54 protein-coding genes and 2 tRNA genes (1 of these 56 running past the window's edge) are annotated in these 56,708 nt (G+C 62.7%); 42 read left to right on the top strand and 14 right to left on the bottom strand.

Annotated elements, in window-relative coordinates:
• The 3 genes in view from rsmI to bamD are tightly spaced (each overlapping or abutting the next) and all read right to left on the bottom strand, a layout consistent with a single transcriptional unit that may run on beyond the window.
• Nucleotides 1-347: the 5' portion of a 16S rRNA (cytidine(1402)-2'-O)-methyltransferase gene (rsmI, locus tag FGM15_03065; GenBank protein ID MBU3664845.1), read on the bottom strand. 319 nt of this gene lie to the left of the window's left edge; only the first 347 of its 666 coding nucleotides appear in the window; it begins with the start codon at nt 345-347; the stop codon falls past the left edge of the window.
• Nucleotides 348-851, bottom strand: coding sequence for a hypothetical protein (locus tag FGM15_03060; protein MBU3664844.1), 504 nt, complete (start codon nt 849-851; stop codon nt 348-350). It abuts the gene before it with no gap.
• Nucleotides 848-2,185 (bottom strand): outer membrane protein assembly factor BamD, encoded by a 1,338-nt coding sequence (bamD, locus tag FGM15_03055; protein MBU3664843.1) that lies wholly within the window; start codon nt 2,183-2,185, stop codon nt 848-850. Before bamD ends, FGM15_03060 begins: the two co-directional genes overlap by 4 nt.
• Here bamD and FGM15_03050 point away from each other — a divergent pair.
• The 4 genes from FGM15_03050 to ilvC all read left to right on the top strand — a co-directional run bounded on the left by FGM15_03050 (nt 2,148) and on the right by ilvC (nt 5,663).
• Nucleotides 2,148-2,894, top strand: coding sequence for a glycosyltransferase (locus FGM15_03050; GenBank protein ID MBU3664842.1), 747 nt, complete (start codon nt 2,148-2,150; stop codon nt 2,892-2,894). The two genes, bamD and FGM15_03050, sit on opposite strands and share 38 nt — an antisense overlap.
• A gap of 62 nt (nt 2,895-2,956) precedes the next feature.
• Complete coding sequence (locus tag FGM15_03045) at nt 2,957-4,102, top strand: cysteine desulfurase (protein MBU3664841.1); 1,146 nt, start codon at nt 2,957-2,959, stop codon at nt 4,100-4,102.
• Nucleotides 4,103-4,140: 38 nt separating this feature from the next.
• A complete protein-coding gene (ilvN, locus tag FGM15_03040) occupies nt 4,141-4,626 on the top strand; it encodes an acetolactate synthase small subunit (protein MBU3664840.1) in 486 nt (161 codons plus the stop codon).
• 8 nt (nt 4,627-4,634) lie between these two features.
• A complete protein-coding gene (gene ilvC, locus FGM15_03035) occupies nt 4,635-5,663 on the top strand; it encodes a ketol-acid reductoisomerase (GenBank protein ID MBU3664839.1) in 1,029 nt (342 codons plus the stop codon).
• A 53-nt stretch (nt 5,664-5,716) separates the two neighbouring features.
• On the opposite strand, the gene FGM15_03030 is transcribed toward ilvC, so the two are convergent.
• Nucleotides 5,717-6,643 carry a ribonuclease HIII gene (locus FGM15_03030; protein ID MBU3664838.1) on the bottom strand — a complete coding sequence of 309 codons (927 nt, stop codon included), beginning with the start codon at nt 6,641-6,643 and terminating at the stop codon, nt 5,717-5,719.
• A 109-nt stretch (nt 6,644-6,752) separates the two neighbouring features.
• On the opposite strand from FGM15_03030, the gene FGM15_03025 reads away from it, so the two are divergent.
• From FGM15_03025 to FGM15_03000, 6 genes are all read left to right on the top strand, one after another.
• On the top strand, nt 6,753-7,508 hold the full coding sequence (locus FGM15_03025) for a hypothetical protein (protein ID MBU3664837.1): 756 nt from the start codon (nt 6,753-6,755) through the stop codon (nt 7,506-7,508).
• The gene (locus FGM15_03020) at nt 7,483-8,490 is read left to right on the top strand and encodes an A/G-specific adenine glycosylase (protein ID MBU3664836.1); all 1,008 of its coding nucleotides are present in this window, start codon (nt 7,483-7,485) and stop codon (nt 8,488-8,490) included. The genes FGM15_03025 and FGM15_03020 overlap by 26 nt, the downstream gene beginning before the upstream one ends.
• A gap of 4 nt (nt 8,491-8,494) precedes the next feature.
• Nucleotides 8,495-9,703, top strand: a complete 1,209-nt coding sequence (gene trpB / locus FGM15_03015; GenBank protein ID MBU3664835.1) for a tryptophan synthase subunit beta — start codon at nt 8,495-8,497, stop codon at nt 9,701-9,703.
• A gap of 135 nt (nt 9,704-9,838) precedes the next feature.
• Nucleotides 9,839-11,443: a CTP synthase gene (locus tag FGM15_03010; GenBank protein MBU3664834.1), complete on the top strand. Its 1,605-nt coding sequence runs from the start codon at nt 9,839-9,841 to the stop codon at nt 11,441-11,443.
• Between the two features lie 55 nt (nt 11,444-11,498).
• The gene (tal, locus tag FGM15_03005) at nt 11,499-12,455 is read left to right on the top strand and encodes a transaldolase (GenBank protein MBU3664833.1); all 957 of its coding nucleotides are present in this window, start codon (nt 11,499-11,501) and stop codon (nt 12,453-12,455) included.
• A gap of 17 nt (nt 12,456-12,472) precedes the next feature.
• A complete protein-coding gene (locus tag FGM15_03000; GenBank protein ID MBU3664832.1) occupies nt 12,473-12,979 on the top strand; it encodes a hypothetical protein in 507 nt (168 codons plus the stop codon).
• A 6-nt stretch (nt 12,980-12,985) separates the two neighbouring features.
• On the opposite strand, the gene msrA is transcribed toward FGM15_03000, so the two are convergent.
• The 3 genes from msrA to ppk1 all read right to left on the bottom strand — a co-directional run bounded on the left by msrA (nt 12,986) and on the right by ppk1 (nt 16,175).
• Nucleotides 12,986-13,564, bottom strand: a complete 579-nt coding sequence (gene msrA / locus FGM15_02995) for a peptide-methionine (S)-S-oxide reductase MsrA (protein MBU3664831.1) — start codon at nt 13,562-13,564, stop codon at nt 12,986-12,988.
• The gene (msrB, locus tag FGM15_02990) at nt 13,561-13,965 is read right to left on the bottom strand and encodes a peptide-methionine (R)-S-oxide reductase MsrB (GenBank protein MBU3664830.1); all 405 of its coding nucleotides are present in this window, start codon (nt 13,963-13,965) and stop codon (nt 13,561-13,563) included. Before msrB ends, msrA begins: the two co-directional genes overlap by 4 nt.
• Before the next feature lie 134 nt (nt 13,966-14,099).
• A complete protein-coding gene (gene ppk1, locus FGM15_02985; GenBank protein MBU3664829.1) occupies nt 14,100-16,175 on the bottom strand; it encodes a polyphosphate kinase 1 in 2,076 nt (691 codons plus the stop codon).
• Nucleotides 16,176-16,274: 99 nt separating this feature from the next.
• On the opposite strand from ppk1, the gene FGM15_02980 reads away from it, so the two are divergent.
• Nucleotides 16,275-17,690 (top strand): PDZ domain-containing protein, encoded by a 1,416-nt coding sequence (locus FGM15_02980; protein MBU3664828.1) that lies wholly within the window; start codon nt 16,275-16,277, stop codon nt 17,688-17,690.
• A gap of 5 nt (nt 17,691-17,695) precedes the next feature.
• On the opposite strand, the gene waaF is transcribed toward FGM15_02980, so the two are convergent.
• On the bottom strand, nt 17,696-19,582 hold the full coding sequence (gene waaF, locus FGM15_02975) for a lipopolysaccharide heptosyltransferase II (protein MBU3664827.1): 1,887 nt from the start codon (nt 19,580-19,582) through the stop codon (nt 17,696-17,698).
• Between the two features lie 103 nt (nt 19,583-19,685).
• On the opposite strand from waaF, the gene FGM15_02970 reads away from it, so the two are divergent.
• The 9 genes from FGM15_02970 to FGM15_02930 all read left to right on the top strand — a co-directional run bounded on the left by FGM15_02970 (nt 19,686) and on the right by FGM15_02930 (nt 29,462).
• A complete protein-coding gene (locus FGM15_02970) occupies nt 19,686-20,036 on the top strand; it encodes a hypothetical protein (GenBank protein ID MBU3664826.1) in 351 nt (116 codons plus the stop codon).
• A gap of 93 nt (nt 20,037-20,129) precedes the next feature.
• Entirely contained in the window at nt 20,130-21,119 is a 990-nt protein-coding gene (locus tag FGM15_02965) for a MoxR family ATPase (protein MBU3664825.1), read from the top strand.
• Nucleotides 21,120-21,224: 105 nt separating this feature from the next.
• Nucleotides 21,225-22,112: a DUF58 domain-containing protein gene (locus FGM15_02960; protein ID MBU3664824.1), complete on the top strand. Its 888-nt coding sequence runs from the start codon at nt 21,225-21,227 to the stop codon at nt 22,110-22,112.
• A gap of 2 nt (nt 22,113-22,114) precedes the next feature.
• A complete protein-coding gene (locus tag FGM15_02955; GenBank protein MBU3664823.1) occupies nt 22,115-22,645 on the top strand; it encodes a DUF4381 family protein in 531 nt (176 codons plus the stop codon).
• A complete protein-coding gene (locus FGM15_02950; protein MBU3664822.1) occupies nt 22,629-23,651 on the top strand; it encodes a VWA domain-containing protein in 1,023 nt (340 codons plus the stop codon). Before FGM15_02955 ends, FGM15_02950 begins: the two co-directional genes overlap by 17 nt.
• Nucleotides 23,633-25,993 carry a VWA domain-containing protein gene (locus tag FGM15_02945; protein ID MBU3664821.1) on the top strand — a complete coding sequence of 787 codons (2,361 nt, stop codon included), beginning with the start codon at nt 23,633-23,635 and terminating at the stop codon, nt 25,991-25,993. Before FGM15_02950 ends, FGM15_02945 begins: the two co-directional genes overlap by 19 nt.
• The gene (locus tag FGM15_02940) at nt 25,974-27,920 is read left to right on the top strand and encodes a protein BatD (protein MBU3664820.1); all 1,947 of its coding nucleotides are present in this window, start codon (nt 25,974-25,976) and stop codon (nt 27,918-27,920) included. The genes FGM15_02945 and FGM15_02940 overlap by 20 nt, the downstream gene beginning before the upstream one ends.
• On the top strand, nt 27,832-28,680 hold the full coding sequence (locus FGM15_02935) for a hypothetical protein (GenBank protein MBU3664819.1): 849 nt from the start codon (nt 27,832-27,834) through the stop codon (nt 28,678-28,680). The genes FGM15_02940 and FGM15_02935 overlap by 89 nt, the downstream gene beginning before the upstream one ends.
• Nucleotides 28,434-29,462, top strand: coding sequence for a DUF3108 domain-containing protein (locus FGM15_02930; GenBank protein ID MBU3664818.1), 1,029 nt, complete (start codon nt 28,434-28,436; stop codon nt 29,460-29,462). Before FGM15_02935 ends, FGM15_02930 begins: the two co-directional genes overlap by 247 nt.
• Before the next feature lie 637 nt (nt 29,463-30,099).
• Here the strand turns inward: FGM15_02930 and FGM15_02925 are convergent.
• Complete coding sequence (locus FGM15_02925; protein MBU3664817.1) at nt 30,100-31,335, bottom strand: sodium:proton antiporter; 1,236 nt, start codon at nt 31,333-31,335, stop codon at nt 30,100-30,102.
• 105 nt (nt 31,336-31,440) lie between these two features.
• On the bottom strand, nt 31,441-31,719 hold the full coding sequence (locus FGM15_02920) for a winged helix-turn-helix transcriptional regulator (protein MBU3664816.1): 279 nt from the start codon (nt 31,717-31,719) through the stop codon (nt 31,441-31,443).
• Between the two features lie 43 nt (nt 31,720-31,762).
• Here FGM15_02920 and FGM15_02915 point away from each other — a divergent pair, with 43 nt between their 5' ends.
• The 6 genes from FGM15_02915 to FGM15_02890 all read left to right on the top strand — a co-directional run bounded on the left by FGM15_02915 (nt 31,763) and on the right by FGM15_02890 (nt 41,639).
• Entirely contained in the window at nt 31,763-32,794 is a 1,032-nt protein-coding gene (locus FGM15_02915; GenBank protein ID MBU3664815.1) for an efflux RND transporter periplasmic adaptor subunit, read from the top strand.
• 26 nt (nt 32,795-32,820) lie between these two features.
• Nucleotides 32,821-36,042 (top strand): efflux RND transporter permease subunit, encoded by a 3,222-nt coding sequence (locus tag FGM15_02910; protein MBU3664814.1) that lies wholly within the window; start codon nt 32,821-32,823, stop codon nt 36,040-36,042.
• Nucleotides 36,043-36,073: 31 nt separating this feature from the next.
• Nucleotides 36,074-37,045 carry a UDP-glucose 4-epimerase GalE gene (gene galE, locus FGM15_02905; protein ID MBU3664813.1) on the top strand — a complete coding sequence of 324 codons (972 nt, stop codon included), beginning with the start codon at nt 36,074-36,076 and terminating at the stop codon, nt 37,043-37,045.
• Between the two features lie 73 nt (nt 37,046-37,118).
• A complete protein-coding gene (locus tag FGM15_02900) occupies nt 37,119-39,434 on the top strand; it encodes an LPS-assembly protein LptD (protein ID MBU3664812.1) in 2,316 nt (771 codons plus the stop codon).
• A gap of 48 nt (nt 39,435-39,482) precedes the next feature.
• The gene (locus FGM15_02895) at nt 39,483-40,799 is read left to right on the top strand and encodes a UDP-glucose/GDP-mannose dehydrogenase family protein (GenBank protein MBU3664811.1); all 1,317 of its coding nucleotides are present in this window, start codon (nt 39,483-39,485) and stop codon (nt 40,797-40,799) included.
• Nucleotides 40,800-40,808: 9 nt separating this feature from the next.
• Nucleotides 40,809-41,639, top strand: a complete 831-nt coding sequence (locus FGM15_02890; GenBank protein MBU3664810.1) for a glutamate racemase — start codon at nt 40,809-40,811, stop codon at nt 41,637-41,639.
• 33 nt (nt 41,640-41,672) lie between these two features.
• Here the strand turns inward: FGM15_02890 and FGM15_02885 are convergent, their stop codons facing one another.
• Nucleotides 41,673-42,218 carry a GNAT family N-acetyltransferase gene (locus tag FGM15_02885; GenBank protein MBU3664809.1) on the bottom strand — a complete coding sequence of 182 codons (546 nt, stop codon included), beginning with the start codon at nt 42,216-42,218 and terminating at the stop codon, nt 41,673-41,675.
• A 159-nt stretch (nt 42,219-42,377) separates the two neighbouring features.
• Nucleotides 42,378-42,890: an NUDIX domain-containing protein gene (locus tag FGM15_02880; protein ID MBU3664808.1), complete on the bottom strand. Its 513-nt coding sequence runs from the start codon at nt 42,888-42,890 to the stop codon at nt 42,378-42,380.
• Between the two features lie 31 nt (nt 42,891-42,921).
• On the opposite strand from FGM15_02880, the gene FGM15_02875 reads away from it, so the two are divergent.
• From FGM15_02875 to dnaB, 3 genes are all read left to right on the top strand, one after another.
• The gene (locus FGM15_02875) at nt 42,922-43,902 is read left to right on the top strand and encodes an alpha/beta hydrolase (GenBank protein MBU3664807.1); all 981 of its coding nucleotides are present in this window, start codon (nt 42,922-42,924) and stop codon (nt 43,900-43,902) included.
• Nucleotides 43,903-43,967: 65 nt separating this feature from the next.
• Nucleotides 43,968-44,507 carry a 50S ribosomal protein L9 gene (locus tag FGM15_02870; GenBank protein MBU3664806.1) on the top strand — a complete coding sequence of 180 codons (540 nt, stop codon included), beginning with the start codon at nt 43,968-43,970 and terminating at the stop codon, nt 44,505-44,507.
• 89 nt (nt 44,508-44,596) lie between these two features.
• A complete protein-coding gene (gene dnaB / locus FGM15_02865; GenBank protein ID MBU3664805.1) occupies nt 44,597-46,066 on the top strand; it encodes a replicative DNA helicase in 1,470 nt (489 codons plus the stop codon).
• A 6-nt stretch (nt 46,067-46,072) separates the two neighbouring features.
• Here the strand turns inward: dnaB and maf are convergent, their stop codons facing one another.
• Nucleotides 46,073-46,645: a septum formation protein Maf gene (gene maf / locus FGM15_02860; GenBank protein ID MBU3664804.1), complete on the bottom strand. Its 573-nt coding sequence runs from the start codon at nt 46,643-46,645 to the stop codon at nt 46,073-46,075.
• On the bottom strand, nt 46,642-46,938 hold the full coding sequence (locus FGM15_02855) for a hypothetical protein (protein ID MBU3664803.1): 297 nt from the start codon (nt 46,936-46,938) through the stop codon (nt 46,642-46,644). Before FGM15_02855 ends, maf begins: the two co-directional genes overlap by 4 nt.
• A gap of 163 nt (nt 46,939-47,101) precedes the next feature.
• On the opposite strand from FGM15_02855, the gene FGM15_02850 reads away from it, so the two are divergent.
• From FGM15_02850 to FGM15_02790, 13 genes are all read left to right on the top strand, one after another.
• Entirely contained in the window at nt 47,102-48,163 is a 1,062-nt protein-coding gene (locus tag FGM15_02850; protein MBU3664802.1) for a mannose-1-phosphate guanyltransferase, read from the top strand.
• Between the two features lie 3 nt (nt 48,164-48,166).
• Nucleotides 48,167-48,580: a Holliday junction resolvase RuvX gene (gene ruvX / locus FGM15_02845; protein MBU3664801.1), complete on the top strand. Its 414-nt coding sequence runs from the start codon at nt 48,167-48,169 to the stop codon at nt 48,578-48,580.
• The gene (gene truA / locus FGM15_02840) at nt 48,571-49,329 is read left to right on the top strand and encodes a tRNA pseudouridine(38-40) synthase TruA (GenBank protein MBU3664800.1); all 759 of its coding nucleotides are present in this window, start codon (nt 48,571-48,573) and stop codon (nt 49,327-49,329) included. Before ruvX ends, truA begins: the two co-directional genes overlap by 10 nt.
• 32 nt (nt 49,330-49,361) lie before the next feature.
• Nucleotides 49,362-50,501 carry an N-acetylmuramoyl-L-alanine amidase gene (locus FGM15_02835; GenBank protein MBU3664799.1) on the top strand — a complete coding sequence of 380 codons (1,140 nt, stop codon included), beginning with the start codon at nt 49,362-49,364 and terminating at the stop codon, nt 50,499-50,501.
• Nucleotides 50,501-51,370, top strand: a complete 870-nt coding sequence (locus FGM15_02830) for a TIGR01777 family protein (protein MBU3664798.1) — start codon at nt 50,501-50,503, stop codon at nt 51,368-51,370. The genes FGM15_02835 and FGM15_02830 overlap by 1 nt, the downstream gene beginning before the upstream one ends.
• A gap of 52 nt (nt 51,371-51,422) precedes the next feature.
• Nucleotides 51,423-52,418, top strand: a complete 996-nt coding sequence (gene add, locus FGM15_02825) for an adenosine deaminase (protein ID MBU3664797.1) — start codon at nt 51,423-51,425, stop codon at nt 52,416-52,418.
• A 705-nt stretch (nt 52,419-53,123) separates the two neighbouring features.
• Nucleotides 53,124-53,756, top strand: a complete 633-nt coding sequence (locus FGM15_02820) for a hypothetical protein (protein MBU3664796.1) — start codon at nt 53,124-53,126, stop codon at nt 53,754-53,756.
• A gap of 9 nt (nt 53,757-53,765) precedes the next feature.
• Nucleotides 53,766-54,785, top strand: coding sequence for a UPF0365 family protein (locus tag FGM15_02815; GenBank protein ID MBU3664795.1), 1,020 nt, complete (start codon nt 53,766-53,768; stop codon nt 54,783-54,785).
• Nucleotides 54,786-54,806: 21 nt separating this feature from the next.
• The gene (locus FGM15_02810; GenBank protein MBU3664794.1) at nt 54,807-55,358 is read left to right on the top strand and encodes a hypothetical protein; all 552 of its coding nucleotides are present in this window, start codon (nt 54,807-54,809) and stop codon (nt 55,356-55,358) included.
• A gap of 36 nt (nt 55,359-55,394) precedes the next feature.
• Nucleotides 55,395-55,466 (top strand) — tRNA-Thr (locus FGM15_02805).
• Between the two features lie 10 nt (nt 55,467-55,476).
• Nucleotides 55,477-55,947 carry a hypothetical protein gene (locus FGM15_02800; protein MBU3664793.1) on the top strand — a complete coding sequence of 157 codons (471 nt, stop codon included), beginning with the start codon at nt 55,477-55,479 and terminating at the stop codon, nt 55,945-55,947.
• 73 nt (nt 55,948-56,020) lie between these two features.
• Nucleotides 56,021-56,263, top strand: coding sequence for a hypothetical protein (locus tag FGM15_02795; GenBank protein ID MBU3664792.1), 243 nt, complete (start codon nt 56,021-56,023; stop codon nt 56,261-56,263).
• A gap of 99 nt (nt 56,264-56,362) precedes the next feature.
• Nucleotides 56,363-56,435 (top strand) — tRNA-Ala (locus tag FGM15_02790).
• The last annotated feature ends 273 nt before the right edge of the window (nt 56,436-56,708 follow it).

The following is a 56,708-nucleotide window of genomic DNA, read 5'->3' as shown; positions in this document are numbered from 1 at the left end:
GCGGGAAGGATCGACGACGGCCCGGGGAGCACCGTGAATTCCAGTCCGTGATCCAGGCACTCGCGGACAACGCGGTAGCCGGGGTCGGAAATGCCCGGTGTGCCTGCGTCGGTGAGCAACGCGATTTTTTCACCGGCAGCCAGACGGCCGGCGATTTCCTTGGCGCGCGTCGCCTCATTGTGCTCGTGCAGGCTGACCAGCGGACGGCTTATGCCATGGTGCTTGAGCAGGATTCCGGCGTGCCGCGTGTCTTCAGCGGCGATGACGTCGGCTTCCCGCAGGATGCGCAACGCGCGGAGGGTGATGTCCTCCAAATTCCCGACCGGCGTGGGGACAAGCGTGAGCAATCAGAATCCCTCGCCCAGACGGCTCGCCAGCTTTGTCGCAGTGTCGGAGAAAGCCAGCGGAAGCGCCTGGGCTTCGTCGGTTTGCAGGTCGGCTGTGACGAAGAAGCTTGTCTGGCCGGTGACCTGACCCGACATGAGCGAGCGCCCCGTGGATTGCTCGACGACGTCGTAGCGCACCGTGGTACGCAGCATGTATTCGCTCGTCGCGATGACGTTGCCCCGCAGGGACCGGGCGGGGACGCGCTGTGCGCTCACCAGTGTGGTCTCGAGCACGGCATCGGCACGGTCGCTGTAGGCGATCTTGTATGTGCCGTCCGTTTGCAATGCTTTGGTGATGGTATCGGCCAGCATGGCTTCGACGTTCGGCTCGAGGGTCTGGTTTTTCGAAACGGGAACCGCCAGGGTGGTGATGTCTCGCATCATCGCCGGACGCGCGTCGCCCAGCGTGTAGCAGCCGGTAAGGAGCGCGGCGGCAGCGGCAAGCAGGAGACCGCGGGCGATCATTCGAGGGACGGCAGGCCCTGGTCGAGGGACGGCAGGTCGGGCTCGACCGGCGGGAGATCGGGCGCGGGCATGTCGGCGGGTTCGGATGTCCCGCCTCCCCGCTGCGGTCGCATATCGTCGGCCGATGTGCGCAAACGCGGGCGCGCGGGAGCCAATTCTTCGGGCGGTTTGACCGCCGAAACCGGCGGCCCCGCGTAATTGCTCAAAGCCGATGTCTGAACCTCGTTTTGCATGCGGCGCCGCATGGCCGCGCGCGTGCCCGTTTCTTCGCGCTCGGGCTGGCGCAATTCATCCTCGCCGACGGTGGCGCGGATTTCCTCGATACGTGCGCTGGCAAGTTCCGCGTCGGGCGTGCCCGGCTGGCGGCGGACCACGTCGCTGTAATAAATGACCGCGGCCCGGTAGTTGTCGTTGTGGTCGTAGAATTTCGCGATGGAGAGCAGGTCGAGCGACTCGCGTCCGCTCATTTGCGAAAGGTTTTCGCGCGCTTGGGCGGCCTTCTCGCTCTTCGGGTGCTCCATGAGGAATTCCTCGAACGTGTTTTTCGCATCGATCGCCGCGGAAAGATCCTTGGAACGCGAGTTCGCCTCGGTGAACTGCACGTAGCCGATCTGGTAAAGCGCGTCGCTCGCGTAGCTGCTGTCAGGATAACGGTCGATGACGCCTTGGTAGGCCGCCGTGGCCTTGTCCCATTCGCTCTGGTTCTCGTAAGCCTGGCCGAGTTTGAACTGCACGGCAGCGGCGAATTTGGCGTAGGGCGCGGTTTTGAGGACGGACTCATACATCTCGGCCGCGCGCTCGTAGCGGCGGCTGTCCATCAGCGCGTCGGCTATCGCGACCTGTGCATCGACCGCACGGTCGAATTCGCGCGACTGCGGGTAGTTCTCGAGCAATTTCTGGTATGCATCGAACGCGCGCTTGGTGTTGCCGGCAGCGTCATAAAGCTCGCCTATACGGAACTGCGCGGCCGGGGCCGAGGGCGAAACCGGGTAGCGTTTGACCACCGTGCGGTAGTCGCCGATCGCGCGGGAAACGCTGCCGGCGTTGTCCCAGTCTCGCGCCTGCTGCAGGAGGGCGGCAGCCTCGCTGTTGTAGCTGCCGGAGGTGGCGGGTTCTTGGGCGCTGACCCCGGCCGTGTGGACTGCGAAGAGGAAGGCGGTGGCGAAAAGCGCGGGGATCGGACGGAGTCTTTGCATTGGCGTTTTGACCGTAGGAAGGGCGCCCTCGGGCGTCAAGCCGCCATCGGGCATCAACCGGGGTCCGCTGTCGGCGCCGGTGTTGCATGCGGACGGGCACATGGCATTTTCGGGCGCTATGCAGACCAGTTTTCTCATACCCGCCTTCAACGAGGAGAAGTTCGTCGCCCGCGCGGTCGGCTCTGTCCAGCGCTCGGCGGCCGGGTGCGGTCTTGCCGCATGGGAGGTGATTGTGTGCGACAACGCCTCAACCGATCGCACGGCCGCCGTGGCCTGCGAGGCCGGGGCGACGGTGGTGCAAGAAGCGCACCGCCAAATCGCCCGGGCGCGGAATGCTGCTGCGGCTGCTTCTTCGGGGCGGCGGCTCATCTGGCTTGATGCGGATGCGATCCTGACGCCTGAAGTTCTCGCTTCCACGGTCCAGGCGTTCGATTCGGGTCGCGTCTGCGGGGGCGGTGCGCATGTGGTGCTCGAGGGCGTGGAACTGGACTGGTTTTCGCGTTCCGCGATGAACTCGTGGAATTGGGTAGCCAGGAATTTCCGGCTCGCCGCCGGGTCGTATTTCTTCGCGGTGCGCGAGGGCTGGGAGCAAACCGGCGGGTTCGACGAATCCGTTTACGCCGGCGAGGAACTGGGCTTCGCGCTTTCGCTCAAAAAGTGGGGCCGCGCGCGCGGCCTCGAATTCCGCGTGCTGCCTCACGCCGTGCCTTCTTCGGCGCGCAAGATCCGCCAATACACCTTCTTCGAGACTTTCCGCCAGGTGCTGCTTTGCGCGTGGCCCGGCAACCGTGCACGACGCGACCGGTGTGCCTACTGGTATGAAAGGCGCGAAACGTCCGGGGGCTGAAAGATGATGTTGAGGCCTGCCGGCTTTGTCTCTCAACTCGCGACGCGCTCCCCGATCACCGCATGATCTACCTCGATAACAACGCAACAACGCCCGTCGATCCCCGGGTGCGCGATGCCATGCTTCCGTTCCTCGGCGAGAAATACGGGAACCCCTCGAGCCCTCACGCAGCCGGACGCGAGGCACGGCGCGCTGTGGAAGAGGCAAGGGCGCAGGTCGCGGCCCTGCTGGGTGCGCCCGCGGAATCGGTTGTTTTCACCAGCGGCGGCACCGAATCGGTGAACACCGCCATCCGCGGTGCGCTCGCCGCCCAGCCGCACAAGCGCCATGTTGTCACCTCGTCGATCGAGCACAGCGCGGTGAAAAATCTTTGCGAGCAACTCGAGCGCGAGGGTTGGGCCATGACTCGGCTGCGAGTGGACGCGGACGGGCGGCCGGATCTCGACGAATATCGGCGTGCCCTGCGGGACGATACCGCGCTTGTCACGGTGGTATGGGCAAACAACGAGACCGGCGTTCTTTTCCCGGTGGAGGAAATGGCGCGCATCGCCGACGAACGCCGCATTGTCTTCCACGCCGACGCGGTTCAAGCCGCGGGCAAGGTGGCGATCGATTTGCGTGAATTTCCCGCGCACTTGGTTTCCGTTTCCGCCCACAAACTCCACGGCCCCAAAGGCGCGGGCGCTCTCTTCGTGCGCGCGGGTCTCGGGCTTCCGCCGCTGCTCCTCGGCGGCGGGCAGGAGAACGGGCGCCGTGCCGGCACGGAGAACGTGCCGGGCATCGTCGGTTTCGGCGTGGCCGCAGAGCTTGCAAAACTTGCATCAGTGCAGGAAATGCCCCGCGTGCTTTCCATGCGCAATCGCTTTGAGGACGGGTTGCGCGAGCGTTTTCCCTCCGTCGTTTTTCACGGGCACCGCGAATTCCGGCTGCCTAACACGTCCAACTTCGCCCTGCCCGGACTCGATGCCCAGAGCTTGCTCGCCGTATTGGACCGCCTCGGTGTTGCCTGCTCGATCGGTTCGGCCTGCAGCAGCGGTGTTCCCGACGCCTCGCATGTGCTCCGGGCCATGGGGGTCGATGATGGGGAGGCCCGGGCCAGCCTGCGCTTCTCCTTCAGCCGCATGAACACCGGACACGATGTCGATGGAGCTTTGCATGCTCTGGTGCAGGCTGTGCAGCGTCTGGGTCCCGCGGGCATGGGCGATTGACGCCCGCTCGTAATTCTGGGAGTCTATCAAACCTTTTTATGCGCCACACTTTGTCCGTCCTGGTCGAAAACCGCTTCGGCGTGCTCACACGCGTGGCCGGTATGTTCAGCGGCCGCGGTTTCAACATCGACACCCTCAATGTGGCGCCGACGCTCGACGCGTCCATGTCGCGCATGACCATCGTGGTCCGCGGCGACGACAAGACGCTTGAGCAGGTGGTGAAGCAGACCGAGAAACTGGTCGATGTGATCAAGGTGGACGATTTCCGCGACGGCGAATTCGTCGATCGCGAGCTGGTCCTCATGCGTGTCAATGTGACGCCGCAGACGCGCTCCGAGGTTTTGCAGATTTGCGACGTGTTCCGCGCCAAAATCGTCGATGTGCGCCTCGACAAGCTTCTCATCGAGATCACCGGCAACGAAGGTAAAGTCGCGAAATTTATTTCATTGATGGAAAATTTCGGAATCTCCGAAATCACCCGCACCGGCAAGGTCGCGCTGAAGCGCGCGGCCGACGGCGAATAACTCATCCCATGGCAGCAAAAATCCACACAGACAAGGACGCCGACCTCAAACACCTCAAAGGCAAAACGGTCGCCGTCATCGGTTTCGGTTCGCAGGGCCACGCCCACGCCCTCAACCTCAAGGAAAGCGGCGTGAAGGTCATCATCGGCCTTTATCCGGGCAGCAAAAGCCGCGCCGTCGCACAGAAGAAAGGCTTCAAAGTGTTCAACACCGCGGATGCGGTGAAAAAAGCCGACGTCATTTTCGTCGCCGTGCCCGACACCCGTATTCCGGCTGTCTACAACAAGGATATCGCACCCTATCTCACCAAGGGTAAAACGCTCCTCTTCAGCCACGGGTTTGCCATCCATTTCAAGACGATAAAGCCGCCGAAAGATATCGATGTCATTATGGTTGCCCCCAAGGGCCCGGGCCACATCGTCCGCCGCCAGTTCCTCGAGGGCAAGGGAGTGCCTTCACTTATCGCCGTCTACCAGAATCCAAGCAAGCAGGCCAAAAAGACCGCGCTGGCTTGGGCCAAAGGCATCGGTGGCACGCGCGCCGGTGTTCTCGAGACGACTTTCAAGGAAGAAACCGAAACCGATTTGTTCGGCGAGCAGGCCGTGCTTTGCGGAGGTGCTTCCGCCTTGGTCCAGGCCGGCTACGAGACGCTCGTCGAAGCCGGCTACCAGCCCGAGATGGCTTACTTCGAATGTCTGCATGAGTTGAAACTCATCGTCGATTTGATGAACGAGGCCGGCATCGCGGGCATGCGTTTCAGCATTTCCGATACCGCCAAGTGGGGCGATGTGCTCGTCGGTCCCAAGGTCATCGATTCGAGTGTCAAGAAGCGCATGAAAGGCGTGCTTAAAGATGTCCAGTCCGGCAAGTTCGCCCGCCAATGGATCGCCGAGGACAAGAAAGGCCGCAAAAAATACAATGCGCTGCTCAAAAAGGGCGAGAAGCACAGCATCGAGAAAACTGGAGCTCGTCTCCGCGGTCTCATGCCGTGGATCAAAAAGCGCAACCTCAAGGGCGCGCAGGCCTCGTATTCCTGATCCGATTTCCTCCTCGAAACCCCGCAGCGTCCTCGTGGATGTTGCGGGGTTTTTTATTGCGCCGTCGGCGTAAGTGCTTGCTGCGCGGTCTTGAAATGCAGTTTCGCTGTGGATCGCAGGGCGTCGGGTCCGTGGCTGTGCACCAACGCACGCGCGGCTTCCAAGACGGCAGCCGATGCGCCCTTGGGGAATTTGACGCCCCATTTTCTCTCCGCATCGGCGATCCAATCGATGAACTTCTCGCGCGCCAGGATCGAAGCTGCAGCCACGGCGTAGTCGCTTTCGGCCTTCGTCTGCTGGCGCAAATCAATCTTCCGTCCCTTTTCCATGAGCGCACGCTGGAGCACGCGCGGGTTGGCGAACTGGTCGCTTAAGGCCGAAGGACAATCCGGCTTTGCCGCGCAAAGGTTTTCAATCACGCGCGCATGGCCCCAGGCAAGCAGGCGGTTCAAATTCCCGATCTTTTCGTAGAGCGGATTGTATTTCTCCGGGGCGACAACGACGACCTCGCTGGTCAGCCCGGAGATTCTGCGCACGACCTCCGCGAGCTTGCGTATCTGAGCATCCGACCCGATCGACTTGCTGTCGCGTATGCCGGCGTCCAGAAGCTGGCGCGCAATCGGCCCGTCCGTGTAAACGCCGGCTATGACGAGAGGTCCGAAGAAGTCACCTTTTCCGCTTTCGTCGATGCCGAAGTGCGGTGCAAAGCGCTCCGGGTGGTGGAGTTCCTCGTAGCCGAGGCGGGCTTCGCCCAGCACGGCGGGCTCGAGGGTGAACTGGATGAAGCCTTCCGTGTCTTTGCCTTGGATCACCGCTTTGGGACCCTTTTCATAAACCGCCACGGTAAGTCCGGGTTTCTGGGCGAAGTAAAGCGTGTAAGGCCGCGGCTCGAACTTGAAGCCTTGCTCATCGAGCAGAGCGCGCAGCGTATCCGCTTGGTCGGTGGTGAGGGCCACGGTGTGGGATCGGAGCGGCGGCATGGCACGTAGTTATGGTTCGTCCGGACCGAAGGAGCAAGCGAAGCCCGCGGCCGTCCGCGCCTGACTCGTCTTGTAAATCGCCGTTCGGCCGACATGATGATCGCCCTGCATGAGTTCGAGTTGTCATGGTCGCCCCGGCGCCATTTTTCCACGGGGTGTGCAATGGATGATTTTCTGCCTCCCGTTCGTTGTCGCCGGAATTCTGACATGGATGAAGCTCTTTGCGTCCGAGACCTACATCGGTCTGTCCGGCGAGGGCGGTATTCTCGAGGGAACGCAGTTTGTCGTCTATGTCTCCGCCGCCGCGGTTGCCCTGAGGACCCTGCTGTTCTTGGCAAAATCAAACCGCCGTTGCCTGCGATGGCTGCACGTGGCTTTGTTTCTCGGCCTCGTTTTTGTCGCGCTCGAGGAGATCAGCTGGGGCCAGCGGATCTTCGGATTCAAAGCGCCCCAGGAACTCGAGATTATGAATGCCCAGGGCGAAACCACGCTTCACAACCTACGGATTTTGCAAAATTACCGCGACTGGCTCGGGGCATCGCCGCTCAATCTCGGGTATATAGCGGTCGGGCTTTACGGCGGTCTAGGGTGGCTGTTTCTGCGCTTTTCGAAAACGGGCCGCGGATCGCCGTGGTCCTTCGTTGTGCCGGACTGGTATTGCGCCCCGTATTTTCTCGCCGAGGCGCTGTTCTTTTCCGTCGGAGAGTATTTCCGCGAAGGAATCGAGATCGGCCTTCCGTGGCTGCAATGGAACGAGCAGGAATCGGCGGAACTTCTCCTCGCCCTCGGCTTTTTTATTTTCGCCCTGTCGAACTGGCGGCGCGCGAGGGCGCTTGTCGATGCTGACCGCGATTCACGTGGATAAAACGGAGTTCACCCAGCGTCTGCGCGCGTGGTTCCGCCGTCATGGACGCGATCTGCCTTGGCGGCGGACGCGCGATCCTTACGCCATTTTGGTGAGCGAAATGATGCTGCAGCAGACAACCGTTGCTGCTGTGCTGCCTTACTACGACCGCTGGATGAAGAGATTCCCATCCGTGCACGAGTTGGCGGCGGCCGATGAGTCGGAGGTTCTGGCGCTCTGGCAGGGGCTCGGTTACTACCGCCGCGCACGAAGTTTGCGCGCGGCCGCGACAAAAGTTCGTGATGAGATGGGCGGGGTGTTTCCGCGGGGCTATGAGGCATTGCGCAGCCTGCCGGGAGTCGGGGACTACACGGCCCAAGCGGTGCGGGCCTTCGCTTTTGACGAGCCGGCGGCTGTGCTCGATGCCAACGTGACCCGGGTGGTGGCACGCCTCTGCGACATTCGCACGCGGGTCGATACCGCCAAGGGGATGTCCAAGGTGCGGGCCAAGCTCGAGGGTCTGCTGCCCGCGAAAAGCGGATGCGAATTTGTTTCGGCTTTGATGGAACTCGGTGCGCTCGTGTGCCGTGCCGGGCGTCCGGATTGCCTGCTGTGCCCGGTGAAAAAATTCTGCTCGGCGAAGAATCCGGAAAAACTTCCGGTCAAAGCGCCGAAGGCGCCGTTCAAGGCCAGGACCGAGCAAGCGGCTTGGGTCTCGGATGGCAAAACGGTCCTTCTGCAGCAATCAACGGCGCGGCGCTGGGTGGGGCTTTGGCGTCTGCCGCCGCTCGATACCGGACCGCCCGAAGGACCTGCCGCCGAGCTGACCTACAGCATTGTGCGCGAGCGGGTGACATTGCGGGTGCACCGTGTGCCGAGGCGGACGCTGGCGGCATCCGCCGAGCCGCGCAGGGAGTTCTGTTTGCTGGAGCTGGAGCAAGTCGCCATCCCGTCTCCGCATCGCCGGGCCATTGCCAAGGTGCGGGGCGAAGCGCATAGTTGACTTAATGTCCGCTGCCATCACGTCCCAACCCGACATCAAGGGCCACTTCGGTCCCTATGGTGGCGTTTTCGTGCCCGAGACCTTGATGACCGCGCTCGAGGAACTGACGCGCGAATACGAAGCGGCGCGCAAGGATCCCGAATTCCGGCACGAACTCAACCAGCTGCTTGCGGAATTTGTCGGGCGTCCGACGCCGCTTTATCTGGCTGAACGTCTTACGGCGCAGCTCGGCGGGGCGAAAATTTATCTGAAACGCGAAGATCTCCTGCACACCGGCGCGCACAAGATCAACAACGCGATGGGGCAGATCCTCCTCGCGAAGCGCATGGGCAAAAAGCGGGTCATTGCCGAGACCGGTGCGGGTCAGCACGGCGTGGCCACAGCGACGGCCGCCGCACGTTTCGGCATGGAATGCGTCGTCTACATGGGCGAAGTCGACATGAAACGCCAGGCGCTGAATGTCACGCGCATGAAATTTTTGGGGGCGAAAGTTGTGCCGGTCACCGCAGGCCAGGCCACGTTGAAGGAAGCGGTCAACGAAGCCATGCGCGATTGGGTCACCAACGTGCGTTCGACCCACTACATTCTCGGCACAGCTTACGGGGCCCACCCGTATCCCATGATGGTGCGCAATTTCCACCGTGTGATCGGCGAGGAGGCACGCCGCCAGATCCTCGAGCGCGAGGAACGCCTGCCCGATTTGCTCGTGGCCTGCGTGGGCGGGGGCAGCAATGCCATCGGTCTGTTCTATCCTTTTCTCGAGGACAAAAACGTCCGCATGGTCGGTGTTGAAGCCGGTGGCGAGGGAATCAAACCCGGACGGCACGCCGCGCGTTTCCAAGGCGGCAAGCTCGGTGTGTTGCAAGGATGCAAGACGTTCCTGCTGGCGAACGATGACGGACAAATCGAGCTTACCCATTCCGTCTCCGCCGGACTCGATTACGCGGCGGTCGGGCCCGAACACAGCTTCCTTCGCGATGCGGGGCGGGTGGAATACGATTATGCCACCGATGACGAGGCGCTGAATGCGTTCCGGACATTGGCCAAAGTCGAAGGCATTATTCCCGCCCTTGAAAGCGCCCATGCCGTGGCCCACGCGATCAAAGTCGCCCCGAAGATGGCGAAAGATCGGATCATCCTCGTGAATCTCTCCGGCCGCGGGGACAAGGACGTCCAGCAGGCTGCGGAGTTTGTTTTCGGCGCGACGGGTTAGGGGCGTCCGGGATCATGTTTGCAGCCGTTGTGCAGCTGCCTTCCGCGCGCCCGTTCTGCAGATGTTCGCTGCCGGAAAAAGTATCGTCGTTATTCCGTGTCAAAAACCGCTGCGACCTGATAGCGTTCTGACCCCGTGAAAACGATTTTCGTCACGGGTGGGGTTGTAAGTTCTCTCGGCAAGGGTCTCGCGGCGGCGTCGCTTGGCACTTTGCTCGAGAGCCGGGGGTTGCGGGTGACCATGGGCAAGCTCGACCCGTATCTCAATGTCGATCCGGGCACGATGAGTCCCTACCAGCACGGAGAGGTGTATGTCCTCAACGACGGTGCCGAAACCGATCTCGACCTCGGTCATTACGAGCGCTTCACGGGCTGCGTTCTTGGTCGGCGCAACAACCTCACCAGCGGACAGGTCTATGAAAATGTCCTCGCTCGCGAGCGCCGCGGTGATTACCTCGGCAAAACCGTGCAGGTCATTCCGCATGTGACGGACGAGATCAAATCGCGCGTCCGCGAACTGGCATCCGCGGGGGACGCCGACGTGGCGATCATCGAGATCGGCGGCACAACCGGCGACATCGAGGGTCTGCCGTTTCTGGAGTCGATCCGCCAATACCTCCTCGAGGCCGGTGACGGAAACGCGATGCTCATCCATGTCACCCTCGTGCCTTTCATCAAGGCCGCCGGCGAACTCAAAACCAAACCGACGCAGCAGAGTGTGGCCAAACTGCGGGAAATCGGCCTCCAACCGAAGGTGGTCATCGCCCGCTCCGAATACCCGCTGGATGACGACGTGCGGGAGAAACTTTCTCTTTTTTGCAATGTTCCGAAGCGCGCGATCATCGAAGCGCTCGACGTTCCGCATTCCATCTACGAATTCCCCCTCATGCTGCAGAAGGAGGGCCTCGACGAGGTTGTTTGCGATGCGCTCCGTCTTGAAGCGCCGCCCGCCCAGATGGCGGAATGGGAAAAATTCGTCGAGCGTGTGGTGCGTCCGCGCAAACGCGTTTCCATCGCGGTGGTCGGCAAATACATCGAGTTGCAGGACGCCTACAAGAGCATCTACGAGTCGCTCACCCACGCCGGCGCGGCGCACGATTGCGGCATCGATCTGGTCCTGGTGGACGCGGAGGATCTCGAGGCCGAGGGCGGTCCGGAAAAGCATTTGCGTGGCGTGGCCGGAATCCTCGTGCCCGGCGGATTCGGGGACCGCGGGGCCGAGGGAAAAATCGCCGCCGTGCGCTACGCCCGCGAGTCCCGCACGCCGTATCTTGGCATCTGCCTCGGCATGCAGGTCGCCGTGGTGGAATTCGCGCGCCATGTCTGCGGATTGTCCAAAGCCCACAGCACGGAATTCGACCCCGCGACCCCGGACCCCGTGATCTACCTCATGGAGGAGCAGAAGGATGTGACTGACAAAGGTGCCACCATGCGGCTCGGATCCTATCCTTGTGCGCTGAGAAAGAACACGGTGGCCCACCAACTTTACGGGGCCTCCGAGATCAACGAGCGCCACCGTCACCGTTACGAGTTCAACATGAAATACCGCGAGCAGTTCGAGAAGCAGGGGTTGGTGATCTCCGGAACATCGCCCGACGGCGCGCTGGCGGAGGTCGTCGAACTGCGTAACCACCCTTGGTTCGTCGCGTGCCAGTTCCATCCGGAATTCCGCTCGCGCCCGCGCGCGGCTCATCCGCTCTTCAAGGGATTCGTCGGGGCTGCTTTGGCGCACGTGGCGTGACTTGTGCGCGGGTTTGCCAACCTTCCGGGCGGCTCCTAACATAACATCTCCGCTTATGAGCCGGCTCGAACAACTGAAGCAGTTCACCACCGTCGTCGCCGACACCGGCGACTTTGAAAGTATCCGGCAATTTTCGCCGCAGGACGCGACGACGAACCCGTCGCTGATTTACAAGGCTGTCACGCAACCGGAATACGCGCCGCTTCTCGACCAGGCGGTGAAGGAGCGCAAGGGCTCGAATGTGCCGCGCGAGGAACTCATCCGCGATATTATCGACGACCTGCTGACGATTTTCGGCGAGAAAATTTTGCAGATCGTGCCGGGGCGCGTTTCCACCGAGGTGGACGCTCGGCTGTCCTTCGATACGCCGGCCACGATCGAGAAAGCGCGCAAACTCATCGGTCTTTACGCGGAGCGCAAAGTTCCGCGCGAGCGTGTGCTGATCAAAGTCGCCTCCACATGGGAAGGTATCCGCGCGGCCGAAGTGCTGCAAAAGGAAGGGATCAATTGCAATCTGACGCTTCTTTTTTCGCTGCCTCAGGCCATTGCCTGTGCCGAGGCGAAGGTCCGCCTCATCTCGCCCTTCGTCGGCCGCATCTACGACTGGTATAAGGCCAAGACCGGGCAGGAGTATCGCGGTGCGGAGGATCCGGGGGTGAAGTCCGTGCGGACGATCTACAACTACTACAAGAAGTTCGGCTACGAGACGCAGGTCATGGGGGCGAGCTTCCGCAATACTTCGCAGATCCTTGAATTGGCCGGTTGTGATCTTCTCACCATCAGTCCCGAATTGTTGTCGGAACTGCAGGGCTCCGACGGTCCGGTGCACCGGAGGCTGTCGGTCGAGGAGGCGCGGGGTTCGGCCGCGGTAAAAATTCCTCTCGACGAAAAATCATTCCGGTGGATGCTCAACGAGGACGCCATGGGCACGGAAAAGCTTGCCGAGGGCATCCGGAAGTTTTCCGAAGATATCGTCAAACTCGAATCCATCATCGCCAAGAAACTTGCCTGAACCCCAGCTCGTATCCCATGAAAAATCCCACAATCGCCATTGTTTTTGCCGCCACCACGGCAGTCCTGGCCGGCTGCGCCACCCAAGGGACCCGCGTTACTTCACCCTATCTCGCGGTGCTCCAGCAGCGCGGGGTGGACCCGGGCACCTACACGCGCGTCAGCCATGGCCGCGTGCTCACCTATGACGACATCTACGACTTGGTGCAGAAAGGCATTCCCGGGGACAAGATCACCGATTACCTCAAGGCCACGCGCGCCCCGTATGTTTTCAGCCAGTCGCAGATCAACCGTCTGGCTTCGGCCGGTGCCGGTCCGGTGCTGGTGAAATTCCTCGAGACGCCGCCGACCAAACCCGTGACGCAGGGATTCGACAACCCCACGACACAGGCGTTCCTCAACAGCCCTTACTGGCGCGATCCCTACTACATGGACGACAGTCCGTTCGAGTTTTACTTCCCGCAAAGCTGGTCAACAGCCCCGCTCACGGGGTCATCCGGCTCCGAACTTGCCCCGCGGCGGTAAAGGGCCTCAGTCCTTTTTCGCGTCGAGCTTCTGCAGCTTCGGGGTGATGACCGCCCTGTTGTAGGGGTGCATCGGATTGTTGCGGTAAAAATCCTGATGGTATCCCTCGGCGGGATAAAATGTTTCCAGCGGGACGATCTCCGTGACGATGGGTGATTTGAATTTTCCCTGAGCCCGCGCTTTGGATTCCACTGCCATGCGCGCTTGGTCTTCGTCCGTGGTCAGTATGATGGAGCGGTATTGTGTCCCGACATCGGCGCCTTGGCGGTTGAGTGTGGTCGGGTCGTGGGCATCCCAGAAAAGATCGATGATCTTTTCGTAGGAAATTTTTTCCGGGTCGTATTCGACCTGCACGACTTCTGCGTGTCCGGTTTTTCCGGAACAGACTTCGTCGTAGGTCGGGTTTGCGGTGTTTCCTCCGGCGTAGCCCGAGGTGACGGAGAGGATCCCGGGCATGCGTTCGTAAACGGCTTCGACGCACCAGAAGCATCCTCCCCCGAGTGTGGCTTTTTCGGTTTTCACAGTCTGGTTGTCGGCGTGGGTGGCCGCGGTTGCAAGCGCCAGGACGAACGCGGCCGCTCTCATTTTTTCGCGGAGGGGACGAACTCGAGCGAGACCGAGTTGACGCAGTAGCGAAGCCCGGTCGGCGGCGGCCCGTCGGGGAAAACATGGCCGAGGTGCGCATCGCAGCGGGCGCAAAGGATCTCGTCGCGCACCATGCCGTGGCTGCGATCGACCGCGGTGACGACGTTTTCTCGTGCAACGGCACGGAAAAAGCTGGGCCACCCGGTGCCCGAATCGAACTTGGCGTCCGAACGGAAGAGCGGCAGATCGCAGCAGACGCAACGATAAACGCCCGGCTCCTTGTGGTCGTGAAACGCGCCGCAGAAAGGACGCTCGGTGTCCTTTCCGCGTGTCACGCGGTAAACTTCGCCGTCACCCAACTGGGCGCGCCACTCATCGTCGGTTTTGGTCACTTTTTCCATAGTTTGTGCGGGCAATGTTTCACCTTTTGCACCGAGCAAGCAGACATTCACCGTTTGCGGCCGCGTGTCCGCGGCGATGGCCGGCGTGCAAAGCGCGAGGCCGATGGCGAGATATGCCGTGGCGGGGGGCTTGATCATCCTTGTTCGGCCGCGGCGCGGCGTTTGCGGCGCTGCGCGGCTTCCGCGAGAAATTCCTCCTGCGCGTCCCAAGGCGTTTCGCCGCCCGGTGCCGGAAGGTAGTCGCCGTCGGGTTGGAGAATTTCGGCCTTCACGTTGTCGCGCCAGAAGCAGTCGATGATTTCCTGCACATGCTCTTTCATGCCGTCGCTCTCGACCGGAAAGACGGCTTCGACGCGGTGGAAAAAATTGCGCTCCATCCAGTCGGCGCTGCCCAGGAAAAAAAGGGGATCCCCGCCGTTCTCGAATCGGTAAACGCGGCTGTGCTCGAGAAATCGCCCCACAATGCTGCGCACCTCGATGTTCTCGCTCACCCCCGCGATGCCGGGGCGCAACGCGCAGATCCCGCGCACCAGCAGGCGGACCTTCACTCCGGCGCAGGATGCGCGGTAGAGCGCCTCGATGACTTCCTCCTGCACGAGCGAGTTCATTTTCGCGAAGATGCCGGACGGGCGCCCCGCCTTGGCGTTTTCGGTCTCGGCCTCGATCAGCGCGAGCACGCGCTTGTGGAGATGCCACGGTGCGACGAGGAGTTTGTTCGGCGGCGGCAACTGCGAGACGCCGGTTACGGTGTTGAAAAGATTGGCCACATCCTCCGTGATGTCGGGCCGTGCCGTGAAATAACTCAGGTCGGTGTAGAGGCGCGCCGTCGAGGGGTGGTAGTTGCCGGTGCCAAGATGCACGTAGCGCCGGATGCCGTCGTATTCCTTGCGCACGATCATGGCCATTTTCGCGTGGGTCTTGAGGCCGGCCACGCCGTAGACCACGTCCACGCCCGCCTCGCGGAGCTGACGCGCCCATTTGATGTTGGCCGCCTCGTCGAAGCGCGCTTTGAGTTCGATGACCACCACGACCTGCTTGCCTTGACGGGAAGCCTGGATGAGGAGCGGAATGATCGGGGAATCCGAACTCGTGCGGTAGAGCGTCTGCTTGATGGCGAGTGTCTGCGGGTCTTCCGCGGCCTGCCCGATGAAATCGAGCACCGTCTGGAAGCTGTCATAAGGATGATGCAGGAGAATATCGCCGCGCCGGATGTGGAAAAAGATGTCCCGCTCCTCGCCGAGACCGACCACCGTGACCGGCGTGAAGCGCTTGTATTTCAGCTCGGGCCGGTCGAGTTCCGTCGCGATCGGCATGAGCCGCACCATGTTGAGCGGCCACTCCGCGCGGTAAACGTCGTCCTCCTCGAGATTGAAGATGCCGCAGAGGCGCTTGGTCAGGTCTTTCGGGCAGCCCTGCACCTCCAGGCGGACGGCGTTGCCGCGGTTGAGCTTGCGAAGTTCATCCTCGATGGCGCGCAGGAGATTGCGCGCTTCCTCCTCGTCCACGTAGAGGTTGCTGTTGCGCGTGATGCGGAACATGTGTGCGCCGCGGACCTTGACCCCGTGAAAGAGGCGCCCGACGTGGGCTTGGATGAGATTGCCGAGGAAGATGAAATCGTCCCCTTGCGCGCCCTTTTTTTTCGGGAACGGCAGGACGCGCGGCAGGATGCGGGGGATCTGCACGACGGCGAGGTCAGCGTCAAGGTCGTCCCCTTCGAGTTCGACGATGAGGTTGAGGCTCTTGTTGAGCAGCTGGGGAAAGGGGTGGGCGGGATCGATGGCGAGAGGTGTGAGGACGGGAAAAATCTCGCGTTCGAAATACTCGGTGAAATGCTTGCGGGCTTCCTTGCCGACGTCGGGATAGCGGTGGAAGCGCACGCCGTTCTGTGCGAGGCCCGGCTGGATTTCCTGGCGCCAGCAAGCGTATTGGTCGCGCACCATCCTGCGCACGCGGTCGCTGATGGCGTCGAGCTGCTGCGCGGCCGTGAGGCCGTCGGGCCCGGTGGACATGGAACCGGCCTGCAGCACCTGCTTGAGACCGGCCACACGCACCTCGAAAAATTCGTCGAGATTGGACGAGACGATGCACAGGAATTTCAGCCGCTCGAGCAGGGGGACAGCAGGGTCCGTGGCCTGGTCCAGCACCCTCTGGTTGAACTCGAGCCAGCTCAGCTCGCGGTTGATGTAAAACTTGGGATCCGAAAGATCCATAAGGCTGACTTCATAGATTCGTCCCGCGGGACGCGCAGCGCAAGCGAAAGGCGCGGGAGCGTGTGGCCCCCTGCGCCCGCTTGTGGTAGATTCCGACGCATGAGAAGCGCGTTGATTCTGCTTTTCGCCGTTTGGGGCTGCTGCGGTCCCGCGTCGGCGCAAAATTCCAAGCTTCCGGTGCGTGCTCTGGGCAACGCTTTTGCCGACGTCTATGAAAAAGTCGCGCCGAGTGTGGTGGTCCTTGAAGTGGCGAAGCAAGAAGCGGAGATGGACGAGGGAACTTTCGCGTGGGAGTTCCTGCTGCGCGACCGCCGTCTGCCCGGCGCGCGCCCGCGTGTCGAGGAAAGCGAGGGCTCGGGATTCATAATCCGCCCCGACGGATATATCATCACCAACGCGCATGTCATCGAGGGCGCGGACCCCGACCGCGGCGTCGTGGCCCGGCAAAAGGACGGCACGCGCATGCCGCTGCGCGTCGTGGGAATCGACGACAAGACCGACATTGCCGTCCTCAAAGCCGACGCGAAGGGCTTGTCCGCGATCACATGGGGCGATAGCGACTCGTTGCGCGTGGGCGAATTTGTCTGCGGGATCGGGGCGCCCTTCGAGTTGGATTACACGCTGACGGCGGGGATCGTCAGCGCCAAAGGGCGCAGCAACCTCACGAGCACAGTTTACGAGGACTACATCCAGACCGATGCATCCATCAACCCGGGCAACAGCGGGGGTCCGCTTTGCGATCTCGACGGGCATGTGGTCGGCGTGAACACGCTGATCAACGGTCTCAATCGCGGCCTGAGCTTTGCCATTCCCTCGAAGATCGCCAAAGCGGTGAGCGACGAACTCATCGCCAGCGGACGCGTGGTGCGCCCGTGGCTTGGCATCCGGATCGAGACTTTGTCCGATGATCCGGCGTTGCAGAAGATGATCGGTCGCGAGCGGGGTGTGCTGGTGCGCAGTCTCGAGCCGGACGCGCCGGCTTCGCACAGCGAGGTGCGTCCGGCCGACGTCATTGTTGCGGTGGATGGCGAACCGGTGGAAACGGCACGCCAGCTGCAGCAGGCGATCTTGCGCAAAAAAGTCGGGCAGGCCGTGCGGCTCAATGTCTGGCGCCGAGGTGCGGACGGCGGGGCGTTCCGCGAGATGGAAGTCACAACGGCCGAGTTGCCTCAGTCGCCCGTGGAAGCGCGCGGCGGGCCGAACGACGGGCCGCCCGGGCCGGGCGAGGGCGTGGAATTCGAATCGCTCGGGCTTCAGTTGCAGAATCTTGACCCCGAGATGGCAAAAAAAATGGGTCTGGAGGCCGGCGGGGTGATTGTCACGCATGTTGAGCCCGACAGCGCCGCCGGTGTGGCTGGGTTGCGCCGTCGCGATGTGATCACCGCGGTCGGTGATGATATTATTGCCGGAACCGATGGCTTCGCCACGGCGATGGCGAAATTGGCGCCGGGAGAATCGACGACTCTTCTGATCGAGCGCGACGGGCAGAAAACCTACGCCAATCTCAAGCCCTGAGGCCGTCAGAGCCCGATAACTTCGTGCAAGGACTTTGCCGCCTCCCCGGGTGCGAGGCGGGTCATGCACCGGAAGTCGATCGGGCATACGCGCAGGAAGCACGGGCTGCACTCGACCTTGTGCCGCAGGATCCGGTGGAAATCGCCCAGCGGTGACGTGAGTTCCGGTTCGGTGGATCCGAACACGGCTACCGTCGGGACACCGAGGAACGCCGCGAGATGCATTGTCCCCGTATCGTTGGTCAGCAGCGCGTCGCACGCGGCAAGCTCATCCATCAGTTGGTCGAGCGAGGTGCGGCCGACGAGGTTGCGGACAGGAAACGGGACATTTCCGGCGATGGTTTGCGCCGGTTCCGCATCCCCGGCGACTCCGAATATGACAAACTCCGCCGGCACCGACCCGTGGAACAATCGCATGGCTGCGGCGAATTTCTCCGCCGGCCAGCGTTTGGCGGGGCCGTATTCGGCGCCCGGGCAAATGCCGATCCGTGGCACGGTCGGGCGCGCCCTTGCAGGGCGCGGGGCGAACGTTGCCGGCTCATCGCGTTTCGGAGCGCCGAAGTGCTCGACCAGCCGCAGGTAGCGCTCGGCGTGGTGTCCTTGCGAGTCCGCGGTGAATTTCGGAACACCCCCCAGCAGCCAGCGGCGCCAGTGGCCCGGATAGCCGACGATCCGCCGCGCGCCGAGTGCTTTCGCCTCAAGAGCGGAGCGGAGCGAGTTGGGAAAAAGAATGGCGGCGTCGAACTCGCGCCGCACGCGTTTGCGGAGAGCGAGCGGGGATTCTTTCCCGCGGATTTCGATGACATCGTCAACGCCGGCGACCCGCCGCCAGAGGGGTGCAAGTTTTGCCGGCGTCAATATGGTGAGATGGAGGTCGGGCCGGGATTTTTTGCATGCCTCGACGGCCGGGATGTTCATCACGGCATCGCCGAGCCAGTTGCTCGAGCGCACCAGAAGACGGAAGGGCTGGATGTCCTTCATCGATTCGTCCGGCGGGAGATAAAATCCGCGCCGCGCGCGTCCCAGGAGAAACGGACCCGGGATTTTCCAGCGGTTGTGGACCCAGAACCAGTCGGGCGGGGATCCGGAGATCTGCCGCTCGAGTGTCCGGTTCAACCCGGCGGTCAGTTCCTCCACGGTTTTGCCTGCCGGCTCCACCGGCGGTTCAATGACGCACCGCCAGCGCGCGGTTCCCGTGGTGTGGATGGCAACCGAGACAAGCGGCGCGCCGGTTTTCTGGGCGATGATGGCTGCCAGCGTGGAAGTCGAAGCCATGCGTCCGAAAAGCGGCGTCCAGAGCGCGGCATCGCCGGCGTGCTGGTCCACGAGGATGGCGAGGATGCCGCCGCTTTCGACGAGATCGGCGGCGCCGAGATAGCCCTTGCGTCTGTCGAAGGTCTGCAGGCCGAGTCGCCGGCGGTCGCGGTCGATGAGCCTGTTGAGGTATTTGTTCCTCTGCGATTGGAAAACCGCTCCGACCGGAACGTCGCTCACATGGCTGATCAGTTGCGCATAAAGCTCCCAGTTCCCGATGTGGTTGATGGCCATCACCACTCCCTTCCCGCGATCGAGCGCTGCGCGCAATCCCGGCAGGCCGATGAGTTCGACGCGCCGGTCCACATCGTGCACCGGCATGCGTGCGAGTCGCGGCACGCTGAGCAGATTGGCTCCGAGTGTCATGAAGTGGCGTCGCACGGCCGCACCGATCTCGCGTTCGGTCATGGTGTGACCGAACGCGATGTGCATATTGCGCCGCGCGAGCCGGCGGTAGCCGGGCAGAAGTGCCCAGGCCCCGAGCCCGAGCAGGGCCCCGGCTCGGAAGACCAGTTCCAATGGCAACCGTCCGAGCACCGCGAGCAGTCCCAGCACAAGCAAGTAGGCCGCGTAATCCATGATGAGAGCGGCCCAAAATAGCGGGCCGCGCGCGCCGGCGGAAGGTTTTCATCGGCGCTCTTTGGGCGTGCAGCGGGCCGCGGTGCGTGGCAATTTCGGCCGTATGAAACCGAAAGTTTACCGCGATCCTCACCGCGCGAAAATTCTCTGGGGCGGAATAATTCTGGCGGTGGTTGTCCTCGGTTTCTTTGTTTGGGCCACGCTCTATCTCGACAGCAGCAACAAAAGCAGCGGCGCCTTCACCGGCAAGATCGTGGCCATGGAATTCACCCCCCAGCCGGCCCAGGAGATCACCGTGGGCAGCGGCGGATTGCAGAGCACGAGGATTGAGGGCGAATACCTGCTCAAAGTGCAGACGCCCGACGGTTCCCGCGTTTTCAACGTTTGGGTGGATAAAAGCGCCTACGATGCCGTGAAGGTGGGGGACGATTATTTCGTGGTGCCGACCCCGTGAGCCGCCCGCAGATCGAACGTTCCGCCCGCGCGCTTGTCTCTTTTTGAATGCGGCAGGCGGGCCCACCGCGCGCCGTGGCGCAGAAAAGATTTTATGAGTCAAACAACGCATGAATTGAACGAGCAGGTGCAGCGCAGCAGCCAATGGGTTCAGCCGCTGTTTTCGGAAGTCGGAAAAGTCGTCGTCGGGCAGAAATTGCTCGTCGAGCGCCTGGTGATGGGTTTGCTGACCAACGGCCACGTCCTGCTCGAGGGCGTGCCGGGGCTGGCCAAGACATTGACCGTCCGCACGTTGGCCTCCTGCCTGCACACGGGTTTCCAGCGGTTGCAGTTCACGCCCGATCTTTTGCCGGCCGACCTCATCGGCACGCTTATTTACAATCCCCGCGACGGGCAATTCACCACCAAGCTGGGGCCGATTTTTTCGAACCTGATCCTCGCCGACGAAATCAACCGTGCGCCGGCCAAGGTGCAGAGCGCCTTGCTCGAGGCTATGCAAGAGCGGCAGGTGACGATCAGCGACCAGACCTACAAGTTGCCCGATCCGTTCCTTGTTTTGGCCACCCAAAACCCGCTCGAGCAGGAAGGAACTTACCAACTGCCCGAGGCGCAACTCGACCGTTTCATGTTCAAGGTCAATGTCGGCTACCCGACGCGCACCGAAGAGCGGGCGATTCTCGATGCGATGTCCACCTCGGCTCCCAAGCTCGAGGTCAACGCCCTCGTGCGTCCGGAGGATATCATTTCCTCTCGCGCGCTGGTCAACGCCATCTATGTCGATGACCGCGTCAAAGATTACATTGTCGATATCGTGTGGGCCAGCCGCCAGCCGGCTTCCTACGGGCTCAAACTCGACGGGATGATCCGCTACGGTGCTTCGCCGCGCGCGACCATTTTCCTCACGCTCGCGGCCAAGGCCCACGCCTTCCTCAACGGCCGTGGCTACGTGACCCCGCAGGATGTCAAGTCGGTGGGGCCGGACGTTTTGCGCCACCGCATCGCGGTAAGCTACGAGGCCGAGGCGGAGGAAATGACCAGCGAGCACATCATCGAGCAGATCTTCGCCGGGCTGCCGGTGCCGTAGGGAGAGTTTCAAGTTTCAAGGTGAAAGTTTGAAGAGCCGCGCAACCCGCGGTGGCAGGCCTTCACTTAAATCCCAAGACTCAAAAACTTAAAATCTTTGCATCTCATGCAGGAAACCCGCGAGATCCTCAAAAAAATCCGGCGCCTCGAGCTGCGCACGCGGCGTCTGGTGGATTCGATGTTCGCCGGCTCCTACCACAGCGTGTTCAAGGGGCGCGGGATGAATTTCGAGGAGGTCCGCGAATACACGCCCGGCGACGAGATCCGCTCGATCGACTGGAACGTCACGGCGCGCATGAACGCGCCCTTCGTTAAAAAATTCACCGAGGAGCGCGAGTTGACGGTCATGCTGGTGGTCGATGTCAGCGCGTCGGGCGATTTCGGCAGCGTTGAGTCGAGCAAGCGCGAACTTGCGGCCGAGGTCGCTTCGATCCTCGCGTTCAGCGCCATCCGCAACAACGACAAGGTCGGGCTCCTGCTTTTCACCGACGAGGTCGAGCTTTTCATCCATCCGAAAAAAGGACGCCTCCACACCCTGCGGCTGATCCGCGAGATGCTCTATTTCAAACCGCGGCACCGCGGGACAAACATCACCGCCGCTCTCGAGTATCTGAACAAGGTGGTGACCCGGCGCGCGGTCGTTTTTCTCATCTCCGACTTTCTCGACGAAGGATACTCGCGTCCGCTGGCGGTCACCGCCCGCCGTCATGATCTTATTGCCATCCCGGTGGTTGATCCGGGCGAGGAACATCTGCCGGATGTGGGGATTGTCACCCTCGAGGATCCGGAGACCGGCGAGCAGATCGACATCAACACATCGAGCCGTGCGCTGCGCGGAGCCTACCTCGCCCTCGAGGAAAGGCGGAAGAAGATGATCGACCAGGAGTTCAACAAGCTGGGAATCGACATGATCCCCTTGCGCACCAACGAGGATTACCTGCACGTGCTCCGCTCTTTCTTCGACCGCCGCGAGCAGCGTCAACTCAGCGCCTGACCATGCCGCCCGCCACCAACACGCCCGCGCCCGCCGACTTGCTGCCGCACGAAATCGCGGGACCCGTTTGGTGTCTGCCCTACCCGATGCCGGTCATGATTGCCGCCGGCGTGGTTGCGCTCCTTCTTCTGGCGGCTGCGGTGTGGGGATTGATCGCCTGGCGGCGGCGCCGCAACCGCCGCCCGCTCACCGCGCGAGAAAAAGCACTTGTGGCTTTGGCCAAGGCCCGCGAACAGGCCGCGCAAACCCCGCCTTACGAGTTCAGCATCGAGGTGTGCGACGTGCTGCGAAATTTTCTCGCGGGCGAGCATCAATTGCCCGCCACGACCCAGACGTCCTACGAGTTCCTGCAGACCGCGCGCGGCAGCGGCATATTCGACGCGGAGCGGTTGGCGCACTTGACGCGGTTTCTCGACAAGGCGGACATGATCAAATTCGCCCGGGCTGCGGCCACGGGCGCCGACAATTCCGAACTCACGGAATTGGCCGAGGATCTGGTGAAAGGAGGAGCGACCGATGTCGTGGCTGCCTGATTTTTCCGCGCTTTCTTTCCAGCAGCCGAAGTTCCTCTGGCTTCTGCTGCTGATTCCCCTGGTCTCGTGGCTGAAGGGCAAGATCGGCGGGACCCCCGGGGTTTTGTTTTCGACCACGAAGACCGTGGGAAAAATCGGCGGACGCCGCCGTTCGCGCGCCGGCGATTTTCTCACCGGGCTTCTCTACTTTGCCTTGGCCTGCCTGATCCTCGCGCTGGCGCGCCCGCAACTCGGCAAAACGATCACCCGCACGCAAGCCAGCGGCGTGGACATCATGCTCGTGATCGACGTCTCGCGTTCGATGCTGGCGGAGGATTTCACCATCGGCGGCCAGCGCGCGAACCGGCTGGAGGCGATCAAGCGCGTGACCGACCAGTTCATCGCGGGGCGTCCGAACGACCGCATCGGTATCGTGGCTTTTGCCGGCAGGCCCTATCTGGTCAGCCCGCTGACTCTCGACCATGACTGGCTCACGCAAAATCTCGACCGCACGCGCATCGGTCTGGTCGAGGATGGCACCGCGATCGGGTCGGCTTTGGCCGCGGCATCCAACCGCCTGAAAGACAAGGAAGCCAAATCGAAACTCGTCGTGTTGCTCACCGACGGCGACAACAACATGGGTCGCGTCACGCCGCTCACCGCAGCCGAGGCGGCCAAGGCCTTGGGGATCAAAGTTTACACCATCGGTGCGGGGAGCCGCGGCAACGCACCGTTCCCCTTCGTCGATCCCTTCGGACGCACGGTTTACCGTCAGATCCCCGTGGAGTTCAACGAGGAAAGCCTCAAGGAAATCGCCTCCATGACCGGCGGATCGTATTTTCGCGCGACAGACACGCAGTCGCTGCAGCGCATTTTCAACGAAATCGACGAGCTGGAAAAATCGCAGGTGGAAATCCAGAAAGTCGCGCAATACCGCGACCTTTTTCCGTGGTTCGTGCTCGTCGGCGCGGTGCTGCTCGCCGCGGAAACCCTGCTCGGACAAACGATATGGAGACGTCTGCCCTGACTTTTGCCCGTCCCGCGCTTCTGCACTTCCTCTGGCTGCTGCCGCTGGTGGTCGCGCTCTACTGGTGGGCCGAACGGCGGCGTCAGGCCATGATCGGCCGCATCGTCGCTCCCAAGCTGCGCTCGCAACTTGCGGGTAGCAGCAGTCCCGCGCGCCGCTGGTTTCGCAGCGCGTGTATCCTTGGCGCGCTCGGGTTGCTCGTTGTCACCATGGCCGGTCCGCAGCTCGGCTATGACACTCTCGAGGTGCCGCACCGTGGTCGCGATGTCATCATCGCGATGGACGTCTCGCGTTCGATGCTCGCGCCGGATGTCGCGCCGTCGCGCCTCGACCGGGCGAAGCTTCTGGCCGAAGATCTCATCAGCGAACTCGGCGCCGATCGTGTCGGTCTGGTGGCGTTCGCCGGGTCCGGATTCCTGCAAGCTCCACTGACTCTCGACCATGGGGCTGTGCTCGCGGCGCTCGACGAACTGGACACCACGGTCATTCCGAAGGGTGGCACGAATATCGCGGCGGCTATTGCCACCGCCGAGGAAGCTTTCGGCAAAGCCGAAGGTTTTTCGCGCGCACTCATCATCATCTCCGATGGCGAGGAACTCGATGCCGATGGCTTGGTGGCGGCCAAACAGGCCGGTGCGGACGGAGTCCGCATTTTCACCGTGGGTGTCGGCTCTTCCGAGGGATCGGAGATCCCGCTCGGTCCGGGTGAATTCGTGCGCGATCCATCCGGCAAAGTTGTGCAGTCGCGCCTCGACGAGGCGCGGATGAAAGAAATCGCCGAGGCTGCGGGGGGATTTTACACGCCCTTGGATGACGGAGCGGCTCAGCGCCTGGCAGTGGACGGGATCGGCAAGTTGGCGGAAGCTGACATCACCATGAATTCGTCGCGTCGTCCCATCGAGCGCTACCAATGGCCGCTCGGAGCGGCGATCGCCCTGCTCGTCCTTCAAGCCTTGGTTGGCGAGCGCCGTCGCCGCCCGGCGGCCGCGGTCGCCGCCGCGGTGTGGCTTGCGTTCGCGCCCGCATCATGGGCTGCACCCATGGGCCTCGAGGCCTACGAACACGGCGATTACGAGACGGCGCGCCAGGCCTTTGAGAAGCGCCTCAAAATGGAGCCGGCCTCGCCCGACCTTCAACTCAACGCAGGCGCCGCTGCTTATCGTCTCAAGGACTACGGCAAAGCCTCCGAGTATTTCTCCCGTGCCATGCTGTCCGACGATCCCGCGCTGAGGTCGTCCGCGGAGTTCAACCTCGCTAACACCTTGTTCCGCCAAGGCGAGGGTCAGGCTGATAAAGAGAAGAAGATCACCGACTGGAAGGACGCCATCGCCAAATACGAGGCAGCGCTCAAGACGCGTCCGGATTACGTCGAGGCGAAAGAAAACAAGCAGCGTGTCGAGGAATTGCTCAAGCAGGCGGAGCAAGAGCAGAAGCAACAGGACAAAAAGAAGGACCAGCAAAAGCAGGATCAAAAGCAACAAGACCAGCAGCAGAAACAGGACCAGCAGCAGCAAGGCGGAGGCCAGGACAAGAAGGAGCAGGAGCAGCAGGGCGACCAGAAAAAAGACCAACAGCAACAGGGCGGCGGTCAGCAGAAGAAGGACGACCAGCAGCAATCGGGCGACAAAAAAGATCAGCAACAGCAGGGTGGTGGACAGCAGGAGAAAAAAGACGAGCAGCAAGGCCAGCAGCAGAAGCAGGACCAGCAGCAGCAAGGGAGCGGTCAGGATAAAAAAGAGCAGGAGCAGCAGGGCGAACAGAACAAGGACCAGCAGCAGGGCGGCAGCCAAGAGAAGAAGGACGAACAGCAGCAGTCCGGCGATGACAAGAAAGACGAGCAGAAGCAGCAAGGCTCGCAAGGCGAGAAGCAGGAAGAGCAATCCGGCGAGAAGGGCGAAGACAAGAAACCTGCCGGTGGCGGCGAGGAGGAGAAGAAAGACCAAGGCCAAAGCGGCGAGAAAAAAGAGGAGCAATCCCCGGGACAGAAGGGAGAGGAGAAAAAAGACGAAGCGCAGCAAGGTCGCGAGGGCGAACAGCGCGAAGATCAGGGTGAAGGCCAGCCCTCTGACGCCCGGCAACAGGCCGGCAACAAAGCGGGTGAAAAACCGGCGCCTGTTCCGCAGCAGTCGGGCGAAAAGAAGCAAGGCGAGATCCGCGGCGCGCAGCAAGGCGGCGAGGGCGGAAAGGAAGAGGCCGCCGCGATTGCCGAAGCGCAGGCGGAGGCCGAGGGCCGGATGAGCGAATCTCAGGCGCGGGCTTTGTTGCGTTCATTGCAGAACGAGGAGGAACAAGTGCAGCTTCTCGAACGACGGAACTTTCAGGATGTCTCAAGAGACTGGTAGTATGCAGGTGCCAATGAGTTTTTCATTCCGTCACGGCGTCATGCTGGCTGCCGCGGTTTACCTGGCGTTCGCGTCCGCTTCGCGGGCCGAGGTGGTGACAAGTTTGAGTTCGCAAGTGGGCCAAGTCGGCGTGCCGCTCCAGTTGCAATACCAGTTCATCAATGTCGATCCGCCTCAAGATATGCCGCGCTCGCTCATGGTGCCGGGGCTCGAGATCCGGCTGACCGGCACCTCGCGCCGCGTGGAAATGGTGAATTTCCAGACTGCCTCCGCGATGATCTACGCTTACACGGTCATTCCGAACCAGCCCGGCAATTTCACGATCCCGGGATTTGCCGTCCAGGCCGGCGGAAAGCAGGTGCGAACGGATTCGGTCAATCTGCGGGTGACAGGGCCGGGCGGATCCATGCCACCCGCGCCTTCGCTTCCCGCGCGGCCGCCGCAAACCGGAAACCCGCCGTCCAATCTTTCCCCGCCTTCTTTGCCTGCGCAGCCGCAGGCACCCGCACCTGGACGCTCCGCGCCGCGCGGTCCGGACGGCGAGCCCGCCGCCTATTTCGGGGAGATCGTGATGGGTGCCAAATCGGCCTATGTCGGCGAAGTGGTGCCGGTCGAACTGCGGTTCTATTTCCGCGCCGACAGCCAATTTGACAATTTGCAGCGTCCGAGTTTTGGCGGCGACGGTTTCACCGCGGCGCCCCTCACCGAACCGGAGCAGACCGAGCAATACATCGACGATGTCCCCTACAACATCGTGACTTTCCGCAGCGCGATCACGCCGGTGAAGTCGGGTGAAATCGAAATTCCTGCGGCCATGATGGAGGGGCGGATGATGTCCGCCGGCGCGCCGTCCGGCATGGACCCGTTTTTCGACCAATTTTTCCAGAACATCCCGATGCCGGGCTTCGGCCGGGCGGAGAATATCCAGGCACGCACCAATCCGCGCAAGATCGAGGTGCTGCCGTTGCCGAAGGAAGGACGTCCTGAAAATTTCAGCGGGGCGATCGGTCAATTCACCATCGACGCTTCCGCTACGCCGCGGACGGTGAAGGCCGGCGAACCTGTCACTCTCGCGCTTGCGGTCGAGGGACGCGGCAACTTCGACGCCATTTCCCCGCCCGCGCTGACGGGGACGGACGGATGGCGCACTTACGCGCCAAAGGAAAGCTTCAAGGGTGCCGATGCCATCGGCTACGGTGGAACGAAGACGTTCGAGGTCAGCATGGTGGCGCGCACCGACCAGACCTCAACGCCAGGCGCGGAGTTTTCTTATTTCGATCCGCTGAAGAAAAAATACGTCACGCTCAAGACCGAGCCGGTGGCTGTGACTGCCGCGGGCGGGGGGGCGAAAGCCGGCGAGTCGTCAGACGCCAAAACGGCCGCGCAGACGCCGTCACGCGAGGACGAGGCGTTGCCTGCCGCTCAGGGAGCGGGTGTTCCCGACATTGCCGCACCGGCCACGACCCTCTCGCGTCATGCTCCATCCTTCGAGCCATGGCTCACGCGTCCGTGGTTCCGCATCGTCAACATTGCCGTGCTGGCCGCTTTGCTTATTTCCGTCCCCTGGCTTGTCTGGATACGCCGGCGTGCGATGAAAAGCGAGCGCACCGCCGGCCTCGAGGCCGCGCTGCGGTCGGCCCGTGGCAATCTGCAGAAGGCCGCGACGCGGCCGGAATTCTACGGTGCAGCAGCACAGTTTGTTCAATCGCAGCTCGCCCTGTGGGACGACAAACCAGCCGGCTTGATCGATGCCGCGGAAGCTCTGGCGCGCCGTGTGCCGGATCCCGAGATCCGCCGGGAATTGGAATCCGTGCTCGCCCGCTGCGACGAACTGAAGTATGGCGGCGGCGGCAGCAATGCCCTCGAAGCGCACGAAAAGCGCCGCGTCGTCGAATTGCTGGAAAAATTTTCCTCGAACCATGTTTAGAAAACTTTTCTTTTTTGCCTTCCTCGTTCTGTGCGCCGCCGGTGCATCCGCGCAGCCCGCTGATGAAAGCGCGACTTTCGAGGAGGCCAACCGTTCCTACGCGCAAGGTGATTACGGTGCGGCGCGCGACGGATACGAGAAGCTCGTCAAAGCCGGAACGTCGAACCCTTCGGTTTTTCTCAACCTCGGTCATGCAGAATACCGTTTGGGCAACGAGGTGCCCGCAGCGATCAACTACCGCCGTGCCTTGGCCCTAGATCCCGGAAACTCCGCCGCGCGTGCCAGCCTCGAACATGTGATGTCCGCCCTCGGCGTGCCCGCCCCGGGTCTCGGCGCCGCGGAAATCGCCGGACGCTACATATCGTTCGATCTTCTTGTTCTGCTCGGAAGCCTGCTCTTCTGGCTCGGAATCATCGCTGTGGTGTTCGCGGTTTTTTCCGTGCGCCGCAAAACGGGTCTGGCAGTGGCGGGAGCATTCGTTGCCGTGCTGGGTGCAACCGCGGTGGCGGTGGCATGGGCCGGGGATTCGCGCATCGCATTGTCCCAAAGCTCCATCGTGACCGCGGATGCGGTGGACGCTCGCAGCGCACCGGCGGACAACGGACAAAAATTGGCCGACTTGCCGCGCGGCACGCCTGTGCGCGTGCTGGCGGTGCGCGACAATTGGTCCCTGGTTCGTTTGCCGCTCGGGGTGGATGGCTGGGTGCGCAGTTCCTCCCTCGAACCGATTTTTCCGGGTGCGCTGCCCGCGTCACGGTGACCGCGCGCCTTGTCTGCGCGGCTCTGTGTTTTGCCTTCATTGACGCGGCCCGTGCCGGTTGGCGCGAAGAAGTCGCGGCTCTGCGCGCCGGGGAATTTGCGCCACCTGCCGACTTAACCGCGCGCTACGTGTTCGGTTGGGGCGGGATCGAGGCGGCGGCTGCCGATGTGCAGCTCCGGCGCGAGGGAGCTGTCTGGAAAGCGATGGTGCGAGGCGGGACAACCGGGGCGGCAAGGCGCCTGTGGCAATTGGATGCCGATTACGAGGCTGTGACGCAAAGCGAAGATTGGCGTTCGCTTTCTTCTTTCCTCGCCGAGCGATACCGGCGCTACCGCGTGGAAGAGGTTTGCGAATTCCGCGGCGGCGGAGTCAGGTCGCTGCGGTGGAACACGAAGGCGGACGCCGGAAAGCCGGAGTGGATGAACTTCTACGTCCCCGGCCTGCGCGACATGGCCGGGGCGATGCTGCTTGCCCGCAGTCAGCCGTTGAACGACGGCGACTTGCTCCATCTTGCCGTCTTTCCGGGGGAATGGATGTATCTCGTGCGAGCGAAGGTGGAGGGGCGGGAATCACTGCCTTGGCAAGGCGAGCAAAGAAAAGTGATCCGCCTTTCGCTGGACATCGACTGGATCGGCAAGGATTTCACCCTGCAGCCGCATCGAAAGTTCAAACGTGGCACTGTGTGGGTGAGCGACGACGAAGTTCGCATGCCTCTGCGCATCGAGGTGAAAGTGTTCGTCGGCGCCGTTTTCGCGGAACTCCAATCTCTGAAAATGCATTGAAAAACGACGCGCCCCGGTCACCCGGGGCGCGCATGTGATTTTGCTTTGCAGACGGCTCAGCAGCAGCCGGCCTTGCAGTCACAGGGGCAGCATTTGCCGCCGCAGTCAGTGCACTTGCAGGCCGGTTTCGCCGTGGCTGTGAATGCCAAGGCGACAACCGCGAGAGCTGCGAAGATGATATTTTTCATTTTGAGTTTCTCCGTTGAGGTTTCGTTCACCCTCCGTCCGCAAGGACGGAGGCCGGCGTCGGGGCAGGATCAGGCGCGCGGGGGTGGAACGGGTGGGCGGGCGTTGCGTGCGGCGGCGGTCTCATCAAGAATGTGCCGCGACAAGGCGCGCGAGAACTCCGGCGGGAACACTTCCGGGGCTCCCGGCAGGAGCCCGGTGGTTTGAGAGGAGGCAATGCAGGCGACAGGGCAACCGCATGCGGGCGCACAGCCCTCCGCCGCCGCGGATTTGGGCCCGTTGCAGCACGGCATGTCGCAGGGTTCCGATGCGGCTTGGGCAGACGGGAAAAGACCCGAAGCCGGGGCCAGAGACACGAATGCCATCGGCACCAAAAGCAAAAGCAGGAGCACTGCCCTCATGGCGGAAAATTAACATCCCGCGGTGCCATGTCAAACGGCGCCCGCTGTTCTCAGTGCAGGAAAAACCAACCCACGAAAATCAAGATGGGCAAGAGCACGGGAAGGCTGAATCGCAGCACGTATCCGAAGAACGACGGCGTCTCGACTTTGGCGTGCTGCGCGATGGCTTTGACCATGAAATTCGGTCCGTTGCCTATGTAGGTGGCGGCACCGAAGAAGACCGCGCCGAGGCTGATGGCCTCCAGCGTGTGCGCGTGGCTTGCGGCAAAAGCGGCCACTTCGGACGGGTTGGATATGCCCAGTCCCTGCTGTCCGAGTGCCGCGGCGAGGAAGGTGAGATAAGTCGGCGCGTTGTCGAGGAAAGCGGAGAGCACGCCGGTGAAAGCGTAGAACTGGATCGGCGAGGAAACGCCGAGCGCATCGGAGTGAATCTGCAAGTAATCCAGAGCAGGAACCATCGTGCCGAAAATGCCGAAGAAAAGCCATGCGACCTCGTTCATGGGGTGCAGATTGAACCGGTTTCTTTCATGCACCAGCTTCGGCGTGGCATACCAAGACGCCAGAGCCGCGATCACCATGACGATTTCACGCCACGGCGAAGGAGCGAACACGGCGCACAGTATCACGGCGATGAAGAAAAAATTGCGTTTCCCGTCGATCCGGAATTCCTCTTGGGCCGTTTCCAATTCGCGCACCGCTTCCGGAGCGCGCGCGAAATTCCGCCGGTCCAGCACGTAAAACACGGCCAGCAGGCATCCGACTGTCACAAGCCACGGCAAGAAAAGGTGCTCCGCAGTCCAGAAAAACGGCACGCCTTTGAGGTAGCCGAGGAAGAGCGGGGGATCGCCGATCGGCGTGAGGCAGCCGCCGGCGTTGCTGACGATAAAAATGAAAAACACCACATGGAACGCGGTGATGCGGTATTTGTTCATGCGGATCCACGGGCGGATCATCAGCATCGAGGCGCCTGTGGTGCCGATGAAGTTCGACAAGACAGCACCGATGGCCAGATAGATCACGTTGCGCGCCGGCGTCGCCTCGCCGCGCACGGCGATGTGGATCCCGCCGGCCACGACAAAAAGAGATCCGATGAGGGCGATGAAGCTGATGTATTCATGCGCGACCTCCGCCAGCCGCGGGCCTTGGCCGAGCACGAAAAGGTAGTAAGACGCGGTGAAGGATCCGAGGGCCACGGCGATTTTGGGATAGTTGTGCTCCCACCAATGCGCGTGGATGAACGGCATCAGCGCGATGGAAAGAAGCATGAGGATGAACGGGAGGATCATCCACGGATTCGGCTCGATGGGTGCGGTTGTCGCCGCGGCGGCAAGTAAGAACACGCGAGGTTTGTGGGCGAAGGATGCGCGCCCCTCAAGTCCAAATCCTCCGCCTCAACCGCAAAGCAAGTCGCAGAGGGCGAAGACGCGCGGGTCGGTGATTTCGTAGCGCACGCTGTTGCCCGCGCGCCGCGGAGCCGCGACGCGCGCTTCGCGCAGGACGCGCAGGTGCTTGGAAGTGTTCGCCTGCTTGAGGCGGCAGGAACGCTGTATCTCGCCTACGCTGCGTGGTCCGCGACGCAGGCACTGGAGGATGCGCAGGCGCACGGGGTCGGCGAGGACGGCAAAAAGGGCCGCGATGCGGGCGAGTTGGCGCGGTGTGGGCGGACGCATTTTTCGCTTCCTATTTATTACCGGTGGGTAATATTGCAAGCCTATGATCTACGCGAAACTTTTGCGCGGCGCGCTGGTTGCGGTCCTGCTTATTTCAGGATGCGGGGACAGGAGCGGTGAATCCGCCGCACCTGCCGGGGCGCAGCCGCCGGTGAGCGTGGCGGTGACCGATGCGGCGCAGCGGCCTGTGTGGGATGAGGAAGAGGTGGTGGGAACGGTCGGCGCGGCGCAGCGCGCCGTGCTGTCGGCCAAAATCACCGGGGTGATCGATTCTGTCGACAAGGCGCCGGGCGCTCAGGTCCAACGCGGCACGGTCTTGGCGACCATCGATGCCCGGGAGATCAAAGCCAGGCTCGACTCGGCAGTTGCCGCGCAAGAGCAGGCGCAGAGGGAGTTTGCCCGCATCGAGCGGCTGCTGCAAAGCGGGTCATCCACCCGCCAGGAATTCGATGCGGCGACCACGCGTTTGCGCACCGCGGACGCGGCGCTGGTCGAGGCGCGCACCATGTTGCAATACACGGCGATCACCGCGCCTTTCGACGGGGTGGTCACGCGCAAAATGGCTGAAGTAGGGGACCTTGCCACTCCGGGGAAACCTCTTTTCGAGATGGAGAACTCCTCGCTCCTCCGGTTCGAATGCGAGGTTCCCGAGGCTCTGATCGACCGCGTGGCCATGGGAGCCGGATTGCCGGTGCTCGTGGATGCGGCGGGTGCCGAGCTTGCCGGCAAGGTTTCCGAAATCGCGCCTTCCGCCTCGGCGGGCACCCGCACGTTCCTTGTGAAACTGGATCTTCCGCCGGCCGAAAAACTGCGCGCCGGGCAGTTCGGGCGCGTGCGAGTTCCGGTGCGGGAGCGCCCGGCCGTCCTTGTTCCTGCTGGTGCGATTGTCCGTCGCGGGCAGATCGAAAGTGTCTTTGTTGTGCAGGACGGCGTGGCGCGGTTGCGGTTGGTCAAGACCGGAAGGAAAATGAACGGCGAGGTGGAAATTCTCGGCGGTTTGTCCGGCGGTGAAAGCTTGGTAGCGCAAGACGCCCAGCTTTTGACCGACGGAGCCGCGGTGGAGGCGGTGAAGTGAGCGGGCAAGAACCGGACAAAGTCGAAATGGTTTCCGACGGCGCGGCCGGACGGGTCGCGCGGATGTTTGTGGATAGCAAGCTGACGCCGCTGCTTATCGTGGCCTCGGTCCTGCTCGGCCTGGCGGCCGTGATCCTGCTTCCTCGCGAGGAAGAGCCGCAGATCAAGGTGCCGATGATCGACGTGATGGTGTCGATGCCGGGAGCCAGCGCGCGCGAGGTGGCCGAGCGGGTGACCCGTCCGATGGAGCAGCTCCTCTGGGAAATCCCGGGCGTGGAATACGTCTATTCGACCTCGCGGCCGGCCGAGAGTCTGGTGATCGTGCGTTTCAAGGTCGGATCCGATCTCGAGGACAGCATTGTCAAACTCAACCAGAAACTGCAGACCAACTTTGATCGCATCCCGCACGGGGTGTCGGTGCCCCTGATCAAGCCGCGGACGATCGACGACGTCCCGATTCTCGCGCTCACCCTGCACAGCGCGGTGCAGGGTCCGATGGAATTGCGGCGACTTGCCGCGGAATTGCAGGATGCAGTGAAACAGATCCCGCAGGTGGCGGAGACGAAGCTGATCGGCGGGCTGCGGCGCCAGATCCGCGTGCTGCTCGATCCGGTGCGCATGGCGTCGCGCGGGATCAGTCCGGCGGGCATCGTGCCCATGTTGCAGCAAAGCAACCGCCAGACTCTGGCTGGCGGCATCACCTCGGAAAACCGCACGGTGCTCATCGAGTCCGGCGGGTTCATCGGAGACGCCGCCGAGGCGGGGCAGGTGGTGGTCGGGGTTTACGAGGGACGTCCGGTTTACCTTCGTGACGTTGCCGAGATTGTGGACGGACCCGAGGAACCCCGGGCCTATGTTTACCAGGCTTCGCGCGGGCAAGGGATCGAGCCTGCCGTCACTCTCAGTGTGGCCAAGCAACCCGGTGCGAACGCGGTCGATGTCGTTCACGCGGTGATGCGCAAAACGGACGAACTGCGTGGCAGGATCCTGCCGTCAGACGTCGAGGTGACCGTGACCCGCGATTATGGCGAGACGGCGGCGGAGAAATCGAACGAGCTTCTTTTCCACATGGCCATCGCGGTGGTCAGCGTGTCGCTGCTGGTCATGTTCGTGCTCGGTTGGCGCGAGTCGCTGGTGGTGGCCATCGCGATTCCCACCACGCTCGCGCTGACGCTGCTGGTTTTCTACCTCTACGGCTACACGCTGAATCGCATCACGCTTTTCGCGCTGATTTTTTCCATAGGCATTCTCGTCGATGACGCGATTGTCGTGGTGGAAAACGTGGTGCGGCATTACCGCATGCCCGGGAACCGCGCGCGCAATCTGAGCGAGGTTGCCGTCGAGGCGGTTGCCGAGGTGGGCAACCCGACGATTCTCGCCACGCTCGCGGTCATCGCGGCGATTTTGCCGATGGCCTTCGTCAGCGGGCTGATGGGACCTTACATGCGTCCCATTCCCATCGGTTCGAGCGCGGCGATGTTCTGGTCGCTGCTCATCGCGTTCATCGTCACGCCGTGGGCGGCGCGCCGGATGCTGGCGCGCGAAGTCGAGGTGCATCACGGGGAAGGGGAAAAGGAGGGCAGGTTCACGCTGCTTTACCGGCGGTGGATGGGGCATCTCATCCACGACGCGAAATGGCGTTGGGCGTTCCTTGCGGCCATCGTCGGGCTTCTGCTGGCCTCGTTCGCCCTTGTTCCGCTCGGCTTCGTGAAGGTGAAAATGCTGCCCTTCGACAACAAGAGCGAGTTCCAGGTGATCCTCAACATGCCGGAGGACAGTTCCCTCGAGCAGACGGCGGCCGTGGCTCGCGAGATGGCCGATGCGTTGCTGCCGGAGAAGGAAGTGCGCGACGTGCAGATTTATGCGGGCACCTCATCGCCGTTCAATTTCAACGGTCTTGTCCGTCACTATTTCATGCGCTCCGGGCCGTCGGTCGCGGACTTGCAGGTCAATCTGCTCCCGCGCCACGAACGGAAAGTGCAAAGCCACGACATAGCCAAACGGGTGCGTCCGCGCTTGGCGGAGATCGCGAAAAAACACAACGCGCGGCTCGCAGTGGCCGAAGTCCCCCCCGGGCCGCCGGTGCTGCAGACCTTGGTGGCCGAGATTTACGGTCCGGATGACGCCTCGCGTCTCAAGCTGGCCGCGGAGGTGAAGAAAATTTTCGAGGAGACCGCGGGGGTGGTTGACGTGGATTGGTATGTCGAGGCCGACCAGCCCAAAGCGCGCTTCGTCGTGGACAAGGAAAAAGCGGCGCTCAACGGAATCAGTGCGGACACCATTTCCCGCACGCTGGCGATCGCGACGCGGGGCCAATCGGTCGATCTCATCCACCAGCCGCGCGAGAAAGAGGACGTGAATATTTTTCTCGAGCTGCCCAATCGCGAAAAGTCGTCGCCGGAGCAGCTGCTCTCGCTGCGCGTGCGGTCGGGCGACGCCAACGCTCTGCCCGAGCCGGGTTCGGGCGGCACCGCTCCGCTCGTTCCCCTGCGCGAACTCGTTCGCGTGGACAAAATGCACGAGGACAAAAGCATCTATCACAAAAACCTCATGCCCGTGGTTTACGTGATGGCCGACGTCGCAGGGGAAGTGGAGAGTCCGGTTTACGCGATCCTCGAAATGAACAAGCGCCTGGCCGGGTTGGACGCGTCGGACTTCGGCGGCGCGAAGGGCGGGGTGGAAATCTACAACGCGACGATCCCGTTCACCGATTTCCAGCCGGCGCTGAAATGGGATGGCGAGTGGCACATCACGATCGAGGTCTTTCGCGATCTCGGTTTGGCCTTCGCCGCCGTGCTGGTCCTCATCTACCTCCTCATGGTCGGGTGGTTCGGGTCCTTCATCACGCCGCTGGTGGTCATGGCGGCCATCCCGTTCTCGCTGGTCGGGATCCTTCCGGCGCACGGGCTTATGGGCGCGTTTTTCAGCGCGCCCTCGATGATCGGTTTCATGGCCGGCGCCGGTATTGTCGTTCGCAATTCGATCATTCTTGTCGATTTCATCCAGTTGCGGCGCGCGCAGGGCATGCCGCTCGACCAAGCGGTGATCGACGCGGGTGCGGTGCGGTTCCGTCCGATGCTGCTCACCGCGATGGCGGTCGTGGTCGGCGCAGGCGTGATTTTGTTCGACCCGATTTTCCAGGGCTTGGCGATTTCGCTCATGGCCGGCGAGATCGCGTCCCTGCTGCTCAGCCGCATGGCGGTGCCGGTGCTCTTCTTTCTGGCCAACCGTCGGGGCGAAGAGCGTTGAGCGGTCGCCGGAGCGCGGCTATAAAGCCCCTATGAGGATTCTTGTCACGGGCGGTGCGGGTTACATCGGGAGCATTTGCGTGGAGGAAATGCTGAACCGCGGGCACGAGGTCGCCGTCCTGGACAATCTCACCGAGGGTCACCGAGCGGCAGTCGATCCGCGGGCGACTTTTTACCATGCCGACCTGGCGGATCGCGTGGCGGTCGGGTTGGCCGTGGGGGAGTTCGCACCGGAGGCAGTGATGCACTTCGCCGCCAACGCGCTGGTCGGCGAGTCCATGACCAATCCGTCGAAATATTTCCGCAACAACGTGGCCAGCGGGATCAACCTCCTCGATGCGATGGTCGAGCACGGGGTAAAGCGCTTCGTTTTCTCTTCGACCTGCGCCACCTTCGGCATCCCGGAGAAGATGCCGATCGACGAATCACTGCCGCAGCGGCCGATCAATCCTTACGGGGAATCCAAGCTGCTGTTCGAAAAAATCCTCCGCTGGTATGACGAGATCCACGGGTTGCGTTTCACGGCGCTGCGGTATTTCAATGCCGCCGGGGCCTCGGAAAAATTCGGCGAGGATCATCGCATCGAGACGCACCTCATCCCCAACATTCTGAAGGTCGCGCTCGGTCAAAAAGACGCCGTCGAGATCTACGGCACAGATTACGAGACGCCCGATGGAACGTGCATCCGCGACTACATCCACATCCTCGACTTGGCGGACGCGCACATCCGCGCCCTGGACCGAGCGCAGAGCGGATTTTACAACTTGGGAACGGGGGGCGGAACTTCCGTGAAAGAAGTGATCGACTGCTGCCGGCGCGTGACCGGACGCGAGATCAAGGCCGTTGAAAAGCCGCGCCGCCCCGGGGATCCGCCGCGCCTCATTGCCTCCTCCGACAAGATCCGCTCCGAGTTGGGCTGGCAGCCGAAATTCCAGGATATCGAAGCCATAGTGCGCAGCGCCTGGGCCTGGCATGTGAAAAATCCCGGCGGCTACGGGGATTGAACCGGTCAAATCCGGGGTCCGGGGCCAACATTTGATTGGATTCGGCGGGGCGGCTTTTTAATCTGCATGGCTCATGCGCAAACCCGCCGTAGCTTTGCTCGCCGTCCTTTGGACCGGGTCCTTGGCGCTGGGCCAATTCGGAAGCTTCACAGATGTGCCCGTTGAAATCCGGTCGGATGGCGAGACGCGCTTCGACGGCGGCGTCGCGGTGGCGGAGAACAACGTGCAAATCCATTTCCGCGGCACGGACATTTATTGCGACTACGCGGAATACAACCCCGAGACCCGCGAGGTGCTGCTCGTCGGCAACATCCGCATCTACAACGAGGGCCAGATCCTCAACGGGCAGCGCGCGGTTTACAATCTGGAGAAGCGGCAGGTCACCGCGCTGGATTTCGAAGGCGGCGACCAGATCTACAAGTTCCGTGCGGTCAGCCTGCGGGCTCCGAGCTTGAAGCAATTCCAGGCGAGCACGCTCTCGCTCACCACCAGCGACAATTCCCAGCCGGACTACCACATCAAGGCGAAGGGTGCGCGCATCTATCCCGACGATCGCGTGATTCTGACCAATGCCGCGCTCTATGTCGGGCAGACGCCCGTGTTCTGGTTTCCCTACCTCTACGCGCCGCTCGGCAAGGCGGGCTGGGACATCCAACCCGGCTACAATTCCACCTGGGGCGCTTTCTTCTTGCTGGGCTACCGGTTCCCGGTGACCGACAAAATCGATGCTTTGGCGCGCTTCGATTACCGCACCGAGCGTGGCGTGGCATTCGGCATCGACACTTCGGGGAAATACGGGCCGAACGACACGAGCAACGGCCGCTTCCGCGCCTACTACGCCAACGACATCAATCCCGGCAACAACGACACGGCCTATCCGCGCACGGACCCGCCGGGCAACGACCGCTGGATTGTTTCCTTCCAGAACCGTCTCGTTGTCAACGAGGACATCTACGCCACGACGGACATCAACAGCATCAGCGACCAGTATTTCCTGCAGGACTTTTTTCCCGGCGAATTCGTCATGGACCCGCAGCCCGACAGCAACAGCTCGTTCAACTGGCTGACCGAAAATTTCCAGGTGAATCTTCTTGTCCGCTGGCAGATGAACAACTGGCAGGAGGTCACTTCGCGCCTACCCGAGCTGAGCTGGACTGCCAAGCAGACGCCGCTTTTCGGACTGCCGATCTTCTACGACGGTTCGACCAGGGCCGGTTGGTTGCAGCGCAACTTTCCCTCCGGCGACACGCCGAGCTACATCACGCAGTTGCAAGATGCCGTCTTCAATCCCGGCGTCCTGAGCAACACCGCCGGACTAGAGAACTATTCCGCTTTCCGCTTCGACACGTTCCATCAACTGTCTTTCCCGCAGACTTACTTCGGGTGGCTTTCGCTGACGCCTCGCGTCGGATTCCGCGGCACTTACTACAGCCGCACGGGGAATTCGGACACGCTGTCACCGGACTACATCGGTTACACCGGAGAATACAACAACGGCACGTTCCGCCCGATCGTCAACGCCGGCATCGAGGCCTCGTTCAAGCTCTCGGCGAAGTTCGAGCAGGTCCAATCGACCCTCCTCGGGCTGGACGGGCTGATGCATGTCATCCAGCCGTTTGCCAATTACGCGTGGGTGCAGAACATGGGTCTCGCGCCCGAAGAAATACTCCAGTTCGACCGCGTGGTGCCTTCGTCCATACTGCCCTCGCTCAACTTTCCGCAATTCTCCATGATCGACGGCATTGCGTCTTCCAACCTGCTCCGCCTTGGCGTGCACAACCGGCTGATCACGCGCCGCGACGACGGCAACCACGAGTGGTTCACGCTCGACACGTTTTTCGACGTGAATTTCGAAAATCCTTACCTCGACGACCCCGGGCAATTTTCCAACATCTACAACAACGTGGCATTCTCGCCCGTCCCTTGGTTCACCGTCGGTGCTCAGACACAGTTGCCCTTGTCGGCCGTTTCGAGCGGCGGGTTCACCGATTTGAATTCCTACATCAACTGGCAGCCGGTCCCGGATTTTTCCTTCTTCGTCGCGCAGCGCTATATCCAGAACAGCCCGTATTTCCAGAACGACAGCCAGGCAACGGTGGGCGGCTACTGGCGCATCAATGACAACTGGGCTGTGAGCGCGTCCACCCGCTACGATGTGACCTACGGTTCATGGGACGTGCAGCGCTACATGGTGCATCGCGACCTCAGTTCCTGGCTCGTTTCCGCGGGCTTTCTGGTCACCGACAACCGCGCTACCTACGGGGGCCAGACCAGCGGCGAGGTCGGCGTGGGCCTCCTTCTCATGATCACCCTCAAGGACGCACCGAAGGTCAACCTCCCGCTGGCCTTCGATGTGCTTGGCAACCAGCAGCAGGGCCAGCAATATTGATCATCCCGCAGTCCGATCCACGATCGGCAAAGCGCATTGAATTTTCCCATGAGCAAACCATCCGTCAAACTCGCCATCATCGGCTCGGGCTACGTCGGCCTCGTCACCGGAGCCTGCTTCGCCGAGGTCGGTCACAACGTCATCTGCGTTGACAATGACCCGCGCAAACTCGAGTCCCTCCGCGCGGGTAAAATTCCGATCTACGAACCGGGCCTCGAGGAGCTGGTCCACCGCAACGTTGCTGCCAAACGACTGCATTTCACCGGGGACATCGGCGAGGCCGTTGCGGATTCGCATGTGGTGTTTATCGCCGTGCCGACGCCCCCGCAACCCGACGGCAGCGTGGATCTTTCCTTCATCGAGCAGGTCGCCCGCGAGATTGCCGGGGTGCTCAAGGAATACCGTGTCATCGTGGACAAAAGCACGGTGCCGGTGAAAACCGGCGAAAAAGTGGCCGATACCATCCGCCGCTACAACAAGCACAAGGCGGAGTTCGACGTGGTGAGCAACCCCGAATTCCTGCGCGAAGGCTGCGCGGTCGGCGACCTCATGAACCCCGACCGCATCGTCATCGGTGCGGCCAGCGAGCGCGCGGTCAGCCTGATGCAGCAGATTTACGAGCCGTTCAAGGCCCCCGTGCTCGTCACCGACATCAACAGCGCCGAGTTGATCAAGCACGCTGCCAATTCCTTCCTCGCGCTGAAAATTTCCTACATCAACGCCGTGGCGGCCATCTGCGAGGCCAGCGGCGCGGACGTGGAAATGGTGGCCGACGGCATCGGTCTGGACAAACGCATCGGCCGGAACTTCCTCAACGCCGGCATCGGTTACGGCGGCTCTTGTTTCCCGAAGGATATCGCCGCGTTCATCGCCATCAGCGACGACCTCGGCGTTTCTTTCAACCTGCTGAAAGAGGTCCAGCGCATCAACCGCGAGGCGCGGGCCCGGTTCATCAAAAAAATCCGCGAGGCTCTCTGGGTGTTGCGCGACAAGAAGATCGCCGTCTGGGGCCTGACCTTCAAACCGGACACCGACGACGTGCGCTCCTCGGTGGCGATCGATGTGGTGAACGATCTTCTGGCTGAAGGCGCGAAAGTCCGCGTTTACGATCCCAAGGGCGCGGAGAAAGCGCGTGAATTCAAGCTTATCGAGGGCGCGGAATTCGCCGGATCAGCCATGGATGCGGTCAAAGATGCCGAGGCCCTCGTCATTGCCACCGAGTGGGATGAGTTCCGCGGGATCGATCTCGGTGCGGTCAAGGAAGCCATGCACACGCCGCTGGTTTTCGACGGCCGCAATCTTTTTGATCCACGCACGATGAAGGAACTCGGCTTCCGCTATTCCGGCATCGGCCGCACGGCCTGATCCGCCTGCATGCCTCACGTCGCGCCGTCTGCTGAAGCGGCCATCGCCGTTTTCGATTCCGGCGTGGGGGGGCTTACCGTGGTGTCGGCACTGCGGCGCGAACTGCCGGCCGAGGACATTGTTTATTTGGGCGACACAGCGCGGGTGCCCTACGGGGGAAAATCGCGCGAGACCATCGAGCGGTATGCGGCCGAGATCGCCCATTTGCTCGTTTCGGAGGGGGCCAAAATGATCGTCGTGGCGTGCAACACCGCCTCGGCCCTGGCCGTGCCGCGACTGCGGGATACCTGCCCGGTTCCGGTCGTCGGGGTGATCGACCCGGGTGTGCAGGCCGCCCTCGACACAACGCGGAGCGGTCATGTGGCGGTAATCGGCACCAAAGCGACCATCGGCAGCGCGGCCTACGAGCACGCGCTGCGTTCGGCACGGGCCGATATCCGCGTGACGAGCGTGGCGTGTCCGCTGCTCGTGCCGCTCATCGAGGAAGGATTGCTGGAGGACCGGATCACCGAAGCCGTTCTCGAGCGCTATTTGTCCGCCGTGCGCGGGACCGATGCCGACACCATGGTGCTGGGATGCACGCACTATCCGCTGCTTGCCCCGGCCATTGCGCTTGCCGCGGGCCCGGGCATCCGCCTTGTGGACTCGGCGGCCAACTGTGCGCGGTCTGTCGCCGCCATCCTCGACCGGGAAAATCTCCGAACGCCCCGGGATGGCGAAGGTTCCCTCGCGATTTCCTTCACCGATCCTCCGGACCGGTTTCTCGGTGTCGCGGGAAGCGTTCTGGGACTCGACACCGGCAAAGTGTCGGTGCGGCACGTTCCGCCTTTCGGGCAATAGCAGGAGTGTAAGCGGGGAGGCGGGTGTGCCCGCTCAGGCCGCGACGGCTGACTCCTCGGCGACAACCGGTGCCGCAGGAGGGACGGATTCGCCACCGAATTTTGAACAAAGGAATTTGGCTGAAGGCGTTCCGGGGCGGGTCTGGCCGCGAACTTCGGTCACTCCTCGACTGCGCAGTGCTTCGAGGGTTGCACCGAGCAACGCGCCGCCGATACCGCGGTTGCGGTATTCGATGAACACGCACGGGCCGCTGATCAGATGGATTCCATCCGGGGGCTCCGGGTCGAAAACCGATGCTGCGATCACGCGATTGCCGTGCAGCACAAAGAGACAGTTGGCGCCGCGCGTGAAGGTTCTCTTGACCGAGGGAATTATGATTTCGTCGATGTGTTTGCCGCCGCCGCTCCATTCCGGGTCGAGGTTGTAGCTGGATTGCACCACACGAAGGGCGTCCTCAAGCTCCTGGTCGCCGGCTTCCCGCAGAATGTAGGGCTTGGGCAAAACTGCCCCCGAGCCAACCGGACCGGAAAGTTTCCAGCGGAAGGTTGCAAGTTGAAGGGGCTTCGAGGGAATGGGCATGGCGGTGGAACGTTGGTCTCTCAGGAACTGCGGTCGTCGTGGCGCGAGGCCCACCATATGGTGCCAAGCAGGGCCGTGACCACAACCGCTAGTAGTGATGCGAAACCGAACATGGTTGTTTCGTAACGTTAGCCCGCCCCGACCGCGCGTCAACGCGAATCACTGGATCCTCAGCCCGAAAAAGTCGCGCAAGACGGTGCGGTAAACGTCCCTTTTCATGGGGGGAACTTCATCGATCGGAAACGTTTCCGGGTGCACCCAACGCAGGGCGGAAAATTCGCCGCAGGTCGCTGCCAAGTCGGGCGAAGGTTCCCCCTCCTCGTCGGGCACACAAAGGAAGTAGGTTTGCTCCTGTCCATGGAATCCGCGGCGGTCCGGCCCGGCCGGAAAATCGTAGCGGTAAGGTCCGCGGTGCGCGCGGATGCGATAAGTCCCGGGCAGGACGCCGGTTTCCTCGGCCAATTCGCGTTTCACCGCGTCCTCGGGACTTTCCCCTCGGTCGATGCCGCCCTGGGGAAACTGCCAGCTCGAAGGGTAGTCGGAGCGCTGACCGATAAGGACTCGTCCCGTCGATGCTTGCACGACGGCGGCGACGTTGGGGCGGTATTTTTTCGGCACGGCGCCATGCTGTCGTCCTGACCCGCGACGCGCAAGCGAGCGTCGCGTTGCCAAGGACCGGCGCCGTCCTTAGCATCCGGCGGCAATGTCCGCCTTCTGGAAAAAAGGATTCGGCGTTGGCCTCGGTGCCGGGTTGCTCGGCGCCGCGGTCGTCGCACTCCGTCTGCGCACGAGGCCCGTTCCCGCACCGTCGCTGCCGGACATCATCTCGCCCTCGGTTTTCGCCCGTCGCGTGCAACGCACGACGCGCGGACAGATGGTTTACCACGCCAGCGGGGAAGGGGATCCGGTGGTTTTCCTGCACGATTTTTTCCCGGGCGCCTCGTCCTACGAATGGTCGAAGATTTACCCGGCTTTTGTTCCCGCGCGGCGTGTCGTGGCTCCCGATTGGATCGGTTTCGGCGAGAGCGAGCGGCCGGACCGCCTGCTGCGTGCCGAGGATTACGCGCAGAGCCTTTTCGAGTTCTGCCGCGCGACGTGCGCAGGGCGACGCCCGGTGATCGTGGCGTCCGGCATCGGTGCGGCGCTCGCTTGCCTCGCGGCGGCACAGCATCCCGAATTCGTCTCCCGGCTGATTCTTTTTCATCCGTCCGGCACGGAGGGCTGGCTGGCAGGCTGGGCGCCGGCGCCGGCTCGGGCTGCTTCGTGGTCCGGGCGCGGACGGCGTTGGATCTACGCGAACTACTGCGCTCCGCCCGCAGCCATCGGAAAATGGCTTTCCTCGCGCCGCAGCGAAGGACCGCCCGCCCTGGATCTTGAAGAGCCGGTGTCTGTTTATTCCTCTTTCGCCCGGCAATATGGTGCGGGCTGGGCCATCCAGCGGATCATGTCAGGCCGTTTCGCCACCGGGGCTTTGCCTCGGCTCGAGAACGTCTGCGTCCCGGTCACAGTGTTGTGGCCAGACCTCGCGGGCCATCTGCCCGCCGCCCTTTCGCGCCCCGAGCCGGAGGTGCGCCTCGATCACCTGCCGGGTTTCGGTTCGCTCGCGCCCTTGGACCGGTCGGCGGACCTCGCTGCGCGCCTCCGCGTCGAGTTGTTTTCACCGGTCCGGGTCGCCGAAGCCTGATGCGTGATTGACAAGGCCCATCGTTCCGCCGCATCCTCATCGTTCGCTCAAAACCTTTTCTTGCCATGTCTCAGACCGAAGTAATCCTCGTTGCGCATATCCCCGGCCTCGGCTCCGAGGCGGACATCGTCAAAGTCCGCCGCGGCCACGCCCGCAATTTTCTCATTCCGCGCGGTATGGCCCATGAAGTGACGCCCGCCAGCCTGCGCATGACCAACAGTCTCAAAGCACGCCGTGCCGAGCGCGAGGCGCGCGAACTCAACGAGGCCAACGACCTCGCCAAGCGCTTGGGCAAACTCAAGCTTTCGTTCGTTCTGGAAACCGGCGATTCCGGCAAGGCTTTCGGCGCGGTAACCGCCAAAGATATCGCCGATCGCGTCAAAGCCGAAACAGGCCAGGAAATCGACCGCCACCGCATTGCCCTCGAGCGTCCGATCAAGGAAACGGGCGATTTTCAGGTGGATGTCCGCATCCACCCGGAAGTGCACGCCGCGATCAAGCTCAGCGTTGCCTCGAAAAATCCGAAGCCCGTGGCCGACGAAGAGGCGGCTGCCGACTCGAAGCCCCGCCCCCGCGCCCGCAAAGAGCCTGACGCCGAGGCCTGAGAAAGCTTCGCCGGCCCCGCCATTTTTTGCCATGCCGGTCTGTCCGCGTTTGACCGCGGACTCCCTCCGGCGGCAAACTTATCGTCCCCATGACACCGCAGGTTGATCTGACCGGAGCATCTGCCGCGCGGCGCGGCGGTTCCGGCCCACGGCGCAACGGCCAAGCCGCATCCAAGGCCGCGGTTGCAACCGACGCTCACCGGACCCTGCCGCAGAACACCGATGCCGAGAAAGGCTTGCTCGGTTCGATCCTGCTCTCGCCGCGCGATGTGCTCAACGAGTGCGCCGAACAAATCACCGAGGAGGCGTTTTACACGCCGGCCCACGGCACGATTTTCCGCGTGCTCGTCGAGATGTGGTCGGGCAACCAACCGATCGACGTCATCACGCTGACCAACCGTTTGCGCGACACCAACCTCCTCGACAGCGTGGGTGGGCCGGGTGCCGTTACCGAATTGTTCGGCTACGTCCCCACCTCGGCCAACGCCGCGCATTACCTGGAGATCGTCCGCGAAAAATCGCTCCTCCGGCGCATGATCACGGCATGCACGACCGCTGCCGCGCGTTGCTATGACGAACAGGGCGACGTGCCGCAGTTGCTCGACGACGTGGAGCGCGAGATTTTTTCCATCGGCGAGACGCGTCACCGCAAAGCTTCGCCGGCCATGCGCGACGAGGTGTTCTCCGCCTTGGAAAACATCGAGAAAATGTATCAGCAGCGGGGGAGGATCAGCGGTCTGGCAACGGGCTTCACCCTTTTCGACCAGATGACCGACGGTCTCCACGCCGGCGAGATGATCATCATCGCGGCGCGCCCTTCGATGGGCAAAACCGCGCTCGCCATGAACATCGTCGAGCACATCGCGCTGAATCCCGAGGAGCCCAAGCCGGTGGGCGTCTTCAGTCTCGAAATGAGCACGCAGCAACTCGTGCAGCGCATGCTCTGCTCCCGTGCGCGGATCAACATGAAGAAAATCCGGTCCGGCATGCTTGCGCGAGCCGAGCACGGCAAGCTCAACGACGCGGCGGCCGTGCTGAGCGAGAGCGCGATCTTCATCGACGACACGCCGAGCCTCAGCATCCTCGAGTTGCGCGCCAAGGCCCGACGGCTGCGCGATCGCGAGCGCATCGAGTTGCTGGCCATCGACTACTTGCAGCTTTGCCGCTCGACGAGCCGGCGCGGACAGGACAACCGCCAGATCGAAATCGCGGAAATTTCCTCGGGGATCAAAGCGCTGGCCAAGGAACTCGGGATCCCCATCATCGTGCTTTCGCAGCTCAACCGCCAGCCCGACCAGCGCACGGGCGGCAAGCCGCGCATTTCCGACCTACGCGAATCAGGCGCGATCGAACAAGATGCCGACGTCGTCGCGCTTCTCGTGCGTCCCGAGGTTTACGAAGAAAACCAGGAAGACCGCGCAGGCGTCGCCGGCAAGGCGGATCTGATCATTGCCAAGCAGCGCAACGGCCCGATCGGCGACATTCCGCTCACGTTCATCAGGGAATACACACGGTTCGAAAACGCCGCCTTCGAGCGCGACCCCGGCGAAGGCGAGTAGCGGACGTCAACCCGCGAAGCGCTCCAACGCCGCGAGCGTCCGCGTGACCGGAAGCCCCACGACGTTCGATCGGCTGCCCTCGAGGGATTCCACCAGCAGGTCCCCGAACTCCTGCAACGCGTAAGCCCCGGCCTTGTCGAGCACATCCACCTTCGCGAGGTAGCCCCCGATAGCACGGTCATCGAGCCGCCGGAACCGGACACGCGTCACCTCGTGAAACTCCGCATGCCTGCGGGGCTCAAGGCGCACCAGATGCACGCCGGTGGCCACCTCGTGCACGCGCCCGGAAAGCGCCTCCAGCATTTCGCGGGCCTCGTCTTTGTTGGATGGTTTGCCCAAGGGGCGCCCGTCCATCCACACCAGCGTGTCCGCGCCGATGACCACGGCCCCCGGATGCCGCGCCGCCACCTCGAGGGCCTTCGCCCGCGCATTGGCCAGGACCAAAGAGGCCAAGCCTTCCCCGGCTTCCGAGGATTCAGCCGCTGACGATGCGTCGACCGTGAACTCCACGCCTGCCTTGGCGAGAAGCTCCCGTCGCCGGGGCGAGGCGGACGCCAGGACGATGCGCGGACAGCTCAATAAAAATCGCCGTCGTCCGCGAATCCGTGGTCGTGACGTATGGTCTCGAGGCGGCGACGCGTGCGCCGGCCTTCGCCGAGTTCGCGGTTGACGCGCACGCCGGCGCCTATAAGCAACGGAACGGTGGCGGCGAGCCCCGCGACAAGCGCGATCAGTCCGAGTTTCTGGCGCGCGCCTTTGCCGAGTTGGTCTGCAACCAGCAGGCCCGCGCCCACGCCGACGGCCATTTCAGCCGCCGCGGCAACGGATGTGGCCGAAAGATTTCGGGAAAACTTGTCCAAGATGGGAGCCATGAAGGTGACCCATACCCCAACGAGGGCCGCCTTGCAACCGCAACAGACAGCCGCGGGATTTTTTTCGACCGAAATCTCAATCCGGGTCCTGCGCCACCGCCCCAAGTTTCGGCACAGGTTCTATTGTTGCACCCGCGGCGGCGGAGCGGACAGACTGTGCATGATGGATCCCGATCTTTATGTCCTCGTGCTCGCCGGCGGCAGCGGCGAGAGGTTCTGGCCCTGCAGCCGTCGCGCCCGTCCCAAGCAACTTCTGAAGCTTTTTTCCGAACGCACGATGCTCGGTGAGACGCTGGCCCGGGTCTCCGCCATCGTTCCGTCGGACCGGATCTTCGTGCTCACCAACAGCGAGCAGGAAGCTGCCGTGCGTGCCGAGTGCGGCGCATTGCCACCGGGGAATATCGTGGCCGAACCGGCAAAGAGGGACACCGCTCCCGCTGTCGCGCTTGGTGTCGGGTTGGTCCTGCGGCGCGACCCACAAGCTGTCATGGCCGTGCTGCCGGCCGATCATCTCATCAAAGACACCGCGACGTTCGGACGCGATCTGCGCGCCGGTGCACGCGCCGCCGCGGAGTCCGGTGCGCTGCTGACCATAGGAATCAAACCGACTTGGGCTTGTCCGGGCTTCGGATACATCGAACAGGGCCGCCGTATCAACGACGGGGAGCCCGCGATTCACGAGGTGAAGAGATTCCGCGAGAAGCCCGATCCCGAAATGGCCGAGTCTTTTCTCCGGCAGGGGAATTTCCGCTGGAACGCCGGCATGTTCATCTGGTCCATCCCCGCGATCATGGGCGAGCTGGCCAAGCACGCGCCGGAACTCGCGGCGTTTGTCGCGCGCATGAGGACGGCCGCGGATCTTCCCGATCTGCTGCGGTCCGAATTCCCGAAACTCCCGAAAATATCCGTCGATTACGCCGTGATGGAAAAAGCGGCGCATGTTCTGGAGCTGGAGGCCGGTTTCGACTGGGACGACGTCGGGAGTTGGCTCGCCGCGGCCAACTACCTCGGCAAGACCGCGGACGGCAACGCCGCGAATGTTCCGGTGACCGGATGCAACTCTGCCGACAACATTGTTTTTTCCTCGCGCGGCAAACACGTGGCACTCTTCGGCGTGAAAGATCTCATCATCGTGGACACCGACGACGCTCTTTTGGTCTGCCACCGCAGCGAAGCGGAAAACATCAAGAAACTTGTCCCGCAGTTGCCGGAGCGGCTGCAATAAGCGATGAGCCGTGTCATGGCCGTCGATCTGGGGTCCGCCCGCACAGGCGTCGCCGTGAGCGACGAACTCGGGATGCTGGCCCAACCATGGAAAACACTGCCCGGCGGTGAGGCAGCCCTCGACGCCGTGGCGTCCGCCGTCGATGAATTGCGGCCATCGAGGGTGCTCGTCGGTTTGCCGCGAAACATGGACGGCACCTACGGACCCGCCGCCGAGGCGGCGCGCTCGTTCGCGGAAAAATTGCGCGCCCGTGCGGCTTGTCCCGTCGATCTGTGGGACGAGCGACTCACCACCGTGGCGGCCCAGCGCGCCCTGCGTGAGAGCGGACGCAAGGCGCGCGACCAGCGCGAAGTTGTCGATCAAGTCGCGGCGCAGATTCTCCTGCAGAGTTGGCTCGACCGCAATCCATGCGACTGAAGCTCCGGGTTGCTTACGACGGTGCGGCCTTCCGCGGCTGGCAAAGCCAGCGCGAAGGCGGTGCGGTGCAGGATGTCCTGCGCGAAGCCTTCGCTTGCTGCGCCGGGGGTGCCCCGGTCTCGGTGCAGGGTTCCGGCCGCACCGACACCGGCGTGCATGCGACCGGACAGGTTGCCCATGTCGATGTGCCCGACGGCCGCGACCCGCGATCCTGGCAGCGTGCCGTCAACGCCGTGCTGCCTCCATCCGTCCGCATTCTCTCATGCATTCGCGCGTCGCGTGATTTTCACGCGCGGTATTCGGCCACCGGAAAATCTTACGATTACTTGATTTGGACCGGCGAAGTGCTGCCGCCGCATCTCGCCGGCCGCTGTTGGCATGTGCGTCCCGCGCCCGATGTCAGCCTGCTGCGCCAAGCCGCACAAGCCCTGCGGGGACGGCACGATTTTCGCGGCTTCGCCGCCAACCGCGGCACGCCCGTCCATAGCACCGTGCGGCACCTGCGCTCCGTGACCGTCACGGCGCGGGGGCCGCGTGTTCGCTTGCGCTTCGAAGGCGACGGCTTCCTCTACAAAATGGTCCGCATGCTTGCGGCCGCCATGGTGCGCTTCGCCCAAGGAAAGGCCGGTCTTGGGGACCTCCTTGCCCGGCTCGAAGGTTGCGACTCGCGGCTTCCCCGTGAAGTTGCGCCGGCCGCGGGTCTCTACCTGGTGCGCGTCGATTATGTGCGCCGCAAGCATCAGGGTTGAATTAGCTTTCCCGGCGCCCATACTTTGCAGCCGTGCGTCCCGCGCATCGCCCAGTCATCGTCCTCACTCTCCTGTGCCTGTGCTTCGTGCGGTTGAGCGCACCCGCACTGAAGGCGCAGGTTTCCGATGAGGAAAAAAGGAAACGCGAACTTTTCCTTCGCGCACGCGAATCGATCGAACCCGAACCTGCATCGGCGCCGGCGCCCGCGCCCGTGCGTCCGCAACCTCGCCCGCGTCCGACGGCGCGAGCCGAGGAAGCGCCGCGTGAGGATATCAAACTTCCTCCGCCCAAGCCGGCTCCGACGCCTGACAAGCCGAAGCCGCGTCCCGCCCCGAAGCAGACTCCCCCACCGAAGCCGAAGGCGACACCGGCCATAAACGAGGCGGTGCCGCTCGTGGTGGACGAGCCGGACGACCTTGTTCTGTCCCCGGCTCGGGAGGAAGCAACACCGGTGATCAAAGCCCCGCCTCGTGAAAAAACGCAGGAGGACATCATCAAGCTTCCTCCTCCGCGTCCTTCGGAATCCGCCGCGGCTTCTCCTGCGCCCGCTGCCGGCGAGGCTCCCGAGGCCCAGATTGTGGTCGAAAAGTCGGGACTGGAGGAAGATCAGGGACTGGTTCCGCCACCCCCGCCTGAGCGCGGAGGATTTCTCGGACTCGGCGGCCCGCGCTACCGTTACCTCACGCGCCCGGTCCGTGCGGCCATCGATCGTGCGCCCGTCAAACGCGGGCGCTGGCAATACATCGTGGTGCACAACAGCGGCACGCGGCAGGGTAATGCTCGGATCTTCGACCACTACCACAAAAACGTTCGGCGCATGGAAAACGGCCTCGCTTACCACTTTGTCATAGGCAACGGCACTTCGTCCGGTGACGGCGAAATCGAGATCGGCCCGCGCTGGACGCGGCAGATCAATGGCGGGCATGTGGCCAGCGATTACCTGAACAACATTGCCCTCGGCATTTGTTTCGTCGGCGATTTCAACCGGGACACACCCACGACCGCGCAGCTCGGCGCGCTGGAGGAACTCATCCGCTATCTGCGCTCGCGTGTCGGCCGCAGCAAAGGTCGCGCCGTCATCGTCAAGGCGCACCGTGAGATCAACCCGAAGCCTACCGATTGCCCCGGGAACCGTTTCCCCTACCGCTGGCTTCACCGCCGCTTCGACTGATGAGGCTCGGCATCACCGGGGCAAGCGGCTTCATCGGTTCCCGCGCGATGCAGCTGGCCGCCGCACGAGGATGGGACGTGGTGCCTTTCAGCCGCCGCCCGCGGGAATCCTCCGCCCGCCTGTTCGTGCCGGGTCGACCGGCGGATGTTGACGGCCTCGATGCCGTCCTGCATCTGGCCGGAGAGCCGGTGTTTGGCCGTTGGACCGCGGATAAGCGGAATCGCATCATGGCCAGCCGTGTGCTCGGCACGCGGAGTATCGCCGAAGGATTTGCGCGCTCGAAGCAACCGCCGCGCGTCCTTGTCAGCGGCTCGGCCGTCGGTTTCTACGGCAACACCGGCGATCACGAAGTCACCGAGCAGTCCCCTGCAGGTTCCGGATTCCTCGCCGATGTGTGCCGCGCGTGGGAAGGCGAGGCGGAAAAAATTTCCCGATCGGGCGCGCGCCTCGTGCTGCTGCGCACGGGTTTCGTTCTCGGTCGTGGCGGGGCGATGAACATCATGCTTCCGGTCTTCCGCGCCGGATTGGGCGGACGTCTTGGCAGCGGCCGTCAATGGATGTCGTGCATCCACGTGGATGATGTGGCCGGCATGGCGCTCTGGGCCGCGGAGAATGGGGCCGTGCGCGGACCTCTCAATGCAGTCATGCCTCATCCGTTGACAAACGCGGAGTTCACCCGCGATCTCTCCGGCGCCGTTCATCGCCCGGCGATTTTCCACGCGCCCTCGTTTTTGCTGCGTCTGGTGCTCGGCCGCATGGCATCGCTTCTTCTCGACAGCTCGCGCGTTCTCCCCGGGGTGGCGCTCGCCGGCGGTTACGACTACGTGTTCACGGACGTCGGTGCCGCCCTGCGCGACATCGTGGATTGATCCCCGAATGGTCTTGTCGCGGCTCCGGCTGCGCGGGATTCTTTTTCGCCGAATGCTGCCGCGCCCTCCGCTTATCGATCTGCACCGTCATCTTGACGGCAGCGTGCGCCTCGAAACCATTCTCGACCTGGGGCGCAAACATGGCATCCCGCTGCCCGCTTGGACGCCGGACGGTCTGCGTCCGCATGTCGTCGTCACCACACCGCAGCCGGGTCTCGTGGAGTTTCTCGCCAAATTCAAATGGATGACCGCCGTTCTCGCCGACTATGACGCGTGTCGCCGCGTTGCACGGGAAAATGTCGAGGACGCCAAGCGCGAGGGGATCCGCTACATCGAGTTGCGCTTCAGCCCGCTCTTTATGGCCGATGCCCATAATCTCGACCCGTCGCGCGTCACGGCGGCTGTTGTCGAAGGTGCGCGCGAGGGCGAAGGCGCCACCGGTGTGCGCGTCAACCTCATCGGAATCCTCACGCGCACTTACGGTCCGGTTCGGGCACGTCGCGAGTTGCGTGCGTTGCTCGATCACCGCGGGCATCTGACGGCCCTCGATCTTGCGGGAGACGAAGGAAACTGGCCGGCGGAACTTTTTGTCGAACATTTCCGCGCGGCCCGTGATGCCGGCTGGCAGGTCACCGTGCATGCCGGGGAGGCCGCCGGTGCCTCGAGCATCGCCACCGCCGTGGAAAAACTTGGCGCCGTCCGCATCGGCCACGCGGTGCGCGCGGTGGAGGATCCTTCCGTCATTGATATGCTCCGTGATCAGCGCATCGGTATTGAGGCCAACCTGACCAGCAACGTTCAGACCAGCACGGTAAGGGATTACGCCTCACATCCGCTGAAGCGGTTTCTCGAAGCCGGGCTCCTTGCCACCATCAACACCGACGACCCCGGAATCAGCGGCATCGACCTGCCGCACGAACTCGATGTGGCCGCACCCGCGGCCGGGCTCGACGAAACGCTCGTGGCCCGCGCTTTGGAAAACGCCTGGGATATCGCTTTCTTGCCTGAACAGGAGAAAGTCCGCCTGCGCAGCGGGGCGCCAGCTTGAGCCTTGCCGCTTGCGTTTTTTCCGCGCTGGAAATGGCGGCGGAGCAGGTTCTAAATAAACGCATGAACCGTTTGTTCTGCGTTTTGCTTTTTGCCTTCGCCACCATGGCCGTGGCTTCGGCCCAGTCCGGGCAGCTTCCCGCCTACAGCGCTTTGCGCACCGTGGGCCGCGAAAGGGGTGAATCTCTTCTCTCCACTCTTGTTGAAATGAAGGGTTCGGATGGCAACCCGCAGCCCGCACGATGGATGCTGAGTTTCAAGGACATCGCCGCGCGGGGCGGGATCCGCGAATTCGTCGTCACCTCGACCGGCATCACCAGCGAGCGCACTCCCGTGGCGGCGCAGTCGCTTGCCGAATCGGGAACGATGGCCGCCGCCGGACTCAATCTCGATTCAACCGGCGCTTTCGCCGCCGCGAACAAGGAAGCGGACAAAATCAAACTCGGCTTTTCCTCGCTCGACTACCGTCTTCAGAACCGCGGCGGTGCGCCGGTTTGGACTGTCCGGCTCTTCGACGCCGGCGGCACGGAAGTCGGCATGATCGAGATTTCCGCCAAAGACGGATCGATCGTCACACCTTTGCGCAAGGCTGACATGGTCGAACCTTCCGCGCCCTCGTCGTCATCGTCCGCGACAACTTCCACGCAGTCGGCGAGCAGCGGCGACCTCGGGGAGCGGTGGGTCGAGGGCGGAGGACTTGTCGGCCATGTATCCCGCTGGGGCGAAAAAACCTGGCAGTCCACGACGAACACCGCGATTCGTGTCGGCGACAGCATCAGCGCCTTCTTCGTGGGCCGTCCACCTGCGCAATCGAAGCCGGGCAACCACTGATGCCATGCCCGACGGACCTGTCCTCATCGTCACGCTGTTTGCGGCCGGCCTGATTCTTGTCGCCGCGGAGGTCTTTCTCCCCGGTGCCATTCTCGGGATTCTCGGCGGCCTTTGTTTTGTCGTGTCCGTTGCTTTGGTCTTCGCGCATTACGGTTCGGCTGCCGGCCTCGCCGCTTCTTTTGCCGTGGTCGTTCTCGGGGCGTCCGGATTCATGCTCTGGCTTTATCTTTTTCCGCGCAGCTTTGTCGGACGGCGCATCATCCTCCGGCGCAGTGAAAATTCTCCCTCCGCGTCCGCGGGGCGCCGCGATCTTGTCGGCGCCGAGGGCATCGCGCTCACACCGCTGCGTCCCGCCGGCACGGCCCGTTTCGACGGCAAGCGCATCGATGTTTCCACCGACGGGGAATTTCTTGCCGAAGGCGAGAAAGTTGTCGTCGTTGCCGCCGACGGGATGCGCACTGTGGTGCGCCAAAAAGAGAGGTTGGAGCACCGGCCGGAAAGTGCCTAACTTCAAGACATGGGTCCTATCATCATCACTGTCATCACGGGGCTGGTCATCGTTGTCGGCCTGGTCCTTCTTATCATCCTCTTCAACTTTTTCGGCATCTGGCTGCGCGCCAAGATCGCCGACGCGCCCGTCTCTTTCGCCCGCCTCGTCGGCATGCGGCTCCGTCGCGTTCCCGTCGGAATGATCGTGGACAGCCGCATCACCGCGGTGAAAGCCGGCATCCCGCTGGATACCGACGAACTCGAGGCCCATTACCTCGCCGGCGGCAACGTGGACCAGGTGGTGCTAGCCCTCATTGCGGCGGACAAGGCCGGGATCAAACTTGATTTCAACCGCGCTTGCGCCATCGATCTCGCCATCAAGGGAACGACCAAAACCGTCCTGGAAGCGGTGCGCACGAGCATCAACCCGAAGGTCATCGATTGTCCCGGCGCCCAGTCGGGCCGTTCGACCATTGACGCCGTGGCCCGCGACGGCATCGGCGTGAAAGTGAAAGCCCGCGTGACCGTGCGCTCGAATCTCGACCGCTTCGTGGGCGGCGCAACCGAGGAAACGATCATTGCGCGCGTGGGCGAGGGCATCGTCACATCGATCGGTTCTGCCGCTTCCTACAAAGATGTTCTGGAAAACCCGGACAACATTTCCAAGGTCGTCCTGCAAAAGGGGCTTGATAGCGGGACGGCATTCGAGATTTTGTCGGTCGATATCGCCGACGTCGATGTCGGCGAAAACGTCGGCGCCAAGCTGCAGGCCGAGCAGGCCGAGGCGGACAAGGTTGTTGCACAAGCCAAGGCCGAAGTGCGCCGCGCCGCGGCCGTTGCGCTCGAAGGGGAAATGCGCGCGAAAACGCAGGAAATGCGCGCGAAAGTCGTCGATGCCGAGTCGCAGGTGCCGCTCGCCATGGCCGAGGCCTTCCGCTCGGGCAACCTCGGTATCATGGACTACATGCGGATGAAGAACATCCAGGCCGACTCGCAAATGCGCGAATCTATCGCCGGCTCCGAGCGTGGTCCGGCCGAGGCTCGCTGATAAATTCCGCCGTTCCGCGTCATGGAACAACTCGTCCTCCTTGTCATCATCGGGCTCATCAGCCTGGTGAATTGGGTTCTGCAGAAGGCTGCCGAACGCCGCGAGGCCGCGCGTCATAAATCTCCCGGCGAAATGGCCGATCGGCGCCAAATCCGCCCGCGGGCCGAACCGTCGCGCATTCCGACCCCCACGCCCGGACAGGATCCGATGCGCGAATTGATGGAGGCCCTTGGACTTCCGGCGCAGGAATCGCCGCCGCCTCTGCCCCGGCGTCCCGCGATGCCTTTCGAGGAGGAAGTCGAAGAGTTTGCCTCGCTCGAAACAGCCGCGCCGGTTGTTTCGTCACCAGCGATCAAACGAACTCAACCGGTAAAACCGGACGAAAAGACTTCGCGTTTGGCCGGGGCATTCGCCGCCGCTGAACGCGTCGCTGAACCCCCGCGGGTTTCCGGGATTCGATCTTTGCTGTCCGGCCGTGCCAACCAACGCCACGCCGTCATCCTCGCGGAAATTCTCGGCAAGCCGCGCGGTTTGCGCCCTGCCGGTGAGATGCCCGCCTTCTTCGTGCCTTGACACCGCGCGCGCGCGGGTGATGCTTTTTCTTTTAGCGCCGGCATAGCTCAGTGGTAGAGCACCCGATTTGTAATCGGGCGGTCGTCGGTTCGAGCCCGACTGCCGGCTTTCCTTGTGGATGTGGGCGCTTTGCTTCGCTGGAAGATGGTGCTATGCCGTGTGCATGAAACATCGCGCAGCAATTCTTTCCGTCTCTCTCATCGTCGCTTCTGCTCTGACCCTGCGCGCAGGCACCGAGTTGGAAAGCGAGATGAAGCACATGAAGGATGCTTATCGCGGGCTCAAGACAGCGATGGAGGCGCCCGTCGAGGCGGACAAACAAACTTATCTCGACCTCGCCGCGAAGCTAAAGGACGCCGCAGTGGCGGCCAAGGAGCTGAAGCCTGAAAAACTCTCCGAAATTCCGGCTGACCAGCAGGCCGCGTTCTTGGAAAGCTACCGCCAGCAGGTTGATGAACTGATCAAACTGACCGACAGCCTTGCGCAGTCCATCACGGCGGGGAACTGGGAAGAGGCAAAAAATCAGCTCATGGCGATCAATCAAAGCCGACGCGAAGGCCACAAGGAATTCATGAGCGATGACGAGTGATTCTCGGCGTGGCGCCCTGCGTCAGCGCCCATATCCTTGGTGAGTCGCGGCGCTGTTGTTGACTTTGTCAGCGATGAAACTTCCCAAAGTCTTCCTGATTGCCGCCTCGCTCGCGTGTTTGCTTGCCTTGCAGGGTTGCTCCTTGGTTGCTTGCGGCGTTGGTGTCGGAACGATGGTCAACGACATGAATGTGCGGCATGAGGAAGGTTACCGCGCCTACGTCCGACGCGAGCAGTCCGCCAACCTTGAACGCGAAAAGTCAGGCCTCCCGCCGTCACGGATCATGTCGTTCAAGCAATGGAAAAAAGAGCAGTAGACCGGTCCCGGTGATGCAATCCGTCCGCCTTGTGCGGTTTGCTGCTGGTGGCATCCTTGACACAAAAACGCGCCGCCCTTAGTTTCCTGTCTTCTCCGAGGGGTCATAGCTCAGTTGGTAGAGCGCCTCAATGGCATTGAGGAGGTCTGGGGTTCGAATCCCCATGGCTCCATTTCTCGCCTCCAACGTTTTTGCTGGGGACGCGTCCGAAGGCAGAGGTGGCCCGGGGCATTACCACCTGGGCGGCGCACAGGATCGCAAGCCGTGGAGTTTTTCAATCCTGCATCCTCCCAGAAGTTCATCCAAGGAGAGCATAGGTAGGCGTCGCTTTGAGAAGTTCGACGTCAGCTGGCGGCGGAGCGGAGATGTTGCACCTCGAGTTGCATACTCACGCGCTGGCGGTATTCGTTGCGCACCAGTTTGAATGCCACATCCCATGGTGCGC

It is taken from the genome of Chthoniobacterales bacterium, assembly GCA_018883245.1.
Lineage (GTDB): Bacteria > Verrucomicrobiota > Verrucomicrobiia > Chthoniobacterales > JACTMZ01 > JACTMZ01.
This window is presented reverse-complemented; position numbering and strand designations above follow the sequence as displayed.

Coding starts and splice junctions, on each gene's coding strand:
- FGM15_02980 (MBU3664828.1), top strand. CDS start 16,275: ATGAGAAGCGCGTTGATTCTGCTTTTCGCCGTTTGGGGCTGCTGCGGT.
- truA (MBU3664800.1), top strand. CDS start 48,571: ATGCGACTGAAGCTCCGGGTTGCTTACGACGGTGCGGCCTTCCGCGGC.
- FGM15_02915 (MBU3664815.1), top strand. CDS start 31,763: ATGATCTACGCGAAACTTTTGCGCGGCGCGCTGGTTGCGGTCCTGCTT.
- FGM15_02830 (MBU3664798.1), top strand. CDS start 50,501: ATGAGGCTCGGCATCACCGGGGCAAGCGGCTTCATCGGTTCCCGCGCG.
- FGM15_02795 (MBU3664792.1), top strand. CDS start 56,021: ATGAAACTTCCCAAAGTCTTCCTGATTGCCGCCTCGCTCGCGTGTTTG.
- FGM15_03050 (MBU3664842.1), top strand. CDS start 2,148: ATGGCATTTTCGGGCGCTATGCAGACCAGTTTTCTCATACCCGCCTTC.
- FGM15_03025 (MBU3664837.1), top strand. CDS start 6,753: ATGAGTTCGAGTTGTCATGGTCGCCCCGGCGCCATTTTTCCACGGGGT.
- FGM15_02970 (MBU3664826.1), top strand. CDS start 19,686: ATGAAACCGAAAGTTTACCGCGATCCTCACCGCGCGAAAATTCTCTGG.
- ilvC (MBU3664839.1), top strand. CDS start 4,635: ATGGCAGCAAAAATCCACACAGACAAGGACGCCGACCTCAAACACCTC.
- FGM15_03045 (MBU3664841.1), top strand. CDS start 2,957: ATGATCTACCTCGATAACAACGCAACAACGCCCGTCGATCCCCGGGTG.
- FGM15_02920 (MBU3664816.1), bottom strand. CDS start 31,719: ATGCGTCCGCCCACACCGCGCCAACTCGCCCGCATCGCGGCCCTTTTT.
- FGM15_02820 (MBU3664796.1), top strand. CDS start 53,124: ATGTATCCCGCTGGGGCGAAAAAACCTGGCAGTCCACGACGAACACCG.
- FGM15_02945 (MBU3664821.1), top strand. CDS start 23,633: ATGGAGACGTCTGCCCTGACTTTTGCCCGTCCCGCGCTTCTGCACTTC.
- dnaB (MBU3664805.1), top strand. CDS start 44,597: ATGACACCGCAGGTTGATCTGACCGGAGCATCTGCCGCGCGGCGCGGC.
- FGM15_03030 (MBU3664838.1), bottom strand. CDS start 6,643: ATGCCGCCGCTCCGATCCCACACCGTGGCCCTCACCACCGACCAAGCG.
- FGM15_02935 (MBU3664819.1), top strand. CDS start 27,832: ATGGCGGCGGCGGCAGCAATGCCCTCGAAGCGCACGAAAAGCGCCGCG.
- FGM15_02950 (MBU3664822.1), top strand. CDS start 22,629: ATGTCGTGGCTGCCTGATTTTTCCGCGCTTTCTTTCCAGCAGCCGAAG.
- FGM15_02960 (MBU3664824.1), top strand. CDS start 21,225: ATGCAGGAAACCCGCGAGATCCTCAAAAAAATCCGGCGCCTCGAGCTG.
- FGM15_02900 (MBU3664812.1), top strand. CDS start 37,119: ATGCGCAAACCCGCCGTAGCTTTGCTCGCCGTCCTTTGGACCGGGTCC.
- FGM15_02910 (MBU3664814.1), top strand. CDS start 32,821: ATGGTTTCCGACGGCGCGGCCGGACGGGTCGCGCGGATGTTTGTGGAT.
- FGM15_02955 (MBU3664823.1), top strand. CDS start 22,115: ATGCCGCCCGCCACCAACACGCCCGCGCCCGCCGACTTGCTGCCGCAC.
- FGM15_02940 (MBU3664820.1), top strand. CDS start 25,974: ATGTCTCAAGAGACTGGTAGTATGCAGGTGCCAATGAGTTTTTCATTC.
- FGM15_02965 (MBU3664825.1), top strand. CDS start 20,130: ATGAGTCAAACAACGCATGAATTGAACGAGCAGGTGCAGCGCAGCAGC.
- FGM15_02870 (MBU3664806.1), top strand. CDS start 43,968: ATGTCTCAGACCGAAGTAATCCTCGTTGCGCATATCCCCGGCCTCGGC.
- waaF (MBU3664827.1), bottom strand. CDS start 19,582: ATGGATTACGCGGCCTACTTGCTTGTGCTGGGACTGCTCGCGGTGCTC.
- tal (MBU3664833.1), top strand. CDS start 11,499: ATGAGCCGGCTCGAACAACTGAAGCAGTTCACCACCGTCGTCGCCGAC.
- FGM15_02855 (MBU3664803.1), bottom strand. CDS start 46,938: ATGGCTCCCATCTTGGACAAGTTTTCCCGAAATCTTTCGGCCACATCC.
- ruvX (MBU3664801.1), top strand. CDS start 48,167: ATGAGCCGTGTCATGGCCGTCGATCTGGGGTCCGCCCGCACAGGCGTC.
- FGM15_02925 (MBU3664817.1), bottom strand. CDS start 31,335: ATGATCCTCCCGTTCATCCTCATGCTTCTTTCCATCGCGCTGATGCCG.
- bamD (MBU3664843.1), bottom strand. CDS start 2,185: ATGAGAAAACTGGTCTGCATAGCGCCCGAAAATGCCATGTGCCCGTCC.
- FGM15_02810 (MBU3664794.1), top strand. CDS start 54,807: ATGGAACAACTCGTCCTCCTTGTCATCATCGGGCTCATCAGCCTGGTG.
- FGM15_03020 (MBU3664836.1), top strand. CDS start 7,483: ATGCTGACCGCGATTCACGTGGATAAAACGGAGTTCACCCAGCGTCTG.
- FGM15_02875 (MBU3664807.1), top strand. CDS start 42,922: ATGTCCGCCTTCTGGAAAAAAGGATTCGGCGTTGGCCTCGGTGCCGGG.
- FGM15_02885 (MBU3664809.1), bottom strand. CDS start 42,218: ATGCCCATTCCCTCGAAGCCCCTTCAACTTGCAACCTTCCGCTGGAAA.
- FGM15_03000 (MBU3664832.1), top strand. CDS start 12,473: ATGAAAAATCCCACAATCGCCATTGTTTTTGCCGCCACCACGGCAGTC.
- FGM15_03060 (MBU3664844.1), bottom strand. CDS start 851: ATGATCGCCCGCGGTCTCCTGCTTGCCGCTGCCGCCGCGCTCCTTACC.
- galE (MBU3664813.1), top strand. CDS start 36,074: ATGAGGATTCTTGTCACGGGCGGTGCGGGTTACATCGGGAGCATTTGC.
- FGM15_02850 (MBU3664802.1), top strand. CDS start 47,102: ATGGATCCCGATCTTTATGTCCTCGTGCTCGCCGGCGGCAGCGGCGAG.
- FGM15_02800 (MBU3664793.1), top strand. CDS start 55,477: ATGTGGGCGCTTTGCTTCGCTGGAAGATGGTGCTATGCCGTGTGCATG.
- ppk1 (MBU3664829.1), bottom strand. CDS start 16,175: ATGGATCTTTCGGATCCCAAGTTTTACATCAACCGCGAGCTGAGCTGG.
- FGM15_02890 (MBU3664810.1), top strand. CDS start 40,809: ATGCCTCACGTCGCGCCGTCTGCTGAAGCGGCCATCGCCGTTTTCGAT.
- msrA (MBU3664831.1), bottom strand. CDS start 13,564: ATGAGAGCGGCCGCGTTCGTCCTGGCGCTTGCAACCGCGGCCACCCAC.
- msrB (MBU3664830.1), bottom strand. CDS start 13,965: ATGGAAAAAGTGACCAAAACCGACGATGAGTGGCGCGCCCAGTTGGGT.
- add (MBU3664797.1), top strand. CDS start 51,423: ATGCTGCCGCGCCCTCCGCTTATCGATCTGCACCGTCATCTTGACGGC.
- ilvN (MBU3664840.1), top strand. CDS start 4,141: ATGCGCCACACTTTGTCCGTCCTGGTCGAAAACCGCTTCGGCGTGCTC.
- FGM15_02930 (MBU3664818.1), top strand. CDS start 28,434: ATGGGCCGGGGATTCGCGCATCGCATTGTCCCAAAGCTCCATCGTGAC.
- trpB (MBU3664835.1), top strand. CDS start 8,495: ATGTCCGCTGCCATCACGTCCCAACCCGACATCAAGGGCCACTTCGGT.
- FGM15_02895 (MBU3664811.1), top strand. CDS start 39,483: ATGAGCAAACCATCCGTCAAACTCGCCATCATCGGCTCGGGCTACGTC.
- FGM15_02815 (MBU3664795.1), top strand. CDS start 53,766: ATGGGTCCTATCATCATCACTGTCATCACGGGGCTGGTCATCGTTGTC.